The organism is Methylobacterium sp. CCH7-A2 (assembly GCF_001557075.1).
Taxonomy (GTDB): domain Bacteria; phylum Pseudomonadota; class Alphaproteobacteria; order Rhizobiales; family Beijerinckiaceae; genus Allobosea; species Allobosea massiliensis.
In genome coordinates, this window is record NZ_LSKN01000126.1 from 1 (window position 1) to 55,928 (window position 55,928).

Sequence of the window (55,928 nt, forward strand, 5' to 3'; positions counted from 1 at the left end):
CAAATCATCCCGACATAAACGCCTTGCCAAAGGGGGCGTCCACATATGAATCACCGTCTCAGAAAAGGGGAACAAGATGCTGAAAAGACTCTGCCTCGGCACCGTTGCCGGCCTGGCTCTGGCCGGGCTGGCCTTCACCGGCGCCGCCCGGGCGCAGGAGACCACGATCAAGTTCACCCTCGGTTGGAAGACGCAGGGCTCGGATGCCGCCTTCTTCGTCGCCCGCGACAAGGGCTACTACAAGGCGGAAGGTCTCAACGTGATCATCGACCAGGGCGAGGGCTCGGGCGCGACCGTCACCCGCATCATGGGCGGCGCCTATGACGCGGGCTTCGGCGACGTCAACGCCATCATCCAGAACGCCGCGACCAAGCCGGGCGAGAACCCGGTCATGGTCTACATGATCTGGAACCGTCCGCCCTTCGCGATCTCCAGCAAGAAGGCGACCGGGATCACCAAGCCGAAGGATCTCGAAGGCAGGACTCTGGGCGGCGCCCCCGGCACGCCGACGACCCGCCTGCTCGAGGTCTTCGCCCGCAAGAACGGGCTCGACATGGGCAAGATCAAGCTCACCAGCATGGCGCCCAACCTGCAGGAGCCGCTGCTGATCAAGGGCGACATCGACGGCGCGCTGGTGTTCAACATCACCAGCTATTTCAATCTGCTGCTGAACCGCCAGGACCCCGAGAAGGACTTCAACTGGCTCACCTTCGGCGATTTCGGGCTCGATCTCTATTCCAACGGGCTGATGGTCTCGCAGAAGCTGATCAAGGAGAACCCCAAGGCCGTCGCCGGCCTCGTGCGCGCCACCAACAAGGCGATGATCGAAATCGCGAAGGACCAGGCCGTCGCCATGAAGGCGGTGATGGCCTATGATGCTCTGGTCAACGAGGCGATCGAGAAGAAGCGCCTGCAATACTCCTTCAGCGAGCTCATCGTCTCTCCGGAGATGAAGGAGATCGGCGTCGGCGACACCAAGGATGCCCGCATGGCCAGCGCCATCGGCATCATCGTCGAAGGCTACCAGCTGCCCCGCACGCCCAAGCCCGAGGAGATCTTCTCCCGCGCCTTCCTGCCGCCCAAGGCCGAGCGCGAGCTGGTCTATACGGCGAATTGAGACAGCGAGGCGATCACGCCCGGTCGGCGAGGCTCATGACCAGTGTCATGGGGTTCTCCGGCCCGGGCGTGAAGCCGTAGCGCTCGTAGAAGCGTTTCGCATCCTCCGAGATGGCGTGGACGAGAAGGCCCCTGATGCCGAGGATCGTGGCCGCCTGGCGGGTCCGCAGGACGGCATCCCTGAGAATCGCGACGCCGAGGCCTTGCCCCTGGAAGCAGCGGTCGACGGCCAGCCGCCCGAGGATGGCCATCGGGATCGGGTCCGGCATGTTGCGTTTCAGCCGGCCGGGGGCCTCAGTCGCGATGAGAGCGCCTGAGGCGAGCGCGTAGTAGGCGGCGACCCGGCCGGTTTCGTCGGCGACGACATAGGTTCGCGAAGTGCCGCTGGCCTGGTTGAAACGTGATCGGCGCCTAAGCCAGTCGTCGCGGACGGGAACGCCTGAATCGAAGTCGTCGAGCCTGTGACGGTCGTCGAGCGGGGCAGGGGCGCCCAGCATCAGTCTTTCCAGGGGCGAGGTGCCGACATGAGGCGCTCATAGGCCTCGCCACCGGGAGGCCGGTCGAGGACCTCGACAAATCGATCATAGGTCTCGGGATCGACCCGGATGAAGGTCTGGTCCAGAAGCGTGTCTTCGGCCGCGCGCCGCGCGGCGTCGATCATGAACTCCGAGCGCGTCTTGCTCTGTGTGCTGGCGGCGTGATCGATCAGGTCGCGAACGTCTTCACGGATCCGCAGATTGACGGCGCGCGTCGCGATCTTCGGTGATGCGGGCACGGAGCCTCCTGAGTGGAGCACCTTAGCAGCAAAGATACACGCTGTGTATCCAATGCCGAAAGCGCAGGGCGGGACAGTCGCGTTCCCTGACTCGCCTTCCGTGGAGTCACGTTCTATAAAAGAACAAACACAGAACATGAGCCCGCATGCAGCCCCGCCCGGATCCCGCTTCGCTGACCGATCTGCGCCGCCATCTCGCCGAGATGGCGCTGCGCGGCGCGCCTGCGGCGGTGGGGCAGGTGAGTTTCGGCGCGCCCGCCCTCGATGAGGCGCTGAATGGTGGCATCGCCCGCGCGGCCCTGCATGAGGTCTATGCGCCCGCCACGGCCGATCTCGCGGCGGCGACGGGATTCGCCGTCGGTCTCGCCATTCGGGCCGCGCAGGAGCGCCCGATCCTTTGGGTGCGGCAGGATGTCGTCGATGCCGAGACCGGCCGGCTGCATCCGCCGGGGCTGACCGAACTCGGGCTCGATCCCGCCCGAATCCTGCTGGTGCGGGCGCGTGATGCCGAGGGCGTGCTGCGGGCCGGCGCGGAAGCCGCCCGCTGCCCGGCGCTGGGGGCGGTGCTGATCGAGCCCTGGGGCGCGCCGCGGCGCCTCGATCTGACCGCGAGCCGGCGCCTGGCCCTGGCGGCGGAAGGCTCGGGCGCGACCACGCTCGTGCTGCGCGCCGCCGTAGTGCCGCAGCCGAGCGCGGCCTCGACCCGCTGGCAGGTCGCGGCCCTGCCGTCGCGGGCACTGGAGGCGAATGCGCCGGGAGCCCCCGCCTTCAGCCTGAGATTGCTGAGGCATCGCGGGGGGCTGGGTGAGTGTGAGTGGCGTGTGGAGTGGAGCCGTGACCGACAATCTTTCCAGGAGAGCCCTGTCCAGAGCGACGCCCGAAACCGTCAGGCCGCTGCCGGCCGCGATGAGCCCCTCCGTTCCCCCAGAGCCAGCCCCGATGCCACGCCGCTATCTCGCTTTGTGGTTCCCTTTCCTGCCGACCGACCGGCTGCGGCGGGAGGGCCGGATCCCGACATCCGGCGTACCGGCTGACGCCCCGCTGGTGGTCTATGCCCATCGCGGCAGCGCGCTGCGCCTCGTCGCCTGCGACCAGGCTGCTCTCGCCCTCGGGCTCACGCGGGACCTGACCCTGGCCGACGCGCGGGCCCGCATTCCCGGGCTGATCGCGATCGAGGCCGAGCCGGAGGCCGACGAGGCCCTGCTGATGCGGCTCGCCGCCTTCTGCGATCGCTTCACCCCGCTGGTCGCGCTCGATCGCCCCCAGGGCCTGCTGCTCGACATCACCGGCTGCGCCCATCTCTTCGGCGGGGAGGGCGCGCTGCTGGCGACGATCGGCCGCTGGATGCAGCGCGGCGGTCTCGCGCTCCGCTCGGCCGTCGCGGGCACGCCCGAGGCGGCCCATGCGCTGGCGCGCTTCGGCCGGGGCGGGATCGTGCCGGCCGGGCAGGACGAGGCCTGGCTGCGGCCGCTGCCGGTCGCGGCGCTGGAGCTTCCTGCCGAGACCGCGCTCGCCTTGACCCGGGCGGGCCTGAGGACGCTGGCCGATCTTGCCGAGCGCCCCTCCAAGGCGCTGTCGGCCCGTTTCGGCGAGGATCTGGTGACGCGGCTGCGGCGCATGCTCGGCCATGAGGATGCCCGGCTCACGCCGCTGCGCCCGCCGCCGGCCTGCCTGGTCGAGCGTCATTTCGCCGAGCCGATGCTCGATCTCGACGGGCTGCAGGAGGTCGTCGCCCGGCTGATCGCGGAGGCCGCGCGGGTGCTGGAGCAGCGCGGCGAGGGCGGGCGCGTCTTCGAACTCGGCTTCCATCGCAGCGACGGGGCGGTGCGGCGGCTTTCGATCGAGACCGGGCGCCCGACGCGGGACGGCAGGGCCATCCTGCGGCTCTGGCGCGAGCGCGTCGAGAGCCTGTCCGACCCGCTCGATCCCGGCTTCGGCTTCGATGCGGTGCGCCTCGCCGTGCCGGTCTGCGAGCCGCTGGCGGAGGCGCAGCCGAGCCTCGACCGTCGCGCCGTCGAGGACGAGGCCGTGGCCGATCTCGTCGACCGGCTGGTCGTGCGCTTCGGCCGCGACCGGGTGCTGCGCTTCGTGGCGCAGGACAGCCACCATCCCGTGCGTGCGGCGAAGGCGCGCTCGGCCGCGCTGCCGCCGGCCGGCATCGCCTGGCCGGCGCCCCTTCCGCATGAGCCGCCGACGCGCCCGCTCCAACTCTTCGAGCCGCCCCAGCCGGTGGAAGCGATCGCCGAGGTGCCCGACGGCCCGCCGATCCGCTTTCGCTGGCGTCGGCTCATCCATGACGTCGCCCGTGCCGAGGGTCCCGAACGCATCGCGCCGGAATGGTGGCGCGACGGCTCCAGCGAGCCGATGCGCGACTATTACCGCGTCGAGGACTCGGCAGGTCGCCGCTTCTGGCTCTTCCGCATCGGATTCCACGAGCCGGAGCAGGCGCCGCCGCGCTGGTTCCTGCATGGGCTGTTTGCATGAATCAGGTCCTCAGCCCCTTCGCCGAACTCGTTGCCGCGACGAATTTTTCCTTCCTGCGCGGTGCCTCGCCCGGCCCCAATCTCGTGCTCACCGCGCTGCTGCTGGGCCATGCGGGATTGGGCCTGGCCGATCGCAACACGGTGGCCGGCGTGGTGCGGGCTTGGAGCGCGCTGCGGCAGCTGCGCGAGGACGGGCTGCCCCCGGCCGAGAAGCTGAAGGAGGGCGACAGTCCCGGCGAGCATGTCTGGATCGAGAACCCGGCCTTCGCCGATCTGCCCTTCACCGCGGAGCAGTTGCGGGCGATGGCGCGGGATTTCCGGCTCGTCCTCGGCAGCCGGCTCGTCTTCGCCGACGGCACGCCCGACATCGTCGTCTACCCCGCCAACCGCAGCGGCTGGGGCAGGCTCTGCCGCCTGCTCAGCGAGGGCAACCGGCGCGCGGGCAAGGGCGAGTGTATCCTCACCCTCGACGATCTGCTCGCCGACACGCGCGATCTCCTGCTGATCCTGATGCCGCCGCGCGATCTCACGGGCTTGCCTGCGCTGCTCGCCCGGCTGGACGAGGCCGCGCCCGGCTCGCTCTGGCTCGGCGCCAGCATGCACCGGCGCGGCGACGACCGCCGCCGGCTGGCGCGGCTGAAGACGATCGCCGCCGCGACCCGGACTCCGCTGCTGGCGACCAACGACGTGCTCTACGATGCGCCCGAGCAGCGCGATCTGCAGGACGTGCTGACCTGCATCCGCGAGGGCGTCTCGATCGAGCGGGCGGGGCGCCTGCTCGAGGCCAATGCCGAGCGCCATCTCAAGACGCCCCAGGAGATGATCCGGCTCTTCCGCGATGCGCCCGAGGCCATCGCCGAGACGCGCCATCTCCTCGCCCGCATCGAGTTCGATCTCGGCCAGCTCGAGTACGAATATCCCGACGAGCCCGTCCCGCCCGGCTGGAGCGACCAGGCCTGGCTGGCGGAGCTGGTGCGCCGCTGCTGCGTCATCCGCTATCCCAATGGGGTGCCGGCGAAGGTCGAGGCCCTGCTGCGCAAGGAGCTCGATCTGATCGCGGGGCTGAACTACGCCCGCTATTTCCTCACCATCCACCAGATCGTCGAATTCGCCGTCAGCCGTGGCATCCTCTGCCAGGGCCGCGGCTCGGCCGCCAATTCCGCCGTCTGCTATGTGCTCGGCATCACCGCCGTCGACCCCGCCGAGAGCGACGTGCTGTTCGAGCGCTTCATCTCGACGCAGCGCCGCGAGCCGCCCGACATCGACGTCGATTTCGAGCATGAGCGGCGCGAGGAGGTGATCCAGTGGATCTATGAGCGCTATGGAAGGCACCGCGCCGGCATCGTCGCGACCGTCATCCGATACCGTCCGCGCAGCGCCATCCGCGACGTCGGCAAGGCGCTGGGGCTGACCGAGGACGTCACCGCCCGCATCGCCGGCACGCAATGGGGCAGCTGGGGCACGGAGATCGGCGACGACCGCGTCCGCCAGGCCGGGCTCGACCCCGCCAACCCCACGATCCGCCGCGCCGTCGACTTCGCCATCCGCCTGCTCGGCTTCCCACGCCATCTCTCTCAGCATGTCGGGGGCTTCGTGCTGGCGCGCGGGCGCCTCGACGAGATGGTGCCGGTCGGCAACGCCGCGATGGCGGACCGCACTTTCATCGAATGGGACAAGGACGACATCGACGAGCTGCGCCTGATGAAGGTCGATGTGCTCGCGCTCGGCATGTTGACCTGCATCCGCAAGGCCTTCGACCTGTTGCGGCAGCATCAGGGCCTCGAGATGGGGCTGGCCGACGTGCCCAGGGATGACGCGTCGACCTACGACATGCTCTGCCGGGGCCAGTCGCTCGGTGTCTTCCAGGTCGAGAGCCGGGCGCAGATGAACATGCTGCCGCGGCTGAAGCCGCGCTGCCTTTATGACCTCGTCATCCAGGTCGCGATCGTCCGGCCGGGCCCGATCCAGGGCGACATGGTCCATCCCTATCTGCGGCGGCGGGCGGGGCTCGAGCCGGTGCATTACCCGGCGCCGGCCCCGGAGCAGGGCCCGGCCGACGAGCTCTTCCAGGTGCTGAACAAGACCAAGGGCGTCCCGCTCTTCCAGGAGCAGGCGATGAAGCTCGCCATGGTCGCCGCGAAGTTCACCGACAGCGAGGCCAACGGCCTGCGCAAGGCGATGGCGACCTTCCGCAGCGACGGCAGCATCGGCAACTATCAGGATCTGATGGTCGAGCGCATGGTGGCGCGCGGCTATGAGCGCGATTTCGCCCAGCGCTGCTTCGACCAGATCAAGGGCTTCGGCAGCTACGGCTTCCCGGAAAGCCACGCCGCCTCCTTCGCCAAGCTGGTCTACATCTCCTCCTGGCTGAAATGCCACCACCCGGCGGCCTTCGCTTGCGCGCTTTTGAACGCGCAGCCCATGGGCTTCTACGCTCCCGCCCAGATCGTGCGCGAGGCCCAGGAGGTCGGCGGCGTCGAGCCCCGCGCGATCGATGTGAATTCCAGCTTCTGGGACAATGGGTTGGAGCGTGTTGATCACGTTGAAAAGGGAAGCGCCGTCATCCCGGGCGACCGGAGGGAGACCCGGGATCCATTCCGGAACCTCTCCAACATGCGCTCAGGAATGGATCCCGGATCTCCGCTTCGCTGCGTCCGGGATGACCGGGGAGGGACTTCGGAAACTCACAGCCCTCATCCTGAGGAGCCGCGCAGCGGCGTCTCGAAGGATGATCCAGCGCGCTCTGAAACCATCCTTCGAGACGCGCCTGCGGCGCTCCTCAGGATGAGGGCCGAGGGGGTGGACAGGACGTGCTTCGCCCTCCGTCTCGGCTTCCGCCAGATCGACGGTTTCCGCGAGGAGTGGGGCCGGCGCATCGCGGCGCGGCGCGGCAGGGGCTATGCCGATGTCGAGGAACTGATGCGTCGGGCGGATCTGCCGGGCCGCGCGATGCGGCTGCTCGCCGATGCCGACGCCTTCCGTTCGCTCGGACTCGACCGCCGCGAGGCGCTCTGGGCCGTGCGCCGCCTGCCGGACGACGAGGCGCTGCCGCTCTTCGCCGCCGCACAGGCCCGCGAACTCGGCGAGGAGCCGGCCGTCCCGCTGCCGGTCATGCCGCTGCCGCAGCAGATCGTGGCCGACTATCAGACCGCCCGGCTCTCGCTGAAGGGGCACCCGATGGGCATGCTGAGGCCGCTGTTCCGGCGCGACCGTGTGCTGAGCTGTGCCGAACTCGACGGCCGCCCCGATGGCAGCTGGGCGGCGACGGCCGGCGTCGTGCTGGTGCGCCAGCGCCCCGGCAACGGCAAGGCGATCTTCATCACGCTGGAGGACGAGACCGGCATCGCCAACATCCTGCTCTGGGCCCGGCTGTTCGAGCGCTTCCGGCGCGAGGTGATGAGCGGGCGCCTGCTGCAGATCGAGGGCCGGGTGCAGAAGAGCCCCGAGGGGGTGGTCCATCTGATGGCCCAGCGCGTCGTCGACCGCACGGCCGATCTCGCGAGCCTGTCGGAGAGCCACAGCGCCACGATCACGCTGACGCGCGCCGACGAGTTCAAGCACCCCCAGCCCCCACGCGGGCGCCATCCGCGCGACGTCCGCATCCTGCCGAAATCCCGCGACTTCCACTGACTGCCGCAACGGTAGCCAATTTGCCTATTCCGTGAGCAGAATAGAGGCCCGCGTATGCGGGCCGTCGCCTTCTGTCCAATCAGGACGCACAAGGCGGGGGTGGCCGTGGCGGTCGATCGGCCGCGGCCTGCTGGCATGCCGGTTGCTAACCTCGTGCCGCCGTTCGCAGGAGCGCGCGGCCAACCACAGGGGAGACAAACGTGTCCGTATCCAGTTTCACCCGCTCGGCCCTTCTCGGCCTCGGCCTCTCGACGGCGCTCGTCACGGGCGCGCTCGCCCAGGAGAAGGTCCTGCGCATCGGCATGACGGCGGCGGACATTCCGCGGACCCATGGCCAGCCCGACCAGGGCTTCGAGGGCAACCGCTTCACCGGCATCCCGATGTATGACGCGCTGACCCATTGGGACCTCTCCTCGGCCGACAAGGCGAGCGTCGTCATCCCCGGTCTCGCCACCGAATGGGCGGTCGATGCCAACGACAAGACGAAATGGACCTTCAAGCTGCGTCCGGGCGTCAAGTTCCAGGACGGGTCGGACTTCAACGCCGCCGCTGTCGTCTGGAACGTCGACAAGGTCCTCAACAAGGAAGCCGCCCATTTCGCTCCGGACCAGATCGGCGTCACCGTCTCGCGTATGCCGACGCTGCGGAGCGCCCGCGCCATCGACCCGCTCACCGTCGAACTGACCACGAGCGAGCCCGACGCCTTCCTGCCGATCAACCTGACCAACCTGTTCATGGCCTCGCCGGCGCATTGGGCGGCCAAGCTCGCCGCCGTTCCGGCCTCGGTCACCGATCCGGCCGAGCGCGCCAAGCAGGCCTGGGCGGCCTTCGCCTCCGACCCCTCCGGCACCGGCCCGTTCAAGGGCGTTCGCCTCGTGCCGCGCGAGCGCTTCGAGATGGTCGCCAACAAGGCCTATTGGGACCCCAAGCGCGTGCCGAAGATCGACCGCGTCGTGCTGCTGCCGCTGCCGGAGGCCAATGCCCGCACGGCGGCGCTGCTCTCGGGCCAGGTGGACTGGATCGAGTCGCCGTCGCCGGACGCCGTGCCGCAGATCAAGCAGCGCGGCTTCACCGTCTACACCAACGCCCAGCCGCATGTCTGGCCCTGGCAGCTCTCCTTCGTCGAGGGCTCGCCCTGGGTCGACAAGCGCGTGCGCCACGCCGCCAATCTCTGCGTCAACCGCGAGGAGCTGAAGACGCTGCTCGGCGGGCTGATGGAGATCCCGAAGGGCACCGTGCCGCCCGGCCATCCCTGGTGGGGCAATCCCAAATTCGACATCAAGTATGATCTCGACGCCGCCAAGAAGCTGATGACGGAAGCCGGCTATTCGGCCGCCAAGCCGGCGAAGGTGAAGGTGCTGACCTCGGCCTCGGGCTCCGGCCAGATGCAGCCGCTGCCGATGAACGAGTTCATGCAGCAGGCGCTGAAGGAGTGCTTCTTCGACGTCGCGCTCGAGGTCGGCGAGTGGAACGCCGTCTTCACCAACTGGCGCGAGGGTGCCAAGCACGCCAATGCCCGCGGCGCCAACGCCACCAACGTCACCTTCGCGGCGATGGACCCGTTCTTCGCCATGGTGCGCTTCACCTCGACCAAGACCTTCCCGCCGGTCTCCAACAACTGGGGCTATTTCGGCAATGACGAGTTCGACAAGCTCATCGCCGATGCTCGCACCAGCTTCGACGGAACGGCGCGCGACGCGGCGCTGGCCAGGCTCCATGCCCGCATCGTCGAGGAAGCCCCCTTCGTCTGGGTGGCCCATGACGTCGGCCCGCGCGCGATGACCACCAAGGTGAAGGGCGTGGTCCAGTCGAAGAGCTGGTTCATCGACCTCGCTCCGATGTCGATGGACTGAGGCACCGCAATCTCGCGCTCACCCGCCTCCATCGTCATGGTCGGGCTTGTCCCGACCATCCACGTCTTCGTTCGCCCGCGGCGATGCTCAAGACGTGGATGCCCGTCACCAGAAAGGGCATGACGTTGGGGGAGGGTGTGGCTGCGACTGGCACAGCCCTTGCGACGCCAGTTTGGAACCCATCCAGACCGGAGCCACCCATGATCCGCACCGCCCTTGCCCTGACCCTCGCAGCCGGCGTTTCTCTGTTCGCCGCATCGGCACAAGCCCAGGGCACGCTGCGGATCGGCATGACCGCCTCCGACATCCCGCTGACCACTGGCCAGACCGATCAAGGCGGAGAGGGCATGCGCTTCATGGGCTATACGGTCTATGACGCGCTCATCAACTGGGACCTCAGCAAGGCCGACAAGGCCTCCGACCTGACGCCCGGCCTCGCCACGAGCTGGAGCGTCGACGCCGCCGACAAGACGAAATGGACTTTCGTGCTGCGCGAAGGCGTCAAGTTCCACGACGGCTCCGAGTTCACCGCCGACGCCGTGGTCTGGAACCTCGACAAGCTCCTGAAGAACGATTCCCCGCAATTCGATCAGCGTCAGGCGGCGCAGGGGCGCTCGCGCATTCCCGCCGTCGCCTCCTACAAGGTCATCGACAAGTACAAGGTCGAGATCACCACCAAGGCGCCCGACGCGACGCTGCCCTACCAGATCGCCTGGGTGATGATGTCCTCGCCGGCGCAGTGGGAGAAGCTCGGCAAGAGCTGGGAGGCCTTCGCCAAGACACCGTCCGGCACCGGTCCCTGGCAGCTCACCGCCTTCCAGCCGCGCGAGCGCGCCGAGCTCTCGCCCTTCCCGGGCTACTGGGACAAGGCCCGCGTGCCCAAGCTCGACAAGCTGGTGCTGCTGCCGCTGCCGGAGGCCAATGCCCGCGCCGCGGCGCTGCGCGCCGGGCAGGTGGACTGGATCGAGGCGCCGTCGCCGGACCTGATCCCCTCGCTCAAGTCCGCCGGCTTCCAGATCGTCACCAACGCCTATCCGCATAACTGGACCTGGCATCTCTCGCGCACCGAGGGCTCGCCCTGGAACGACATCCGCGTCCGCAAGGCCGCCAATCTCGCCGTCGACCGGCAGGGGCTGAAGGAGCTGCTCGGCGGCCTGATGATCCCGGCCGAGGGCTTTTACCCGCCCGGCCACCAGTGGTTCGGCAACCCCAAGTTCAAGCTCAAGCTCGACCAGGCGGAGGCCAAGAAGCTCCTCGCCGAGGCCGGTTTCTCGCCCGCTAAGCCGTTGCAGACCAAGATCCTGATCGCGCCCTCGGGCTCGGGCCAGATGCAGCCGCTGCCGATGAACGAGTTCGTCCAGCAGAACCTCGCCGAGGTCGGCATCAAGGTCGATTTCGAGGTCGTCGAGTGGAACACGCTGATCAACATCTGGCGCGCCGGCGCGAACCATGAATCCTCGCGCAAGGCGACGGGGATGAATTATACCTACTTCATCCAGGACCCTTTCACGGGCCTCATCCGTCACCTGCAGTGCAATCTGCAGCCGCCGGCCGGCACCAACTGGGGCATGTATTGCGACCCGGAGATGGACAAGCTGTTCGACCAGGTCCGCAACACCTTCGACGCGACGGCGCAGACCGCCGTTCTCCAGAAGATCCACGAGAAATATGTCGACGAGGCCCTGTTCCTGATGGTGACGCACGACGTCAACCCGCGCGCCATGAGCCCCAAGGTGAAGGGCTTCGTCCAGGCGCAGAACTGGTTCCAGGACTTCTCGCCGATCACCATGGCGAAGTGAGGTTGTTCTTGGCACGGAGCGAGCACCAGAAAAGCGCGAGTCATCCCGGACAAGCGGCGAAGCCGCGCCGATCCGGGATCCATTCCGCAGCCTTGCCGATCGAGGCTCAGGCATGGATCCCGGGTCTTCGCTGCGCTTCGCCCGGGATGACGGCGCGTTTGAGTGAACTCACAGTGCCAAGGCGATTGCCATGCTGAAATACCTCGCCAAGCGCATCCTCTACGTCCTGCCCGTCGCCTTCGGCGTCAGCCTGTTCTGCTTCCTGCTCGTGCATATCGCGCCGGGCGACCCGCTGACCTCGGTGCTGCCGCCCGACGCCTCGCAGGCGATGCAGGACGAGCTGCGCAAGATCTACGGCTTCGACCGGCCCTTGCCGGTGCAGTTCGGCCTCTGGCTGCTGAAGGCGCTGCAGGGCGATCTCGGCACCTCGATCGCCACGGGCCGCCCCGTCGCCGAGGAGGTCTGGCGCGCCGTCGGCAACACGCTGCTGATCGCGCTGCTGGCGACGGTGATCGGCTTCGTGCTCGGCTGCTTCTTCGGCTTCGTCGCCGGCTATTTTCGCGGCTCCTTCCTCGACAAGTTCGCCTCCATGCTGGCCGTGCTCGGCGTCTCCGTGCCGCATTACTGGCTGGGCATGGTGATGGTGATCGTGTTCTCGGTGCAGCTCGGCTGGCTGCCGCCGGGTGGGGCGGGGCCGGGCGGCTCGGCGGCGTGGAAATGGGACTGGGAGCATGTCAGCTACATGATCCTGCCCGCCATCACGATGTCGGTGATCCCGATGGGCATCATCGCCCGCACCGTGCGTGCGCTGGTCGCCGATATCCTCAATCAGGAATTCGTGCCGGCGCTGCGGGCCAAGGGCCTGCTCGACTTCGGCGTCTTCCGCCATGTCGTGAAGAACGCGGCGCCCACCGCGCTCGCGGTGATGGGTCTGCAGCTCGGCTACCTGCTCGGCGGCTCGATCCTTATCGAGACGGTCTTCTCCTGGCCCGGTACCGGCTTCCTGCTCGGCAACGCCATCTTCCAGCGCGACCTGCCGTTGCTGCAGGGCACGATCCTCGTGCTCGCCATGTTCTTCGTGGGCCTGAACGTCCTCGTCGATATCCTGCAGGGTCTGCTCGACCCGCGCGTCCGGAGGCGCTGAGATGTCCGCCATCGCGCAAGGCAAGGCGGCCGCCATCGTGCCGCCCCTGCAGAAATCCCCCGGCTACTGGTCGGGCGTCTGGCGCCGCTTCCGCAAGGACAAGGTTGCGGTCTGCGCCGGTCTCGTCGTGCTCGCCATCGTCCTGATGGCGATCTTCGCCGACTACCTCGCCCCCGCCGACCCGACCCGCTCCTCGATGCTGCGGCGGCTGCGGCCGATCGGCACGCCGGGCTATCCGCTCGGCGCCGACGAACTCGGGCGCGACATGCTCTCGCGGCTGATCTTCGGCGCGCGGCTCTCGCTCTTCATGGGCGTTGTGCCGGTCTTCATCGCCTTCATCATCGGCTCGGTCATCGGCATCGCCGCCGGCTTCTTCGGCGGCAAGTTCAACACCGTCGTGATGCGCACCGTCGATGTGTTCTACGCCTTCCCCTCGGTGCTGCTGGCGATCGCGCTCTCGGGCGCGCTCGGCGCCGGCATCACCAACTCGCTCTTGTCACTGACGATCGTCTTCATCCCGCCGATCGCGCGCATCGCCGAGAGCGTGACGACGCAGGTCCGCTCGATGGACTATGTCGAGGCGGCCCGCGCCAGCGGCGCCAACGCGGTCACCATCATCCGCGTCCATGTGCTCGGCAATGTGCTGGGACCGATCTTCGTCTATGCGACGAGCCTGATCTCGGTCTCGATGATCCTGGCCTCGGGCCTCTCCTTCCTCGGGCTCGGCACCAAGCCGCCGACGCCGGAATGGGGGCTGATGCTGAACACGCTGCGCACGGCGATCTATGTGCAGCCCTGGGTGGCGGCGCTGCCGGGCGCGGCGATCTTCATCACCTCGATCTCGTTCAACCTGCTCTCCGACGGTCTGCGCTCGGCGATGGATGTGAAGGGCTGACATGGAGCACGAGACCCATGCCGATCGCGGTGGACCGGGCACGCCGCTGCTGCAAGCGAAGACGCTGACCAAGCATTTCCCGCTCGGCGGCGGGGCTGTCGTGCGCGCCGTCGACGGCGTCGATTTCGCCGTCATGAAGGGCGAGACGCTCGGCGTCGTCGGCGAATCCGGCTGCGGCAAGTCGACGACCGCGCGCGTCGTCATGCAGCTGATCCCGCAGGACATGGGCGAGATGCTGTTCGACGGCGAGATCGTCGGCGGCCAGGCCCTGACCCTGAAGGAATACCGCCGTCAGGCGCAGATGGTCTTCCAGGACAGTTACGCCTCGCTCAACCCGCGCCTGACGATCGAGGATTCGATCGCCTTCGGCCCGACGGTGCACGGCGTCTCCAAGGCCAACGCCATCCTCAAGGCGCGCGACCTGCTGGAGCGCGTCGGGCTCGATCCCGCCCGCTTCGCCGCGCGCTACCCGCACGAGCTCTCCGGCGGCCAGCGCCAGCGCGTCAACATCGCGCGTGCGCTCGCGCTCGGCCCGCGGCTGGTGATCCTCGACGAGGCGGTCTCGGCACTCGACAAATCGGTCGAGGCGCAGGTGCTCAACCTGCTGGCCGACCTGCGCGAGGAGTTCGGCCTGACCTACATCTTCATCAGCCACGACCTCAACGTCGTCCGCTTCATCAGCGACCGCGTCATGGTGATGTATCTCGGCGAGGTCGTGGAGATCGGCCCGGTCGAGGAGCTCTATGGCGATCCGCGCCACCCCTATACCCGCGCGCTGCTCTCGGCGATGCCCTCCATGGATCCCGACAACCGGACCATGGAGGCCCCGCTCGCCGGCGATCCGCCCAACCCGATCAACCCGCCCGAGGGCTGCCGCTTCCACCCACGCTGCCCGCATGCGCAGACCGTCTGCGCCAAGGTGAAGCCGGTCCTGGCGACGGTCGGCGAGGGCGCCCGCCAGGTCGCCTGCCACATGCAGGTACCCGGCTCCGGCCACAGCCACGCGCCGGCCCTGGAGGTCGCGGCATGAACACGACCATGGGCACCCCTCTCGTCGAGATCGAGAACCTGACGGTACGCTTCCGCGGCGCCCAGACGGTCCACGCCGTCAACGGCGTCTCGCTGACCCTGGAGCCGGGCCAGGTGCTCGGCATCCTCGGCGAATCCGGCTCCGGCAAGAGCGTCACGCTGAAGACGCTGCTGCGTCTGCTGCCCGAGAGTCGCACCGATATCGGCGGCGGTGTCCGGGTCGACGGGCGCGACGTACTGGCGCTGAACCCGCAGGATCTGGCCGATTACCGCGGCGCCGTGACCTCGATGATCTTCCAGGATCCCGCGCTCGCGCTCGATCCCGTCTATACGGTCGGCCAGCAGATCGCCGAGGCGATCATCCGGCACGAGAGCATCTCGGCGAAGGCGGCGATGGCGCGCGCGCTCGAACTGCTCGAGCTGGTCCGCATCCCCTCGCCGGAGCGCCGGCTCAAGGCCTATCCGCACGAGATGTCCGGCGGCATGCGCCAGCGTGCCATGATCGCGCTCGCGCTCGCGGCCCGTCCGAAACTCCTGCTCGCAGACGAGCCGACCACCGCGCTCGACGCCACCGTGCAGATCCAGATCCTGCTGCTGCTGCGCCAGCTCCAGCGCGACCTCGGCATGGGCATGCTCTTCGTCACCCACGACATCGGCGTCGCGGTCGAGGTCTCGGACCGGCTGGCGGTGATGTATGCGGGGCAGATCGTCGAGACCGGTACGGTGCGCGAGCTGCTGCGCGATCCGCAGCATCCCTATACCCGCGGGCTCCTCGCCGCGAATTTGCACGGCGCGAAGAAGGGCGAGCGGCTCGAGGCCATTCCCGGCGCGCCGCCGGCGCTGACCGAGCCGCCCTCGGCCTGCTCCTTCGCGCCGCGCTGCAAGCATGCGCAGGATCGCTGCCGCGCGGCGCTGCCGCCCGTCGTCCAGCTCGGCGAGGGACGGGTGGTGCGCTGCATCCTGGCAGAACAGGCGCTGACCGCGGCGGCCTGAGCACGCCGCCCATTCCGCAGCGGCCATTTCCCCGCAGGCCTCGACCCGCTATCAGCAGCCGACGACGCGCCGCGACCCTGCCGCGCCAAACTGACGGAGCCTGCCCATGGATCTCGGCCTTCACGACAAGCGCGCTCTGGTGCTGGGCGCGAGCCGGGGGCTCGGCGCCGCCATCGCCCGCACGCTCGCGAGCGAGGGCGCCTCGGTCATAGCCGCCGCCCGCAATGTCGCGGCCATCGACGCCTGGGCCAGCGAATGCCCCGAGGAGGTCCGCAGCCGGATTTTCGCCGCCAGCCTCGACCTCTCGGACATCGCCTCGGTCGAATCCCTGATGAACGTGCTGCGCGATGCCGGCGGCATCGACATCCTGATCGGCAATTCCGGTGGTCCGCCCCCGGCCGAGGCGCGCGAGGCCGGCCGCGGTGACTGGCTCAAGCATTTCGAGGCGATGGCCGCCAATCTCTTCCACCTCGCACAGGGCCTTCTGCCGGGCATGGTCGAGCGCGGTTTCGGCCGCATCATCACGATCGCCTCCTCGGGCGTCGAGCAGCCGATCCCGCGTCTCGCCGTCTCCAACGGCATCCGCTCGGCCGTCGTCGGCTGGTCCAAGACGCTGGCTGCGGAGGTCGCCTCCCAGGGCGTGACCGTGAATGTCGTGCTGCCGGGCCGCATCCACACCGAGCGCGTCGACCAGCTCGATCAGGCGGCCGCCGATCGCGCCGGCACGACGCCCGAGCAGGCCGCCAAGGCCTCGCGCGCCACGATTCCCGCCGGCCGCTACGGCACGCCGCAGGAATTTGCCGATGTCGTGACCTTCCTTGCCAGCGAGCGGGCCAGCTACGTCACGGGCGCCAAGATCCGCATCGACGGCGGCGCCACGCGCGGCATCTGAAGCGGTCGAAGTGTCAGGAGGCGCCGGCCTGCCTTCTGGCGACCGGCGTCATCGTCGCAGGGAGGCTCAGGCCGCCTGCGAATAGGTGGTGCCGGACGCGTTCGCCGCGCCGAGCTGGTAGGTGCTGCCATAGGCCTGCGAGGCGCTGTTCGGCGGCGGGCCGGGCGGCGGACCCGACGGGCGGCTGCGCTGTTCGAGCGCGGCCTGGAAGGCGCTCTGCTCGTCCTTCGACATCGAGCCATCCGCACTCGTGTCGATCGCGTCGAACAGCTTGCTGAGCAGGTCGCTGGACGAACTCGTGCCCGACGAGAAGGCCGAGAGGAACTCGTCCTTGGCGACGCTGCCGTCGGAATTGGCGTCGAGCTGGGCGAAGATGTCGGTCTCCTCCTCGCTCTCGCCACTGCTGCTCTGGCTCTGCCCGCCGGCCTGGAGCCCGAACAGGAAGGACTGCAGCTGCTGCTGCGCCTGCTCGACCTTGGCCTTGAAGGCGTCCTGCTCCTCCTTGGTGACCGACCCGTTGCTGTCGCTGTCGATCGCCTTGAAGAGCTCCTCGCTCTTGCTGCTGTCGGCGCCCTTGGGCGCGCCGGCCTTGAATTCCTCGATGCTCAAGCCGCCGCTGCTGTCGGTATCGACCGACTCGAAACTCGGAGGCTTGGGCGGAGGCGGGCGAAACCCGCCGCTGACGCCACTGATGCTGGACATGGCTGGACTCCATCGCGTCACCGCCGGATGGCGGCGCCTGCGATTGTCCGACCGGAGCTCATTGCGGAAGCCTAAGGGGCAGGGGCGCTGCGCCCGGCAATTGGTAAGCCGGTGTTTCGGATGAGCCGGTCAGCAACAGGGCGAAACACAAATCCCGGTCGCCTCAGGCGATGACGGCCGTCGCCTCGATCTCGACCAGCGCCTCGGGCTCGACCAGCGAAACGACCTGAACGACCGCCATTGCCGGGAAGTGCCGGCCCAGCACGCCGCGATAGACCGGCCCGAGCTCCTTGAGGCTGCTGCGATAGGCCTCCATGTCGGTGACGTACCAGGTCATCCGCACGATGTCCTCGATCCGCCCGCCGCCGGCCTCGACCACGGCCTTGATGTTGAGAAAGGTGCGCTCGAGCTGCGGCAGGAAGCCCTTGGCGAAGACACCGTTCTCGTCCCAGCCGACGAGGCCGCCGGTGACCAGCACGCGGCCTTCCGCGACCATGCCGTTGGCATAGCCGCGCGGCAGCGGCCAGCCTTCCGGCAGGATGGCGCGGGACAGGGTTTCACTCGACATGGGCGTCGCCTCGGTTCGGGGCCGTTCCGGCTCGTCTGAAAGGATGGATCAGCCCTCGCCTTGCGCCATCTGGCGTAGCGCGAAGCGCTGCAGCTTGCCGCTGGCGGTCTTGGGCAGGGCCGTGACGAAGTCGATGGCGCGGGGATATTTGTAGGGCGCGATACTGGCCTTCACGTGATCCTGCAAGGTCTTGAGCATCGCCGCATCGCCGGCGACGCCCTCGCGCAGCACGACATAGGCCTTCACGATGTGGCCGCGCTCGGGGCAGGGCGCGCCGACAACGCCGCATTCCATCACGTCGGGATGAGCGAGCAGACAGGCCTCCACCTCCGGACCGGCGATGTTGTAGCCCGACGAGACGATCATGTCGTCCGAGCGCGCCTGGTACCAGAAATAGCCGTCCCGATCGCGGATATAGGTGTCGCCGGTGACGTTCCAGCCGTTTTGGACGTAAGCGCGTTGGCGCGCATCGGCGAGATAGCGGCAGCCGATCGGCCCGCGCACGGCGAGCCGGCCCGGCGTCCCGTCGGGCACCTCGCCCCCCTCGGCATCGATGATCTTCGCCTCGTAGCCCGGCACCGGCAGGCCGGTCGCACCGGGGCGGATGGCCTCCTGTGGCGCGGCGATGAAGATGTGCAGCATCTCGGTCGCGCCGATGCCGTCCATCAGCTTCAGGCCGGTCTTCGCCAGCCAGGCGTCGAAGACCGGCTTGGGCAGCGTCTCGCCGGCCGAGACGCAGATCCGCAGCGAGGAGATGTCGCGGCCGGCGAGCTTGTCGAGCACGGCCCGATAGGCCGTCGGCGCGGTGAAGATCACGCTCGCCTTGTGCCGCTCGATCGCGTCGAGCAGATCCGCCGGGGCCGTCCTGTCGGGCAGCACGGCCGCCGCGCCGATGCGGAAGGGGAACAGCACGATGCCGCCGAGCCCGAAGGTGAAGGCGAGCGGCGCCGAGCCGATGAAGCGGTCCCCGGGCGAGGCTTTCAGCACCTTGGCGGCATAGGTGTCGCAGATCACCAGCAGATCGCGCTGGAAATGCATCGTGCCCTTGGGCTCGCCGGTGGTGCCCGAGGTGAAGCCGATCAGGCAGACATCGTCGCTGGCGGTATCGACCGCCTCGAAGCGCTCATAGCCCGGCTGCGCCATCAGCGTCTCGAGTTCGCTGCCCTCCGCGCCGAAGGCGACGATGCGCGCAAGCTCCGGCACCTGCCGCTGCGCGCCCTCCAGATCGGCCAGCAGACGGTGGTCGCAGAGCGCCAGCGCGATCCTGGCCTTGCGCAGCGGATAGACCAGTTCGCCCGCCCGCAGCATCGGCATGGTCGCGACCACGACGCCACCGGCCTTGATGACGGCGAGATAGGCCGCGACCATCATCGGCGTGTTGGCCGCGCGCAGCAGCACCCGGTGGCCGGGGACCAGGCCGAGATCCCGCGTCAACACATTCGCGATGCGGTCGATCCGCTCGGCGAGGTCCCGATAGCTCCAGGTCAGATGATCGCCGATGATCGCCGGCCGGTCGCCGCGTCCCTGCGCGACATGCTCGTCGACCAGAACGCTCACCGCGTTCAGCCGCTCCGGATAGCGCAGCCCGGCCCCGGCGAGGTCGATCGCCGGCCATTGCTCCGGCGGGGGCAGGTTGTCGCGGGCAAAACTGTCGATATGGCCGGAGCGCAGGAAGTTCATGGCCGTCACCCTCGTCGTCTAGCTCTTGGCCTTGAGGAGGTCGCGCGCGATCACGACCTTCTGGACTTCCGAGGCGCCTTCGTAGATCCGCAGCGCCCGGATTTCCCGGTACAGTTCCTCCACCTTGACGCCCTTGGTGACGCCGAGGCCGCCATGGATCTGGACGGCCCGGTCGATCACACTCTGGGCGTTCTCCGTCGCGACGAGTTTGGCGAGCGCGGCCTCGCGGGTGACGCGCGCCGCGCCGCGATCCTTGGTCCAGGCGGCGCGGTAGACCAGCAGGGCAGCGGCATCGACCTCGGCCGCGCTGTCGGCGATGGCGGCCTGGGAGAGCTGGAGATCGCCCAGCGTGCCGCCGAAGAGCTTGCGCGTGCTGGCATGGGAGATCGTCTCGTGCAGCGCGCGCCGCGCGAAGCCCAGCGCCGCGGCGCCCACCGTCGAGCGGAAGATGTCGAGCGTCGCCATCGCGACCTTGAACCCGTCGCCGGGGCCGCCGATCCGGTTCTCGACCGGCACGCGGCAGGCCTCGAAACGCAGCGTCGCCAGCGGATGCGGCGCGATCACCTCGATCCGCTCGGTCACGCTCAGGCCGGGATTGTCCGCCTCGACCAGGAAGGCGGAGAGCCCGCGCGCACCCGGCGCCTCGCCGGTGCGGGCGAAGACGACGTAATGGTCGGCGATGCCGCCATTCGAGATCCAGCTCTTCTCGCCGTCGATCCGGACATGGCCGTTGCCGTCGGGCGTGGCGGTGGTCGCCATCGCCGCGACGTCGGAGCCCGCTTCCTTCTCGGACAGCGCGAAGGCCGCGATCCGGGCGCCCTCGCAGACGCCGGGCAGGATGCGCTGCTTCAGCGCGTCGGAGCCCGCGACCGTGATCGCGCCGGTGCCCAACCCCTGCATCGCGAAGGAAAAATCCGCCAGCCCGTCGCGCGCCGCCAGGATCTCACGGGCGAGGCAGAGCGTGCGCACGTCCAGCGCCGGGTTCAGCCCGCCATAGGCCTCCGGCACGACGGCGCGGAGGAAGCCGCCTTCGCCGAGAGCCGTGACGCGCGCCCGGCAGGCCGCGTCGACATCGTCATGGGGCAGGCCGGGCAGGGTGGCGTCGGCCCAGGCCGAAAGCTCGGCGGCGAAGCGGCGGTGCCGGTCCTCGAAGAAGGGCCAGTCGAGCGTGTCGCCGAGAAGGCCCGGGAGATGAGGTCCGTCGAGCTTCGTCGCAGCCATCTCAGTTGCCCTCGAAGACCGGCTTCTGCTTGTTGGCGAAGGCGTGGTAGGCGCGGGCGAAATCCTCGGTCTGCATGCACAGCGCCTGCGCCACGGCTTCCGCCTCGATCGCGCTTTCGACCGACATCGCCCATTCCAACTCGAGCATGCGCTTGGTCATGGCGTTGGCGAAGGTCGGCCCGTCCGCCAGTTCGGCGGCCAGCGCCTGCGCCTCGGCGAGAACCTGTTCCTTCGCGACGAGCCGGTTGAGGAAGCCCCAGCGCTCGGCCTCTTCGCCGCGCAGTGTCCGGCCCGTGTAGAGCAGCTCCGCCGCACGGCCCTGGCCGATGATCCGCGGCAGCATCGCGCAGGCGCCCATGTCGCAGCCGGCCAGCCCGACGCGGTTGAACAGGAAGGCGATCTTGCTCTCGGCCGTGCCGAGCCGGAGGTCGGACGCCATGGCGATGATCGCGCCCGCCCCGGCGCAGACGCCGTCGATGGCGGCGATCACCGGCTGCGGGCAGGCGCGGATCGCCTTGACGAGCTCGCCGGTCATCCGGGTGAACTTCAGCAGGTCCTTGGTCTCCATCGCAACCAGCGGGCCGATGATCTCGAAGACGTCGCCGCCGGAGGAGAAATTGCCGCCGGCGCCCGTTACCACGATCGCCTTGACGTCCTCCTCCTTCTGCGCGGCGAGGAAGAAATCGGTGAGTTCGCGGTAGCTTGCGAAGGTCAGCGGATTCTTTTTCTCAGGCCGGTTCAGCGTCACGGTCGCGACCTTGCCGGCGACGGAGAGCGCAAAATGCTGCGGCTGGAACGCCGCGAGCGGCAGGGTCGTGGCGTTGGCCAGAGTGGTCACGAGGCGTCTCCCTTGCCGGCATCGTCCGGCTGGCTGGCGTCCTGCGCCCTTGCCGCGATCGCGCGGTGCAGCGAGGCCTTGGTCTGTCCGAGCAGGCGGAAGAGCTGCGCCCGCTCCTGCTGGTTGAGACCCGCGAAGAGCTCGGCGATCCAGCCCTCGTGCCGCTCGGCCATCGCTTTGAAGGCCTTGCGGCCCTGCGCGGTCAGCGTCAGGACCTGCACGCGCCGGTCCTGCGTCGCGGCGCGCTTGTCGACGAGCCCGTCCGCCAGAAGCCCAGCGACGACGGCGGTGACGTTGCCGTTCGAGACCATCAGCCGCTGCGAGACCTCGCCGACCGTCATGCCGGTGCTCGACTTGTCGAGCTGCGCCATCAGATCGAAGCGCGGCAGCGTCGTCCTGAATTCCTCGCGCAGCCGGTTGCGGATCTCCGTCTCGATCAGCGTCGAGCAGGTCAGCAGCCGCAGCCAGAGCCGCAACTCGTCCTTGTGGTCGCCGGGGCGCTCGCTCGCCTTGGTCTCGCGGTCGAGCATCAGGCCGGGGAGGATGCTCTCCATCGCCTAGAACTCCCCGCCATTGATCATCAGGGACTGGCCGGTCACAGCGCCGCTGGCCGGCCCGCAGAGATAGAGCACCGCCTGCGCGACCTCCTCCGGCGCGATCAGCCGCCCCAGCGGATTGTCCTTGACCATCCCGGCCAGCGCCTGCTCGCGGGTGACGCCCGTCTTGGCGACGATGGCGTCGAGCCCGCTCGCGACCATGTCGGTATCGGCATAGCCGGGGCTGACCGCGTTCACCGTCACGCCGCTGCGCGCCGTCTCCAGTGCCAGCGACTTCACCAGCCCGATCACGGCATGCTTGGCCGCGACATAGGCCGATACGTGAGGATAGCCGCGATGGCCGGCGGTCGAACCGATCGCGATCAGCCGGCCATGGCCGCGCTCAACCATGCCGGGCAGGGCACCGTGGAACAGGTTCACCGTGCCGATCAGGTTGATCTCGGTCATCCGGCGGAAGCGGTCCGCCGGGCTACGCAGAAAGGCCCCCGCCTCGACGGCGCCCGCATTGGCGACCGCGATGTCGATCGGCCGTCCCTCGGAGAGCTGCGCCAGTGCCTGCGCCATCGCGTTCGCATCGGTGACGTCGCAGGCGGCCTGGGCATCGGCGTCGCCCGCTGCGCAGGCCGCAGCCAGGGCCGCCACGTCGCGGCCGAGGATGGAGACCCGCGCGCCCTCGCGGCGCAGGCGTGCGGCGATGGCGCGGCCGATGCCGCGCCCGCCGCCCGTCACCACTGCGTGCCGCCCTGAAAGGAGCATCCGTACCGCCTCCCGATGCGCCAATGTATTTTAGGTCTAAAGCATTTTGCAAGCGCCGCGAGACAGGCACCGAAGCCCACCGACCCGCGCCCGATCTGGCGCGGAAGCGCCCGCTATCCTGAGGTTCGTCACTGCGTCACTTGATCTCGCTCAAAGCGGGGCGCGTGGTCTTGAGCAAAAATTATTTCAGACCTAAAATAATTTTCCGGTCGGTTGGGACGAGGGGCTTCGGATGCGTATCGCGGTGGTCGGCGGCGGGCCTGCGGGCCTCTATTTTGCGCTCCTGATGAAGCGGGACTGGCCGGATCTCGACATCACGGTCTTCGAACGCAACCAGCCGGACGACACCTTCGGCTTCGGCGTGGTCTTCTCGGACCAGACGCTCGACATCTTCAAGGCCGCCGACGAGGCGAGCTACGCCGCGATCCGCGACAATTTCGCATATTGGGACGACATCGAGGTCCACTTCAAGGACAGCGTCCACCGCGTCTCCGGCAACGGCTTCTGCGGCTGCTCGCGCCGCTCCCTGCTGCTGCTGATCCAGGCGAGGGCGCGCCAGCTCGGCGTCGAGTTGCGCTTCGGCGAGGAGGCTGCCGACATCGAGACGCTGAAGACGAGTTACGATCTCGTGGTCGGCTCGGACGGCATCAACAGCCGCATCCGCGAGGGCTGGCGCGACCGCTTCCAGCCGAAGGTCGATCTGCGGCCCAACCACTTCACCTGGATGGGCTCGACCCGCCCCTTCGACGCCTTCACCTTCTTCTTCAAGGAGACGCCGCACGGCGTCTTCATCGCCCATTGCTACCAGTACGAGGCCGGCCGCTCGACCTGGGTGCTGGAAACGGACCCCGAGACCTTCCGGAAGGCCGGCCTCGGCGCGATGGACGAGGCGGCGTCGGCCGCCTTCCTCGAAGGCGTCTTCGCCGAGGAGCTGCAGGGCCACCGGCTGATCACCAACCGCTCGCTCTGGCGCAACTTCCCGATGATCCGCTGCCGCAACTGGGTGGTCGAGAACGTCGTCCTGCTGGGCGACGCCAAGGCGACGGCGCATTTTTCGATCGGCTCCGGCACCAAGCTCGCGATGGAGGATGCGATCGGCCTGCACAAGGCCTTCCATCAGGCCGGACTGCAGGTTGCGGACGCGCTCGCTTTGTTCGAGCGCAGCCGCCGCGAGGAGGTCGAGAAGACCCAGCACGCCGCGGATGTCTCGCTGGTCTGGTTCGAGCAGCTCGGCCGCTTCTGGGATTTCGAACCCTTGCGCTTCGCCTTCGGCCTGATGACGCGCTCCAAGGCGATCACCTATGACAATCTCGCTCTGCGCGCGCCCGACATGGTCAAGGCCGTCGACGAGATGGTCGCCGGCGAACTCGGCCCGCTCGCCCGCCGCCGCAAGGACGGCAGCGCCGTGCCGCCGGCCTTCCAGCCGCTGAAGCTGCGCGATCTCACGCTGGAGAACCGCCTCGTCCTGGCGCCGATGTGCCAGTACTCGGCTGATGACGGCGTGCCCGGCGACTGGCACCTGATGCATTACGGCTCGCGCGCCATCGGCGGCCCCGGTCTGATCTTCACCGAGATGACCTGCGTCGCTGCCGATGCCCGGATCACGCCCGGCTGCGCCGGTCTCTACAATGACGAGCAGGAGGCCGCCTGGAGCCGCATCGTCGCCTTCGTCCATGCCAATTCGGCAGCAAAACTCTGCCTCCAGCTCGGCCATGCCGGGCGAAAAGGGGCGACGAAACTGATGTGGGAGGGCATGGACCGCCCGCTGGCGGAGGGTGCCTGGCCGATCATCTCGGCCTCGCCCTTGCCCTACTATCCCGAGAGCCAGGTGCCGCGCGAGATGACGCGGGCCGACATGGACCGGGTCAAGGCGGAGTTCGTCGCGGCCGCCGAGCGGGGCGCGCGCGCCGGCTTCGACATGCTCGAACTCCACTGCGCCCATGGCTACCTGCTGGCGAGCTTCCTCTCACCGCTGACCAACCGCCGCGGCGATGAATACGGCGGCAGCATCGAGAACCGGCTGCGCTATCCGCTCGAGGTCTTCCGCGCGCTGCGCGAGACCTGGCCGCGCGAGAAGCCGATGTCGGTTCGCATCTCGGCGACCGACTGGGCGCAAGGCGGGCTATCGGCCGAGGATTCGGTCGCGATCGCCGAGGCCTTCGCCGCCGAGGGCTGCGATCTCGTCGATGTCTCGACCGGCCAGACCGTGCGCGAATCGCGGCCCGTCTATGGCCGCATGTTCCAGACCCCGTTCTCGGACCAGATCCGCAACGAGGCCCGCGTCGCGACCATGTGCGTCGGCAACATCACCACCGCCGACCAGGCCAACACGATCGTCGCCTCCGGCCGGGCCGATCTCGTCGCGCTCGGGCGGCCGCATCTGTCGGACCCGTCCTTCGTGCTGCGCTCGGCCGCCTGGTATGGCGTCGATCTGATGCAGCCGGTGCAGTACGGGCCGGGCAAGGACCAGCTCCTGCGCAACACGCCGCGCGAGCGGCAGGACCTGGAGGCGCTCAAGCTCAAGGCCAAGCCGAGCCGCCACGCCGTCTCGGCCTGACGGGTTCTGCGGGGAGGACCAGGCGCCGCAGGAAGCGGAACATCGCGCGTGCCCTTGGGTTGGGGTGTCCGAGGCTCGCGCCGGATGCGGGCCGTGGAAGGAAACCCGATGGTTCGCTCTCTCTCGCGGCTCGCGCTGGTCGCGGCCCTCTCCGCCCTCCCGCTCGTGGCGTCGGCCCAGACGCCGCCCACCACGCCGCCCTCCGACCCGGCGCAAGCGCAGGCCAGCGGAGGCCTCGGGCCGAAGACGACCAACCCGACCGAGATCGACAAGGGTCAGAACATGATCCTGCCCAACGCCGGCCGCTCGGGGGAATCCGCCGCGCCGACCATGGTCTATGACTGCAAGAACCGGCCCCAGGACTGCACCACGCCCACCAATCAGGGCGACAAGGTCGACGTCCCGGACATGTCGTCCGCCCCACCGACGTCGAAGCCCTGAACCGGCGATGGAGTCGGCCGCACAACATTGCGCGGGAGCAATGAGGCGATTGCCGGCGGCCGGGTGCCGTGGCGTGCCGACGTCGCTATCTCTGGCGCAACCGCCGGGCCTTCCGCCCGGATGACCAGAGAGGGCGCCATGAAGCTCACCGGAATCCACCACGTCACCGCGATCTCGGCCGATGCGCCGGGCAATCGCCGCTTCTATGTCGAAACGCTGGGCATGCGCCTGGTCAAGAAGACGGTGAACCAGGACGACACCTCCGCCTATCACCTGTTCTATGCCGATGGCGCCGGCTCGCCGGGTACGGATCTCACCTTCTTCGACTGGCCGGCCCCGCCCGCCCGCCGCGGCACCCATTCGATCGTCCGCACCTCGCTGCGCGTCGCCGACGAGGCCTCGCTCGACTGGTGGCGCCAGCGCCTGACCGCAGCCGGCGTCGCGGTTTCGCCCATCCGCACCATCAACGGCCGCTCGGCTGTCGATTTCGAGGACCCGGAGGGCCAGCGCCTGACGCTGCTCGCCGATGGCGGCGACATCCCCTTCGTCGTCTGGGACAAGAGCCCGGTCCCGCCGGAACATCAGATCCGCGGGCTCGGCCCGGTGACCATCTCCGTGCCGAAGCTGGAGCGAACGGAAGTGGTGCTGACCCAGTTGCTGGGGCTGGAGCGCATCGGCAGCTATCGCGACGCCGCCCATGCGACCGACGAGATCCACGTCTTCAAGATCGGGGAGGGCGGCCCGGCAGCCGAACTCCATGTCGCGGTCGAGCCGGACCTGCCGCAGGCGCGGGAAGGCGCCGGTGGCGTCCATCACCTCGCGCTGCGCACGCCGACCTTCGCCGATTACGACGCCTGGGCCGAGCGCCTGCGCGCCGCCGGCTATCCCAACAGCGGCCCGGTCGATCGCTTCTATTTCCGCTCGCTCTATCTGCGCGAGCCCAACGGCATTCTGATCGAGATCGCGACCGACGAGCCCGGCTTCGCGACCGACGAACCGGCCGAGACCATGGGGGAGGCGCTCTCCCTGCCGCCCTTCCTCGAGCCCCGCCGTGCCCAGATCGAGGCCGGCCTGAAGCCGCTCTGACCGGCGGCGAGAGTTCGCTTGCGACATGACCGCGGGGCGGACCGGGCAGCCGGTCCGCCCCGCGGTTTTTGTCGCAATCGCCGGACGGTTTTCACCCCGCCTTAACCAAGAACGCCTCTACTCGAACCAGGCCGCTTTGCCGGCTCGCGCCCTCCCGTTGCGACGGCGCCTGTGTGTTGCGTCGGGTCGAGAGCGTTCGGGATGTCGGGTCAGGGCTACAGGCTGCGCAAGGCGCCGCGAACCCGCTACCGGGTCAGCCACAATGTCTTTTTGCAGATCGCCGCCATCGTCGTCGCCTGCGGCGTCGGCTTTGTGGCGCTCGATCCCGGTCACGAGGCGCAGCGCCCCACCGCGGCCGCGCCCCTGCGCGACGTCATGGTGACCGGCTCGCTCGCGTCCTCGTCGACGGCCTATCGCGACCTGCTGAAGCCGGGCTTTGCGCTCGGGACGACACCCTCGTCCTTCGGCGCGCAGGCGCCGCTGCAGGCTGGGCTCCAACCTAGCGAACTGGCCCAAGCTGCCCGCTCTTCATCCGCCGCCCAGCTTCCCGTCGTCGCTGTCCTCCCGGCGGCGCCGGCGGCTCCCGCGGTCGCCCCGCCGGCTCCGGCTTCGCCGGCCGTCGCCGCCGCGCCCGCCGTCGAGCCGCAGGCCGTCACCCGGATCCTCAAGGATACGCCGCTGCCGGCGCCGCGTCCGGCCGACCTCCGGGCCCCGCAGGCGGCCGAGCCGCCTGCCATCGCGCTGCGCCAGCCGACCCGCCGCGCCGCCCGCGTCGCAGCGGCGACGCCGGCTCCGGTCGTCGAGGACAACCGTTCCTTCTTCGAGAAGCTCTTCGGCGCATCGCCCCAGCCCAAGGGGCCGGCCATGGCCTATGCCGCGCCATCCGACGACGAGATCGATCGCTCGCGCGGCCGCCGTCTCAGCCCCTCCTTTGGTCCGGCGCCGGGCGCGATGCAGGGGGGCACCGCGATCTACGACATCAGCGGCAAGACCGTTCACATGCCCAATGGCGAGAAGCTGGAGGCCCATTCCGGCTTCGGCGACAAGATGGACGATCCTCGCTACGTCCATGTCCGGATGCATGGCGCGACACCGCCCCACACCTACAATCTCGTCGAGCGCGAGGCGCTCTTCCATGGCCACCGCGCCCTGCGGATGCACCCGGTCGGGGGCAGCAGCGCGATCTATGGCCGGGCCGGCTTGCTGACGCACCCCTATCTGCTGGGACCCAGCGGCCAGTCCAATGGCTGCATCTCATTCAAGGATTATGACCGCTTCCTGCAGGCCTTTCTGCGCGGCGAGGTGAGGCGCATCGTGGTCGTTGCCAGCATGCGCGACGCGCCGGCCTCGCTGATCGCCTCGCGTTGACGCGGAGGTGAGGAGCGCGTGATCGGCGCGTGCGGAACGATGGGCGGAGCCGAAGGGTTCAGCCTCATCATCCCCCAGGGAGCTTGCCGATGACACCTCTCGCCCGCCTCGCCATGCCGTCACGCCGCCGCCTGTTGGCGGGCGCAGCCTTTCTTGCCGCTTCCGCAGCCCTGCCGGTCGCGGCCCATCATGGCTGGGCCTGGGCCGAAGGCGAGCAGATGGAGCTGAAAGGCACCATCCGGACGATCTCGATGGCCCCGCCGCATCCGATGCTGATGGTCGCAGCCGAGGACGGCAAGGAATGGCAGGTCGATCTCGGCAACCCGAACCAGACCGCGCGTTCGGGCTTCACCGGCGACACGGCCAAGCCCGGCGACGCGATCACCGCGCTCGGCAACCGCCATCTCGACAAGAGCAAGGCCCATATGAAGGCCGTGCGCATCGTCATCGCCGGCAAGAATTACGACATGTATCCGGAGCGCATCCGCAGCAACTGAGGCCGCATGGAGCTTCTCGCCGGCGTCGGGACATGGCCCGGAGCCGTGCTGCTCAAGCAGAGCGGCACGGCCTATCTGTTCGTCAATGCGAGCCACATTCTCGGCCTCGCCCTGCTGATCGGCGCGATCTGGCCGCTCGACCTCCGGCTGCTCGGGCTCTTTCACAGCGTGCCGGTCGCCGCCTTAGCGCCCGTGCTGTCGCGCATGGCGGGAATCGGGCTTGGCCTCGCGCTCGTCACCGGCGCCTGGCTCTTCACCGTGCGCCCGGTCGAATATGCCCGCAACGCCGCCTTCCTCTGGAAGCTCGGCCTGCTCGCTTTGGCGGTCGCCAACATCGCCCTGCAGCACCGCAGCGCCGCCTACACCCGAGCGCTGGCGGGCGAGATCACCGCGGTGGTGAAACTGCGCGCGCTGGCCTCGCTGATGCTCTGGCTCGCCGTGCTGCTGGCGGGCCGCTGGATCGGCTTTCTCTGAAGCGCCGCGTCCGGTCGCCTCAGCCCTTGGCGGCAGCCTTGGCCTTGGCTGCGCCGGCTTTCGGCTTGGCGGCCGCGGTCTTCGCGCCCGCCTTGGCCGCAGCCGGCTTGGCTGCCGATTTGGCGGCAGGCTTCTTCGCCGACGCCTTGGCGGCCTTGGCCTTGCCGGGCCCCTTGACGCCGCTGCTCTCGGCCTTGGCGTTGACGAGCTCCACCGCCTGCTCGAGCGTGATCGCCTCCTGCGTCAGCGCTTTCGGAAGGGTCGCGTTGACCTTGCCCCAGTTGACGTAAGGCCCGTATTTGCCGGCCCGCACCACGAGCTTGCCGCCCGCCGGATGCTCGCCGAGTTCCCGGCCCGGCACCGCGGCGCCGCGCCCGAAGCGGCTGCCGCCGCCACCGCTCTCCTTGGCGACGATCAGGTCGATGGCGCGGTTGGCGCCGATCTGCAGGATGTCGTCGTCCTTGTCGATATTGGCGTAGGTCTTGCCGTGCTGGACGTAAGGCCCGTAGCGGCCGATGCCGGCGAGGATCGGCTCGCCGCTCTCGGGATGCCGCGCCACCTCCTTGGGCAGCGAGAGCAGGGCCAGCGCCTTCTCGAGGTCGACGCTGCCGGGGCTCATGCCCTTGGGCAGGCTGGAGCGCTTGGGCTTTTCGCCCTCGCCGAGCTGGATATAGGGGCCGAAGCGCCCGTCGCGGATGGTGACGTCCTGGTCGGTCGCCGGGTCCTTGCCGAGGATGCGTACGCCCGGCGCGCCAGTGCCGCCCTCTGCGGTCGCCTCGCCATCGCTGGCCTGGACGGTGAGCGGGCGGGTGTAGCGGCATTCGGGATAGTTGGAGCAGCCGACGAAGGCGCCGAACTTGCCGAGCTTCAGCGAGAGCGTGCCGGTGCCGCAGACCTGGCAGGCGCGCGGATCGCCGCCATCCTCGCGCGGCGGGAAGACATGGGGCCCGAGCACGCCGTTCAGCGCCTCCAGCACCTCGGTGACGCGCAGCTCCTTGGTGTCGCCGATCGCCGCGGTGAACTCCTCCCAGAATTCGCGCAGCAGCACCTTCCAGTCGATCTCGGCGTTCGAGACCCGGTCGAGCTTCTCCTCGAGCAGCGCGGTGAAGTCGAAGGCAACATAGCGGTTGAAGAAGCTCTCCAGGAACGCCGTCACCAGCATGCCCTTGTCCTCGGGCACGAGGCGCTTCTTCTCGATGCGGACATATTCGCGGTCGCGCAGGGTCGAGAGCGTCGCGGCATAGGTGGAGGGCCGGCCGATGCCGAGCTCTTCCATGCGCTTGACCAAGCTCGCTTCCGAATAGCGCGGCGGCGGCTCGGTGAAATGCTGCTCGGCGGCGATGGCGCGCTTCTCCAGCCCGTCGCCGGCCTTCATCGCCGGGAGCTTCTTGGAATCCTCGTCCTCCTCGTCGTCGCGGCTCTCCTGATACAGCGTCAGGAATCCGTCGAAGAGCACGACCTGGCCGGTGGCGCGCAGCTCGAGATGGCGACCGGCGACGGTCGCGGCGATGTCGACCGTGGTGCGCTCCAGCGAGGCCGATTCCATCTGGCTCGCGATGGTGCGCTTCCAGATCAGCTCGTAGAGACGCGCCTGCTCGGGCTCGAGATGGCGCGCGACCATCGCCGGCAGCCGGCCGAGATCGGTCGGGCGGATCGCCTCGTGGGCTTCCTGCGCGTTCTTGGCCTTGACCGTATATTTGCGCGGAACGCCTGGCACATAGGCGTCGCCGAATTCCTTGCCGATGACGCGGCGCGCCGCGGCAATGGCCGAGCCGTCCATGTCGACGCCGTCGGTTCGCATATAGGTGATGAGACCGACCGTCTCGCCGCCGATGTCGACGCCCTCATAGAGCCGCTGAGCCAGCTGCATTGTCCGCGCCGGGGCGAGTCCGAGCTTGCGCGAGGCCTCCTGCTGCAGGGTCGAGGTCTGGAAGGGCGGGTAGGGGTGGCGCTTGACCGGCTTGGCCTCGACATTCGCCACGCTGAAGGCTGCGCTCTCCAGTGCCTCCTTGAAGGCCCGGGCTTCGTCGCCGGTGCCGATGTCGAGCCGCGTGATCTTCTTGCCGTCGGCGCCGACGAGGCGGGCATCGAAGACGCCGCCGGCCTTCGTCGCCAGCGTCGCCACCAGCGACCAGTATTCGCGCGCCCGGAAGGCCTCGATCTCGCGCTCGCGGTCGCAGACGATCCGCAGCGCCACCGACTGCACGCGTCCCGCCGAGCGCGCGCCGGGAAGCTTGCGCCAGAGCACGGGGGAAAGGGTGAAGCCGACGAGATAGTCCAGCGCCCGACGGGCCAGATAAGCGTCGACCAGCGCCTGGTCGACCTGGCGCGGATTGGCGAGAGCCGTCTGCACCGCGTCCTTGGTGACGGCGTTGAAGGTGACGCGCTCGACGGGAATGCCCTTCAGCGCCCGCTTCGCATTGAGCGCCTCCAGCACATGCCAGGAGATCGCCTCGCCCTCGCGGTCGGGGTCGGTCGCGAGGATCAGCTTGTCGGCGCCCTTCAGCGCCTTGACGATCTCGGAGACCTGCTTGGCGCCACGCCCCTCGATCTCCCACTTCATCGCGAAGTCGTGCTCGGGATCGACCGAGCCGTCCTTCGCCGGCAGATCGCGGATATGCCCGAAGGAGGCGATCACCTCATAGTCGGAGCCGAGATATTTGTTGATCGTCTTGGCCTTGGCCGGCGACTCGACGACGAGGAGCTTCATGGTGCGGTGTCTCGGTCATAGCCTCTCTGAGCGCGGCACCGACCCTGTTGGGAACGGTCCCGCGACCGGTGAAAGACCCGGCGGTTCGGAATTGCGCGCGAAGTTGGTTCAGGGAACGGGCCGTGTCAAACGCCGATTGCGCTTTTGAGCCGTTCGGCGGCGTTTTGGCCACATCCCCCGGCAGGCCTGCAGATGGCGGGCCCGATCCGGCTCCGCAAGGGCAGGGGCGGCAGTGCCGCCCCTCGCCGTCTCAGCGCAGCGCGCCGTAGAGCGCCGCGAGAAACCCGTCATAGGCCGCGCCGTCGATCCAGCGCAGCACCGCGACGAGATCGTTCTCCACATCGACCAGGATGACGTTGGTGCCCGCGCCCAGCGCCCAGTAGGCGGACGCCGGTATCGCCGGCCGGGCCGTCGGGCCGCGGTTCAGCCACCACAGGAAACCGTAATTGGCCAGCGTCGGGGAGGGCGCCACCATCTGCTTGATCCAGTCGGCCGGGATCAGGCAGCGCCCGCCCCAATCGCCGCCCCGGGCCATCAGCAGTCCGAAGCGGGCATGGTCGCGCGCCCCGATGAACAGGCCGCCGCCCCAATGGCCGCCGCCGGGCACGGACTGGATTTGCCGCCCGTCAATCTCCACGAAGGAGTTCTCGTAGCCCTGCCATTCCCAGTCGGAGGAGGCACCGATCGGGTCCATGATGCGCTCGCGCAGGACCTCGGGCAAAGGCCGGCGGAAGCGCTGCAGCAGCGCATAACCCAGCACGTTCACCCGCACGTCGTTATACTCATAGAAGCTGCCGGGGGTGCGAAGCTCCCGCTTCTGGCCCTTGCGGCTGTTGTCGGCGCCGGGGCCGATCTGTCGGTTGTGGTCGACCTGGTCGGACTTGCCGAAGATCTCGCCCTGCCATTCGCTCGATTGCTGCAGCAGATGCCGCCAGGTGACCCGACCATTATGGGCGCCCTCGAAGAAGGGACCGGGCACGCTCCGACCCACCGGCTCGTCGAGATCGGCGATCAGCCCGTCGGCGACGGCGAGCCCCGCCAGCACCGAAAGATAGCTCTTGGCGATCGAGAAGGTCATGTCGGGGCGGTTCGTGTCGCCCCATTCGGCCACGATCCGCCCGCCCTTCAGGATCAGCCCGGCCGGACCGCCGCGCTCGCGCACGGGACCGACGATGTCGGTCCAGGGCCCGCTCTCGTTCCACTCGCGATTGCCGACATAGGTGCCGTCCGGCCAATAGAGGCTTCTCGGCCAGGGGCTCTCATGGGCCTGCGCGAAGGCGACAGCCTCCGCCAGCCGCGCCGGATCGAAGCCCGCTTCGCCGGGTGCGACCGTGCTCCAGCGCGATCCATGGGCGGCGGGCACAGAAGCGGCGGACATTGGCGGGCTCCCTCGCGGCGGCGGGCCCGTGGACGCGCCCCATCGCCTTTGGCGTAGCCCGATGCGGCCGCCTCCGCCATCCCGCCATCCGCATGCGGGAGAGCGCCATCGCGCGCTTGCACGCCGGCCGACTCGCGCCTAAACACCCCTCTTCAAATGACATCGTCAGCCCCGCTCTACCCGCACCGGCATCTCCTCGGGATCGAGGGGCTGAACCATTTGGACATCGAGGCGCTGCTGGACCGGGCCGACGCCTATGTCGCGCTCTCCCGTCAGGTCGAGAAGAAGACGGCGACGCTGCGCGGCCGCACCCAGATCAACCTGTTCTTCGAGCCCTCGACCCGGACGCAGGCTTCCTTCGAGCTGGCGGGAAAACGCCTCGGCGCCGACGTCATGAACATGTCGGTTGCCTCCTCCTCGGTGAAGAAGGGCGAGACGCTGATCGACACCGCCGCGACGCTGAACGCGATGCGGCCCGACATCATCGTCGTGCGACACCATGCGGCCGGCGCGGTCCATCTTCTGGCCCGGAAGGTCGGCTGCTCGGTGGTGAATGCCGGCGACGGCGCCCATGAGCATCCGACGCAAGCCCTGCTCGACGCCCTGACCATCCGCCGCAACAAGGGGCGGATCATGGGGCTGACGGTCGCGATCTGCGGCGACATCCTGCATTCGCGCGTCGCTCGCTCCAACATCATCCTGCTCAATGCGCTCGGCGCCAAGGTCCGCCTAATCGCGCCCTCAACGCTGCTGCCCGCCGGCATCGAACGCATGGGCGTCGAGGTCTTCACGGACATGAACAAGGGCCTGGAAGGCGCTGACATCGTGATGATGCTGCGCCTCCAGCTCGAGCGCATGCACGGCGCCTTCGTGCCCTCCTCGAAGGAATATTTCCGCTATTTCGGTCTCGATCGCGAGAAGTTGCAGCGGGCGCAGCCCGACGCGCTGGTCATGCATCCCGGCCCGATGAACCGCGGCGTCGAGATCTCCTCCGAGGTCGCCGACGGTGCCCAGTCGCTGATCCGCGAGCAGGTCGAGATGGGCGTCGCGGTGCGCATGGCCGTGCTCGACGCGCTGGCGCAGCATCTGCCTAATCTGTGACGCGATGCTGAGGCTCGCGACCGGCTTATTGGCAGCCAAGGCAAGGGCCGCGCTCTGGCTGCTCGCCTTGGCCTATGTCTCGCTGGCGGCGATGCTCCTGCATGACGATGCCCGCTCGGGCTGGACCTGGGCCTTCATCGTCGGGGGCGGTCTGCTGCTGCTCCTCTTCATCGGCATCGTCCGGTTCTGGCTCGTCTTTTTCAGAGGTCTGGGAGACCGCAATGGCTGACTCGCAGATCACCGTCATCGCCAATGCCGAACTGGTCGATCCGGCTGCGCGTCGGCAGGGCCGGGGCTCGCTGCTGCTGCGCGACGGGGCGATCGCCGACATCGCCCGGGGCGCCGAGCCGGCCGCCCCTGAAGGCGCCCGCCGCATCGACGCCGCCGGCCTCGTCGTCGCGCCCGGCCTGGTCGACCTGCGCGCTTTCCTCGGCGAGCCCGGTGCCGAATTCCGCGAGACGCTGGGGACGGGGTCGCAGGCGGCCGCCGCCGGCGGCGTCACGACCGTCGTCTGCCGCCCGGACACCGACCCGCCGATCGACGATCCGGCGATCATCGATTTCATCAAGCGCCGCGCCCGCGACAAGGCGATCGTCAACGTCCTGCCCTGCGCCGCGCTGACCAAGGGCCTGCACGGCAAGGAGATCACCGAGTTCGGCCTGCTGCTCGAGGCCGGCGCGGTCGCTTTCGGGGACGGTGCGAAGGCCCTGCGCAACCCGCAGATCATGCGCCGCGCCCTGATCTACGCCCGCGACTTCGACGCGCTGATCATGAACCATGTCGAGGATCCGGATCTGCGCGGCGCCGGCGTCATGGCCGAGGGCGAGTTCGCCAGTCGCAAGGGCCTGCCGGGCATCCCGCGCGAGGCCGAGACGGTGATGCTCGAGCGCGACCTGCGCCTCGCCCGGGCCACCGGAGGGCGTTACCACGCCGCGATGATTTCCTGTGCGGACTCGGTCGAGCTCATCCGCCGGGCCAAGGCTGACGGGCTTCGCGTCACCTGCGGCGCGTCGATCAACAGTCTGACGCTGAACGAGAACGACGTCGGCGACTACCGCACCTTCTGCAAGGTCTCGCCGCCGTTGCGCGACGAGCCCGAGCGACTGGCGCTGGTCGAGGCGCTGGCCGAGGGAGTCATCGACGTCGTCGTCTCCGATCACGATCCGCAGGACGTCGAGACGAAGCGCCAGCCCTTCGCCGAGGCCGCCGACGGCGCGCTCGGCATCGAGACCCTGCTCTCGGCCTCGTTGCGCCTCGTGCAGGCCGGTCAGATCGCTCTGCCGGACCTGCTGGCGGCACTGTCCACCAAGCCTGCCGGTCTGCTCGGCCTGCGCTGCGGCAGGCTCGCAGCCGGCGCGCCGGCCGACCTGATGCTGCTCGATCTCGAAGCGCCCTATGTCGTCGACAAGCGCAAGCTCAAGTCGCGCGCCAAGAACTCGCCCTTCGACGAGGCGCGGCTGGAGGGCATCGTGCGCGCCACCTATGTCGGCGGCCGCGTGGTCTACGAGAACGCCGCCGGCTGAGCGGGTCGCGCCCGGCCGACGGAGGTCATGCGCTCAGACGCCGGGGGCGCCGCTACGCCGCTGGCGGCTGGGAGCGACAGGCTGCCGCTCGGGCCGGATCGGCACCATCCGCGCGAAGACGGGGTTGGGCGTATGGTCGTAGGAGGCGCCCGTGCTGGCGTCGACGGCGACGCCGATCAGGCCCCCGGCCACCACATTGCCGGCCATGCCGGCCGCACCGCCGCCGCTGACCTCGGTCTTCACCTCGATCTGCTGGGGATGGTGGCCCGGCATCTCGAAGGTCGCGATGAATTCCTGCTTGCGGCTGATCGGGAAGGTGCAGGGCGTCGCCGCGCAGACAAGGCCGGTCGACGTCGTCACCTTCGCGCCCGGCGGCTCGGAATTGAAGGTCACGTCCTCGTTCGATCCGCGTGTCACGGTCCCGCAGGCGCTGACGCTGAGCGCGACAGCAACAGTCAGAAAAAGTCTCATGTTTTGAAAGCCTTTGCCCCAGTTTCTTCGCGCGTTCGTTGGCATGCCGTGCGAGGCCCTGTCGAGATTGTGGCGCGCGCTCGTCGGGTTTTCCCCAGGCTTTCCGGAAGCGAATGAGCCGTCCTCGTCGAGGCGGCAAACGGGCGTTTCCCTCGGCGTGGCTCCTGCTCTACATCTAGGCGCCGGGACGAAGCAGGGATGGCACATGCCGGAGATCTTGAACTGGGGTCTGACGGGGGCGGTGGCGGGCGCAGCGCTCGTCGTCGGCTATCTGCTCGGCTCGATTCCCTTCGGCATGATTCTGACCCGGCTGACAGGCGGGCCGGATCTGCGCAGCATCGGTTCTGGCAATATCGGCGCGACCAATGTGCTGCGCACAGGCAACAAAAAGCTGGCCGCGCTGACCCTGCTCGGCGACATGCTGAAGGGTACGGCCGCGGTGCTGCTCGCCGCCGCGCTGTTCGGCTCGCGCGAGGCCGGGCTGGTGGCCGGTTTCGGTGCCTTCCTCGGCCATCTCTTTCCGGTCTGGCTGCGCTTCAAGGGCGGCAAGGGCGTCGCCACCTTCCTCGGCATCCTGATAGCGCTGAAAGGCTCGATCGCGCTGATCTTCGCCGCGATCTGGCTGAGCATCGCCTATCTCACCCGCTATTCGTCGCTATCGGCGCTGGTGGCGAGCCTGCTCACCCCGCTTCTGCTGCTGTTCTGGGTGCGGGATGCCCGTGCGGCGCTGCTGATGGCGGTGCTGACCCTGCTGCTCTGGTTCATGCACCGAAGCAACATCGCCCGCCTCCTCGCCGGCCGCGAGGGCAAGATCGGGCAGAAGGGCTGAGGCGCCCATGGCTGGCATCGTCCTCAGCGATCGCCAGCGTCTCGACTGGCTGCGGCTGATCCGCAGCGAAAGCGTCGGGCCACGCACCTTCCGCTCGCTGATGAACCGCTTCGGCGGTGCCGCGGCAGCGATCGAGGCTTTGCCCGACCTCGCACGCCAGGCCGGCCGCACCGTCCGGATCTGCCCGCTGGCCGAAGCCGAGCGAGAGATGGAGGGGGTGCGCCGCCGCGGCGCCCGCCTCGTTGCGTTGGGCGAGGCCGCCTATCCGAACGCACTCCAGGCGATCGATACCGCTCCGCCGCTGATCGCCGTGCTCGGCCGGAGCGAGGTGCTGCTGCGCCCGTGCGTCGCGATCGTCGGCTCGCGCAATGCCTCGGCCGCCGGGCTCAAATTCACGGCGCGGCTCGCGCGCGATCTCGGGGAGGCGGGTTTCGTCGTGGTCTCGGGTCTGGCACGCGGCATAGACACCGCCGCCCATGAAGCCAGCCTCGCCACGGGCACGATCGCTGTCCTCGCCGGCGGGCTGGACGAGGTCTACCCGCCTCAGAATATCCCGCTGCTGCAGCGGCTCGTCGAGGACGGAGCCGCGGTCAGCGAGATGCCGCTCGGGCTGGCCCCGCGCGGCCGCGACTTTCCCCGCCGCAACCGTCTGGTCTCGGGGCTGTCGCTCGGCACGGTCGTGGTCGAGGCGGCGCGGAAATCGGGCTCGCTGATCACCGCCCGTTTCGCCAACGAGCAGGGCCGCATCGTCTTCGCCGTACCCGGCTCGCCGCTCGATCCCCGTGCCGAAGGCGGCAATCACCTGATCCGCGAGGGCGCGACGCTCTGTGCCGAGGCGGCCCATGTGATCGAGGCGCTGGCGCCGCTGGTCGGTCGCGAGGACGCGCTGCTTCGGCCCGTGGCTACGATGCGGGACGGCGCCGGCGAGACGCCGTCTCAGCCACTCTGGGACGAACTCGATCTACCCGGCATCGAGCCGGCACCACTGGCGCTCTGGCCGGAGCCGGCGCCCGTGACGCAGGACGCCGGAGCCGTACCGGGCGATTCCGAAGGCCTCCGCCGCCGCGTCCTGGCTCTGCTGGGTCCAGCACCGGTCTCGTTGGACGATCTGGTGCGGGCCAGCGGCTGCTCCGTCCGCGAGGTCAGCCGGACCGTGCTGGACCTCGAGCTCGATGGCGTCGTGCTGCGCCATCCGGGCGGTGCGCTGTCGCGAACACCGGACTGACCGCCGGCACGGCGGCTGCAACCAGAAGGCGAAACGGGCCCGGCGGTCCGGCCGCGGCTCAGCCACCGCGCTCGCCGCCGCAGCGGGCGAGATGGCGGGCCTGGATCGCGGCCTCGAGACGCGCCATTTCGAGGAAATAGGCGAGGCTTTCGAGATGGGCCGTCTGCGCCATCAGCCGCATTTCAGCGACCAGAACCTCGATATACCCGGCCACTTCCGACTGGGCGGCCCGCGGAGGCGGGCTTCTCAGCACCTGAACTGGCAGATTTGTCGTCCCTGCGCCGCGCTCCTCCTCGTCCCGGTTTCCTGCCGATGCCGACGCCGGAGTGCTCCCGGATTGTCCCTTGCCCCTCATCCCCAACGCATCTCCGCTCGAGCCGGGCTGAGCCCGGCGAAGGCGCCGCGCCCCCACCGGCACGACAGGGTGCAATCATAGCGAGTAGTTCGGGGCAATCTCAAGCATATGGTGGCGTCAGCCGAGGAAAAGAACCGCGAGCGGCAGCGTTCCCAGCGCGAGCAGCGTCTGGAGGGTGGTGATCTCGGCCATCAGCGGGGCATCGCCACCGAGATCGCGGGCGAGGAAATAGGCTGCCGTCGCCGTCGGCACGGAGGCCGCGACCACCGTCATCGTCAGGGCCGGGCCGTTCAGTCCGAGATGGCGCGCTATCGTCCATGCCAGCAGCGGCATCACCACCAGCTTGGTGGTGACCGCCACCAGATGCGCCGTACGCGGCCGTGCGAGACTGCGTAGGTCGAGGCCCGCGCCGACGGCGAGCAGGCCGACGCCCAGCGCCGCCCGCCCCATCACGTCGAGATAGCTGACGATCGCGGCGGGCAGCATCCATTGGCACTGGTTCAGCACGAGACCGACGGCCGAGGACCAGATGAACGGGTTGAAGGCGATCGAGCGAACCGTCGCGAGAGGCCCCATCGGCCTGCCATGGGCGAAGCGCGAGAGCACCAGCACGCACATGACGTTGAGGAGCGGGATCATCGCCGCGACCGCGATCGCCATAAGTGTCGTGCCGTCGCGACCCTGGAGGCCCGCGGCGAGCGCGAGCGCGACGAAGGTGTTCCAGCGGACCGAGCCCTGAAAGATCGAGGTGAAGGCGGGTCCGTCGATCCCCGCCCGCGCCAGCATGGGGCGCGAAAGCAATAGCAGGGCGGCCACGATCAGGATGGCGAGGACCAGGCTCAGCCCCATCGCCAGCACCGGCAGGCGGCTGAGATCGGCGACGGCCAGCGTATGGATCACCACGGCCGGAAACAGCACCTGATAGGTCAGCCGCTCGACGCCGAGCCAGTGGCTCGGCCCCACGATGCCGCGGACCTTCAGGAACCAGCCCGTTGCGATAACGAGGAAGACGGCAATCAGGCTGGTCAGCATGGCTTCGGCAAGGAGAGGAGAGGCGGGGCCGCCCGGCGGAACCCGGCGGTAGCGATTGCCGGACGGGAACCGGCCCGGCCTTGGGCCGTTGATGTCGCGGACGGCCATGGCATCCGCAGCGGAAACTCCGCCTTCCATTTCATGGCCGCCGGCGTCGAGCAAGGACGCTGCCTTCGGGTGGCGTTGCGTCTGCCGCAATCCGGCCGCGATCGGTTCACGCCGCATTCAACCGCTGGGGACGAGACTGCCTCGCAATCGGGGCCGTCCCCGCAGACAGGAGATCCACCATGATGTCGCTGAGGAAGACCGCCATCGTCGCGCTCGCCTCGCTGAGCGTCGTTTCCGCCGGCTTCACCGCGCCGGCCATGGCCGCCGGTGCCCCCGCGGGAGCGCCTGTGAGTGTTGATCCGGCTCGCCTCGACAAGGCACAGGCCGAGTACAGCCAGTATCGCTACCGCGGATATCGGGGCGGCTGGCATCGCGGCAACCGTGGCGCAGCGATCGCCGCCGGCGTGGGTCTCGGCATCCTCGGCGCGGCGGTCGTCGCTTCGCAGCGCCGGGCCTATGCCGATCCTTACTACGACGGATACTACGCCCCGGCGCCGGTCTATGCGCCCGCTCCCGTCTACGCCCCGGCGCCGGTCTACCGCCCCTACTACCGGCCCTACGACTTCCGCGACCATCGCTGACCGTCGTCGACAATCGGTCGGAGAGCCCGCGCGTGCCAACGCGCGGGCTTTTCATGCGCGGCGAAGCGGCCCGTCAGGGCTGGTCGGGATCGGCGTCCTCTGCGGCTGCGCTCTCGATCCGCGCCAGACGGTCGAGCGCGCCCTGGAGAATGTAGGCTGCCGCCATCTTGTCGACGACGGCGGCCCGCTTGGCGCGCGAGGCGTCGGCATCGAGCAGGGTGCGCGTCACGGCCAGCGTCGACATGCGCTCGTCCCAGAACAGGATCGGCAGCGGCGTCAGCGGTACGAGGTGGCGCACGAAGGCCCGCGTCGACTGCACGCGCGGCCCCTCCGTGCCGTCCATGTTCAGCGGCAGGCCGACGACAAGCCCGACGACGCCATGTTTCGCCGCGATCTGCAGCAAGGCCGCCGCGTCCTGCGTGAATTTGACCCGCTTGATCGTCTCGAGCGGCGTCGCGATCTGGCGCTCCACGTCGGAGAGCGCGAGCCCGATCGTCTTGGTGCCGAGGTCGAGCCCGAGTAGCCGTGCATGATCGGGCAGGGCTGTGAAGGCTTCGAGCGTGACGACATTGCTGGACATAGCCGGCCCCTAGCATGCGCCGCCGCAGGTGGCGAGCGGCGCAGGCAGGCGGGGCGGGCATGGCCGGGCCTGCTCAGCCCTGCGGCTTCACGCCGGCCGCAGCCAGCGAGGTCGCCCACTTGTCGATCTCGGCCGCAAACAGCTTGGCATGGGCCTCGCGGGTCATTCCGCTCTCGGGGAAGGTGCTCGTCCCGAAAGCCTTCAGTTTCTCGATGACCGAAGGCTCCTTCAGCGCCGTGCGGAGCGCCGCGTTGAGCTTGTCGAGCACGGGAGCGGGCGTTCCCTTCGGCGCATACAGCCCGTGCCAGATCGTCATGTCGAGCTTGGCGCCGGCTTCCGCCATGGTGGGCACGTCTGGCAGAACGTCGAGCCGCTGCGCCGAGGTGACCGCATAGGCGCGGATGCTCTTGCCGGTGATCTGCGGGATCGCCGAGGTCGACTGGTCGCACAGGACATCGATCTGCCCGCCGACGAGGTCGTTCATCGCGGGGCCGGTGCCGCGATAGGCCACCTGGTTGAACTTGGCGCCGAGCTGCTGGGACATCAGCACGGCGCAAAGATGGGAATTCGAGCCGACGCCGGCATGCGCCACCGTCAGCTTCTCAGCGTTCGCCTTGATGTAGGGGAAGAAGGACTTCGCATCCGTCGGCGGCAGGGCGAGCTTGCCGGCGATCACCATCGGGCCTGTGTTGACGAGACCGATCGGCGCGAAGGCCGTCTTCGTGTCGTAGCCGAGATTGTTGTAGAGCGCCGGCGCCGCGGCCAGAGCGAGATGGTGGATCAGGATGGTATGGCCGTCCGGCTCGGCCGCGGCCGCCCGTTTGGCGCCCGCCGTGCCGCCGGCCCCGGCGACGTTCTCGACCACCACGGGCTGGCCCAGCGACTTGCTCATCTGCTCGCCGAGCAACCGCGCGATCACGTCGCTCGGGCCGCCGGCCGCGAAGGAGACGATCACGGTGATCGGCTTGGTCGGGAAACTCTGCGCCAGCGCCGGGCCGGCCAGGCCTACCGACAGCAACGCGGCCAAGGCCGCTCTCTTGGTCATGCTCATGCGTATCCTCCATGGGTCGTGGTGAACGGCCGCTCTTCGTCGGCTTTGTGGGAAAGTTCAGGGACCTCGAACGCGTCAGCGCAGATCGGACTGGTAGTGAGCCTCCTCGGTCAGACACAGGCTAAGACGTCGTTCGACGGGGGCGCCCTCGAGCGACAGCGCGAGGCGGTCGATCAGCAGGGCAGGCGTGCCGGCGGCCGTTCCGAGGCGGCGGGCCTCCTCGGGCGACAGCGCCACGGCCTTCAGCTTCTCACGGGCATGGGCGACCGTCACGCCGTAGCGGGTCGCGAACAGGCTGTAGAGATTGTTCGGGATCGGCCCGTTGGCGAGGCCGGGAAAGCGCCGCTCCGGCAGGCTGATCGTCTCCAGGATCACCGGCTTGTCGCCGAGCGAGCGGAAGCGCCGAATCCGCAGCACCGTCTCGCCGACTTCGAGCGCGAGCGCCTGACGCTCGGCCGGATCGGCCTCGGCACTTTCCGTCGCCAGCACCGTGCTGTCAGGAAAGCGGGCCGCGCCATCATCCGGCACCAGCTTGAAGAACTGAAAAAGGATGCGCTGCTCGTCATGCTCGGCGACGAAGGTGCCGCGCCCCTGCCGGCGCACCAGCAGGTTCTCCGCCGCGAGTTCGTCGAGCGCCTTGCGGACCGTTCCCTGGCTGACGCCGAGCTCGGCCGCGAGTTGCCCCTCGCTCGGCAGGGCCGTTCCGGGAGCCCAGACTCCGTCGACGAGTCGGCGCACGAAATGGTCCTTCACCTGCCGGTAAAGCGGCCGGAAGCCCAGGATTTCGGCACCGCCGGCCGGTTCGGAGGGAAGCGCGATTTCGCGCTTGTACTCGGTCATATGTCTTATATAAGACTTGTCGCACGGCCGGTCGAGTCCTGAATTGGAGCGGGCCGGAGAGAGCGCAGCGAGGAAACCCCGATGAGCAAGCCCCACCTCCTGGTCCACGAGAAGAAGGACACTGTCGGCGTCGTCGTCGTCGAAGGTCTGAAGGCCGGCACCGACATGCTGTGCGTGGTCACACACGACAATTCCGATTTCCGCCTGACCGCGAAGATGGACATCCCGATCGGCCACAAGGTCGCCCTCAAGGACATCAAGAAGGGCGAGACGATCTGGAAATACGGCCAGGACATCGGCGAGGCCCGTGCCGATGTGAAGCAGGGCGAGCATCTGCACGTCCACAACGCCAAGACCAAGCGCTGGTGAGCGCTTCGCTGTTCTGATCGCGCCGCCAGGGGCTCCCGCAGGGTCGAGCCCGCCAAGCAAAAGAGGAAACACCCCATGTCGATCGTCGCCAATTTCGATCTCGTCAAAGGCAAGCTCGCCCGGGTCAAGGGCCGCAAGATCGAGGCTCCCGAGTTCAAGACCCCCGTCGTCCGCCGCCCCACCGGCCGCAGCCTCGACTCCTTCTTCGGCTGGCGCCGCGAGAACGGCCGCGTCGGCGTGCGCAACCACGTCCTGCTGCTGCCGCTCGACGATCTCTCCAACGCCGCCTGCGAGGCCGTCGCCAACAACGTCAAGGGCACGCTGGCGATCCCGCACGCCTATGGCCGCCTGCAGTTCGGCGAGGATCTCGAACTGCATTTCCGCACGCTGATCGGCACGGGCTCCAACCCGAACGTCGCGGCGGTCGTCGTCATCGGCATCGAGGACGGCTGGACCAAGCGCGTCGTCGACGGCATCGCCAAGACCGGCAAGCCCGTCGTCGGCTTCGGCATCGAGGGCCATGGCGACATCTCGACCATCGCTCGCGCCTCTTATGTCGCCAAGGAATTCGTCCAGTGGGCGACCGAGCTTCAGCGCGTGAAATGCGGCATCGAGGAACTCTGGGTCTCGACCAAGTGCGGTGAGTCCGACACGACCACCGGCCTCTCCTCCTGCCCGACCGTCGGCAACATGTACGACAAGTGGATCCCGCGCGGTGTCTACGGCGTCTTCGGCGAGACCTCCGAGATCACCGGCGCCGAACATCTCTGCAAGGCCCGTGCGGCGACGCCGGAGGTCGGCGAGCGCTGGTACAAGATGTGGAAGGCCTATCAGGACGACGTCATCGAGGCCCACAAGACCGACGATCTCTCGGATTCGCAGCCGACCAAGGGCAACATCGCCGGCGGCCTGACCACGATCGAGGAGAAGGCGCTCGGCAATCTCGAGAAGATCGGCCGCGAGTGCAAGTTTATCGACATCCTGCAGCCGGCCGAGGCGCCGACCAAGGGGCCGGGCCTCTATTACATGGACACCTCTTCGGCCGCGGCCGAATGCGTGACCCTGATGGCGGCGGGCGGCTATGTCGTGCACACCTTCCCGACCGGGCAGGGCAACGTCATCGGCAATCCGATCGTCCCGGTCATCAAGATCACCGGCAACCCGAAGACGATGCGCACCATGCCGGAGCATATCGACGTCGACGTGTCCGGCATCCTGCGCCGCGACATGACGATCCCGCAGGCGGGCGATGCCCTGATCGAGAACATCGTGCGCACGGCCAATGGCCGCCTGACTGCGGCGGAAGCATTGGGGCACCGCGAATTCTCGATGACCAAGCTCTACCGCTCGGCCTGAGCCGCTGCTAACAGCCGGGGCGCCGCCGGATGCGGCGCCCCGTTCCGCTCCGGCCTGTCATTCGGGAGCCCCCAGCCTTGTCCATCGCGACGACGACCCGGCTCGCCACCTGGCGGCCGCTCCTCGACGGCATCGTGCTCTCCGCGGTGGTGGCGCTCGCGGCCTATCTCGCCGAGCCGCTGGTGAAGTCCGCCGCCGGCGGCCGCTTCGGCATCCCCGCCGTGGTGATCGCGCTGATCATCGGCATGGTGCTGCACCCCCTCGCCAATGCGCCGCGCTTCCAGGCCGGCATGACGTTCTGCGTCAAGAAGATGCTGCGCTGGGCGATCGCGCTGCTCGGCCTGCGCGTCGCACTGGGGGACATCGTCGCGCTCGGCCTTACGACGGCGCTGCTCGTCATCGTCGCCATGGCGGCTACCATCCTGTCCGGCTTCCTGCTGGCGCGCTGGCTCGGCCGCGAGACGGGCATGGGCGCTCTCGGCGGCGTCGCCACCGCCGTCTGCGGCGCCTCCGCCGCGCTCGCCACCGCGACCGTCGTGCCCGACTACAGGAGCAAGGCCGCCGACGTCGCCTTCACCGTCATCGCGATGAATGCGCTCTCGACGGTGGCGATGCTGGCCTATCCGCTGATCTGTGTCTGGCTCGGTTTCTCGCCTTCCCAGACCGGCATCATGCTGGGCGCCACCATCCATGACGTGGCGCAGGTCGTCGGCGCGGGGCAGGCGGTCTCGGTCGAGGCCGCCAATGCGGCGATCATCGTCAAGCTGTTCCGCGTCTTCCTGCTCCTACCGGCCGTGCTGATCGTCGGTTGGTGGCTGGTCCATGACGATGCCAAGCGCGCGGGAGACGTCGCCGCAAGGGCCAAGGTCCCGGTTCCCGTCTTCGCCATCATGTTCCTGGTGCTGTGCCTGGTGAACAGCCTGCTCGCCACGCAGCCGGCGCTGGCCGACCTCTATCAGCCGATCCGCACCATGCTGCTCTCCATCTCGACCTGGGGCCTGCTCATCGCCATCGCGGCGCTGGGCTTGGGCACCTCGCTCGGCGCCATGGCGCGGCTCGGCTGGCGCCATCTCGCCCTCGTCACCGGCACCAGCCTCGTCATCCTCGTCATCGTCACCGGCAGCCTGCTCGCACTGGGCTGACCGTCATAGCTGCAAAGGCGCCTGCCATGACCGACATCGTCATCACGGAATTCATGGACGAGGCGGCGGTCGCCATGCTCAGCGCCCGCTACAGCGTCCATCACGACCCCGATCTCTTCGGCAAGCCCGACGAACTGGCGAAGCTCGTCGCCGATGTCCCCGCCCTGATCGTCCGCAACCAGACGCAGGTGAGGGGCGATGTCCTGGCGGCGGCAAAGAAGCTGAAGGTCGTCGGCCGGCTCGGCGTCGGTCTCGACAACATCGACATGGAAACCTGCGACGCGCGCGGCATCAAGGTCTTCCCGGCGACGGGGGCCAACAGCCTCTCCGTCGTCGAATACGTCATCGGCAGCGCCATGATGCTGCTGCGCGGCGCCTACTTCGCCAATGCCGCGATGGTGGCGGGCGAGTTCCCGAAGACGAAGCTGATCGGCCGCGAGATCGCCGGCAAGCGGCTCGGCCTCGTCGGCTTCGGCGCCATCGCCCGCGACACCGCGGCCCATGGCCGCCTGCTCGGCATGACGGTCGCGGCCTACGACCCTTACGTCCCGGCCGACCATCCCGCCTGGGCTTCGGCCGAGCGGCTCGAGCTCGACGCCGTGCTCTCGACCTCCGACGTGATCAGCATCCATCTGCCGCTGACGCCCGAGACCAAGGGACTGATCGGCAAGGACGCGTTCGCCCGGATGAAGCCGGATGCGATCCTGATCAACGCGGCGCGCGGCGGCATCATGGACGAGGCGGCTCTCGTGGGAGCGCTCAAGGCCGGCAAGCTCGGCGGCGCGGCGATCGACGTCTTCGCCGAGGAGCCCCTGCGCGGCGCCGGCAAGCTCTTCGCCGATGTCCCCAACCTGATCCTGACGCCGCATATCGCCGGCAACACGGTCGAATCCAATGGCCGTGTCTCCGGGCTGGTGGCCGAGCGGGTCATGGCGGCGCTGGAGGGCCGGGCATGACACGGCTGTCTCTGGAGAACGCCGAAACGCGCCTCACCGAGATCTTCGCCACGGCGGGCGCGTCGCCGGCCAATGCGGCCTCCGTCGCCTGGGCGCTGGTGATGGCCGAGGCCGACGGGCTGAAAGGCCACGGCCTGTCGCGCGTCCCGACCTATCTCGCCATGCTGAAATCCGGCAAGGTCGACGGGCAGGTCGTGCCCAAGGCGAGCCGGCCGAAGCCCGGCGTGCTGGCGATCGATGCCGGCCACGGCTTCGCCTATCCGGCGATCGACCTCGCCATCGCCGAAATCCCCGATCTCGCCCGCGAGCAGGGCATCGTGGCCGCGCCGATCCGCCGCTCGAACCATTGCGGCGCCGCCGGCCTGCATGTCGAGCGGCTGGCCGAGCAGGGCCTCGTCGCCATGCTCTTCGCCAACACGCCGGGCGCGATCGCGCCCTGGGGCGGCTCCAAGCCGGTCTTCGGCACCAACCCGATCGCCTTCGCCGCCCCGCTCGCCGGGCGGGAGCCGGTCGTCATCGACATGGCGCTGTCCAAGGTCGCCCGCGGCCCGATCGTCGCCGCCAAGCAGAAGGGCCTGGCCATCCCCGAGGGCTGGGCGCTGGACGTCCACGGCAAGCCGACGACCGATGCGGAAGCCGCGCTCGCTGGCACCATGGTGCCGCTCGGCGACGCCAAGGGCGCGACGCTGGCGATGATGGTCGAAATCCTGGCTGCGGCGCTCGTCGGTGCGCATTTCGGCTTCCAGGCCTCCTCCTTCCTCGACGCGGCAGGCGGCCCGCCCGATACGGGCCAGCTCATCCTCGCCATCGACCCGCACGCCATGGGCGGCCACTGGTTCGACGAGCGCATGCGCGCGCTGGTTCACGCCATCGAGGCACAGGAGGGCACGCGCCTGCCGGGAGTGCGCCGCCTGACGCTGCGTGCCAAGGCGCGGGCGGAAGGGATCGAGATGCCGGAGGAACTGCTCTCCTCCTGACGATCAGGTATCCAAGGCGGCCTGGACGTCGCGCCCCCCATAGAGAATGCGCAGGATTTCGACCCTGTTTCCGACGACGCGGAAGGCAATGGTGACCCGCCTTTCCATGCCGATGATCCTCAAGCCTGGCAGCAGATCGTCATGCTGGGTTCCGCGCATCGGGAATTCGACCAGGGCGCGATAGGTCGTCTCGATGCGCTGGATGTAGCGGTCGGCGGTCTGCGGGCTCGATCGCTCCGCAATCCAGTCATAGATCGAGCGCAGATCGTCTTCGGCTCGTGGACTGAGCTTCAGCTCAAACGGTGTCACGGGCTCTGGTCAGTCGCTCCTGATGGTAAGCGCGCATCCGGTTCGACATCTCGTCGGCCGAAAGCCAAGGCCGCGAATCGGCCAGCGCCTCCTCGACCTTTCGCTTCAACTCGGCCTCGAACGCCCGTTCCTCACGGGCGAGGGCTTCGAGCCCGGCGCGCACCACGTCGCTCGGCGAGTCGTATTCACCCGAGCGGACCCGCTCCTCGACCTTTTCGGCGAGATCGCCGAGCGTGACCGTCAGCGTCGTGTTCGGATCATCCATCGTGGATCTCCTCTGTCGCCTCTCGCGATTTTAGCATCCGAGCTGCTGTCGCGACAGTCAGACAAAGTCGAACGCATCGATATCGACCAGCCCCTTGTCGGTGATCTTCAGATGCGGGATCACCGGGAGCGTCAGGAAGGCGACCTGCAGGAAGGGCTCGGCCAACACGACGCCGAGCGCCTTGGCCGCCGCGCGCAGATCCTCGAGCCCGTGCCGCACAGTCTCGAAGGGCTGGTCGCTCATCAGCCCCGCCACCGGCAGCGCCAGTTCCGCCGTCACAACCCCGCCATCGGCGACCGCGAAACCACCGCCGATTTCGATCAGCCGGTTGGCGGCGGCGGCCATCGAGGCGGCGTTGACGCCGACGACGCAGAGATTGTGGCTGTCATGCCCGACGGAGGAGGCGATCGCCCCGTGCTTCATCCCGAAGCCATGGACGAAGCCCGTCGCGATGCCGACGCTCTTGCCGTGGCGCTCGATCACCGTGACCTTGACCGCGTCCTGATCGAGATCGGGCAGGGCCTCGCCATCGCGGGCGGGCAGCCGCAGCGACAGCCGCTCGGTGATGATGCGACCGGGCACCACGCCGATCACGGGCGTCTCGCCTTCGCGCGCCGCGACGCGGAAATCAGCCTCGGTGAGCGCCCGGCTCTTCACGCTGCCGAGCCCGACCGGCGCCACCGGTGCGCGCTCAGTGAAGAGGGCGTCCCCGACCAGCCGCCCGCCGGCGAAGACGCGCTTGACCGAGCAGGCGGCGAGATCCTCGACCAGAACGATGTCGGCGCGCTTGCCCGGGCCGATGAAGCCGCGATCGAACAGGCCGTAGAGCCGCGCCGCCGAGAGCGAGGCGATGCGATAGGTCGCCAGCACATCCGCGCCGCGGGCGATGGCGGTGCGGATCATGAAATCGAGATGGCCTTCCTCGGCGATGTCGAGCGGGTTGCGGTCGTCGGTGCAGAAGGCGAGGAAGGGCGAGGCGTCGCGCGAAATCAGCGGGATCAGCTGCAGCAGATCCTTCGAGACCGAGCCCTCGCGGATCAGGATCGCCATGCCCTTGGCGAGCTTCTCGCGTGCCTCGTCGGCGGTCGTCGTCTCGTGGTCGGTGCGGATGCCCGCGGCGAGATAGGCGTTGAGGTCCAGGCCGCGCACCAGCGGCGCGTGGCCGTCGATATGCCGGTGCGAGAAGGCTTCGAGCTTCGCCAGGCACCCGGGATCGCGATGGATCACGCCCGGGAAATTCATGAATTCCGCCAGCCCGATCACCTTGGGATGGTCCATCATCGGCGTCAGGTCGCCCGCCTCCAGCCGCGCACCGGCGGTCTCCAGATGCGTCGCCGGCACGCAGCTCGACAAATTGACGCGCAGATCCATCCGCATCGCCTCGGCACAGCGCAGGAAATAGGCGATGCCCTCGGTGCCGAGCACATTGGCGATCTCGTGGGGGTCGCAGATCGCGGTGGTGACGCCATGGGGCAGCACGCAGCGCTCGAATTCGAGCGGCGTCACCAGCGAGGATTCGACATGCAGATGCGTGTCGATGAAGCCCGGCACCGCGATCAGCCCGGTGGCGTCATGCTCGACCTTGCCCTCATAGCGACCATGGGTGCCGACGATCGTATCGCCACAGAGCGCGATGTCGGATTCCACCAGCGCGCCCGTCACCAGATCGAGCAGCCTCGCGCCTCGGATCACGAGGTCGGCAGGCTCGTCGCCGCATCCCTGGGCGATCCGGCGGGCGAGGGTGGCGGCATCGGTCATGGGTTGCTGTCCAGCATCATTCAGGGCGGGGAGGGTGCACGGCTGACGATCGCTTGTCGATTGCGCCACCATTCTGGCACCGTGATGTCATCCCAATCACGACGGCGATGATCTATATCCCACGGCCCATCTCGCCTGATCGCCACGCAGGAGCCTTCGCATGAAACTGACCTGGTACGGCCATTCCGCCTTCCGCGCCGAGATCGATGGTGCCGTCATCCTGATCGACCCGTTCTTCACCGGAAACCCGATCTTCGAGGGCGATGTCGCGGCGATCTCGCAGGGCGTGACCCACATCGTCGTGACCCACGGCCATGGCGATCATGTCGGCGACACGCTCGCGATCGCCGAGAGCACGGGCGCGACCGTCATCACCAATTACGACCTCGCCATGCATTTGGCGTCGAAAGGCCTCAAGAGCTTCCAGCCGGTCAACACCGGCGGTACGATCGATCTCGGTGCCTTCGGCGTCACCTGGGTCCGCGCCGATCACTCGGCCGGCATGGGTGAGGCCGGCGTCTCCGTACCGCTCGGCAACGCCAATGGCGCGATCCTCAAGGCCAAGGGTGAAAAGACGCTCTGGCACATGGGCGACACCGACATCTTCTCCGACATGGCGCTGATCGCCGAGATCCACGGTGTCGAGGCCTGCATCTGCCCGGTCGGCGACCGCTTCACCATGGGCGGCAAGGTCGCGGCGCTGGCGATGACGCGCTTCGTCAAGCCGCAGGTCGCGATTCCCTGCCATTACGGCACCTTCCCGCTGATCGACGCCAATGCCGACGCCTTCGTCGCGGGGCTGGCGGGCAGCGGCATCCAGGCGCTGGTGCCGACGAAGGGCGAGGCGTTCACGATCTGACGCCAGCGTCATTCTCGGGCGAAGCGGAGCGCAGACCCGAGAATCTCTGGAACATGAGATGGTCGGGGCAAGCCCGACCATGACGGCGCGGGACTTGCCCCTTACTTACGCGCCGCCATCTGCTATAGCGCGGCGAACCCTGATCCGGCGCCTTGCGCCCACCATGCTGGAGTCCGCCATGTCGGTCGATCTCGCCACCGTCAAACGCGTCGCGCATCTGGCGCGCATCGCCGTTCCGGAGGCCGATCTGCCCAAGCTGCAAGGCGAGCTCAACGCCATCCTCGGCTTCGTCGAGCAGCTCAACGAGGTCGATGTCGAGGGCGTTGAGCCGCTGACCTCGGTGACGCCGATGGCGATGAAGCAGCGCGAGGACGTGGTGACCGACGGCGAGATCGCGGCCAAGATCGTCGCCAACGCCCCGGCCGCCGATGACGACTACTTCATGGTGCCCAAGGTCATCGAGTGACGCCCGTCATTGCGAGCGTCAGCGGAGCAATCCAGAGGACGTCGAGCGCTGCCGCTCCTGGATGGCTTCGTCTCTGCGCTCCTCGCCATGACGGTTCCACTGCCTTCACTGAATCCGGATACTGCCCGTGACCGATCTCACCCGCCTGACCCTGACCGAAGCCCGCGACGGGCTGAAGGCCAAGAGCTTCTCCGCCACCGAGCTGACGCAGGCCCATATCGCCGCGGTCGAGAAGGCGCGGGCGCTCAATGCCTATGTGCTGGAGACGCCCGAGCATGCGCTGAAGCAGGCCGCCGCCTCCGACGCGAAGCTGGCGAAGGGCGAGGCCGGGCCGCTCGAAGGCCTGCCACTCGGCATCAAGGACCTCTTCGCGACGGAAGGCGTGCGCACCACCGCCTGCTCGAAGATCCTCGGCAATTTCGTGCCGCCCTATGAATCGACCGTTTCGGGCCAGCTCTGGCGCGACGGCGCCGTCATGCTCGGCAAGCTCAACAACGACGAGTTCGCGATGGGCTCGTCGAACGAGACCTCGGCCTTCGGCAATGTGGTGAACCCCTGGCGCCGGAAGGGTTCGAACGTGTCGGCCGGACAGGGTGGCGCGGTCGAGGGCACGCATCTCGTGCCGGGAGGCTCCTCGGGCGGCTCGGCCGCGGCCGTGGCCGCCAATCTCTGTCTCGCCGCGACCGCGACCGACACCGGCGGCTCGATCCGCCAGCCCGCGGCCTTCACCGGCACGGTCGGCATCAAGCCGACCTATGGCCGCTGCTCGCGCTGGGGCATCGTCGCCTTCGCCTCCTCGCTCGACCAGGCGGGGCCGATCGGCAAGAGCGTGCGCGACTGCGCCGTGATGCTGCGCTCCATGGCCGGCCACGATCCGAAGGACACCACCAGCGTCGATGCCGCCGTGCCGGATTACGAGAAGGCGGTCGGCCGCTCGGTGAAGGGCATGAAGATCGGCATCCCGAAGGAATATCGGCTGGACGGGCTCAACGCCGAGATCGACGCGCTCTGGCAGAAGGGCATCGACTGGCTGAAGGCGGCCGGCGCCGAGATCGTCGAGATCTCGCTGCCCCATACCAAATACGCGCTGCCGGCCTATTACATCGTCGCCCCGGCCGAGGCCTCCTCCAACCTCGCACGCTATGACGGCGTCCGCTACGGCCTGCGCGAGCAGGGCAAGGACATCGTCGAGATGTACGAGAAGACCCGCGCCGCCGGCTTCGGCACCGAGGTCAAGCGCCGCATCATGATCGGTACCTATGTCCTCTCGGCCGGCTATTACGACGCCTATTACGTCCGCGCCCAGAAGGTCCGCACCCTGATCAAGCGCGACTTCGACGAGGCCTATGCGGCCGGCATCGACGCGGTGCTGACGCCCGCGACGCCCTCCGCCGCGTTCGGCATCGGCGAGAAGGGCTCGGCCGACCCGGTCGAGATGTATCTCAACGACGTCTTCACGGTGACGGTGAACATGGCCGGCCTGCCCGGCATCGCCGTGCCGGCGGGGCTGGACGGGCAGGGCCTGCCGCTCGGCCTGCAGCTGATCGGCCGCCCCTTCGACGAGGAGACGCTGTTTGCCCTTGGCGAGGTCATCGAGCAAGCGGCGGGCCGCTTCCCCGTCGCCGAGCGCTGGTGGGGCTGAGCCGAGACGGAACGGTCATTTGACAGCCTTCCCCGATCGGCGTCAGATCGCCTGACGTTGGGGGACGTTGCAAGGCCGGGGCGGTGGCGGGAATGCCGCTGGCTCGCGCGCCATGGCGGATGGGCTCCGGCGCTTTAGCCTGGAGACCCGCCTTGGCTGCAACGCTTCATCCCGCCGCGCCGCATCACCTGCCACCCTTCATCACCGCGCCGCATGAGACCGACGCGATGATGATCCTCGCCGGCGTCACCATCGTCGGCGCGGTGCTCGGCTTCGGCCTGCTCTTCCTGCGCCTGCACACGCTGCCGGAGCGGATGGCGCACAAGGCGCACAAGCTCCAGTTCGAGATCGTCGCGGTGCTCGGGCTGCTGGCGCTCTTCACCCATATCCATCTGTTCTGGGTCGCGGGCCTGCTGCTGGCCCTGATCGAGATCCCCGACGTCTGGAACCCGCTGCGCCGGATGGCCGGCGCGCTCGACAAGATCGCCGGCATCCCGCCCGAGCGGGACGAGGACGAGCCGCCGCAAGCCGCGACGGGCGGAGGCGAGCCGCCGCCACCAATCGCTGCGGCGCCGACAGCGAGCCCGGCTGCCGCCGCCCCGCGGACGGCCCAGCCGGAGGCGCCGGCCCATGGTTGAGATCCTGATCTGCTCGCTGCTGACGATCCTGCCGGACTATCTCTACCGGCGCTATGGGCAGGGAAAGCGCTTCGGCCACGAGATCACGCTGTACTCGGTCTGGTTCGAGCTGCGCTGGGGCATCGTCGGCTGCCTGATGCTCACCGTCGCGCTGATCACGGTGATCTTCTACAACCACCCCTCGACGACCAATGCGACGCTGTTCTTCCGCACGGTGCCGATCGTGCCCGAGGCCAGCGGCCGCGTCGCCGAAATCTATGTCCGCCAGGGCGGCAAGGTCGGGCAGGGCGAGCCAATCTTCCGGCTCGACGACGCCAAGCAGCAGGCGGCCGTCGAGGCGGCGCGCCGCAAGGTCGGCGAGGTCGAGGCGGCGCTCGCCGTCGCCAAGGTCGACATCCTCGCCAACGAGGCCAGGATCCAGGAGGCGCGCAGCTCGCTCCAGCTCGCGCTCGACGAATTGCGGACGAAGCAGGAGCTCAAGCGCCGCAACGACGATGTCGTCGCCGCCCGCGAGATCGAGCGGCTCGAGAACGTCGTGCAGGGGCGGGAGGCGACGGTCGCCGCCGCCACCGCCTCGCGCGAGGCGGCGCAGGCCCGCATCGCCGCGCTGCTGCCGGCGGAGAAGGCCAGCGCCGAGGCCGCGCTCGCCCAGGCCGAGGTCGAGCTGGCCAAGACCGTAGTGCGCGCCGGCGTCGCCGGGCACATCGAGCAATTTGCCCTGCAGATTGGCGATCTGGTCAATCCCTTCATGCGGCCGGCCGGCGTCCTGATCCCGGCGACCGCCGGCCGCAAGGCGCTGCAGGCCGGCTTCAGCCAGCTCGAGGCGCAGGTGCTCAAGGTCGGCATGGCCGCGGAGGTCGCCTGCATCTCGAAGCCCTGGACGATCATCCCGATGGTCGTGACCGACGTGCAGGAGTTCATCGCGGCCGGGCAGTTCCGCGCGGGCGACCAGCTCGTCGATGCCCAGCAGGTCCAGCGGCCGGGCACCGTGCTCGTCTTCCTCGAGCCGCTTTACGAGGGCGGTCTGGACGGCGTCTTCCCCGGCTCGAGCTGCGTCGCCAACGCCTATTCCAGCAATCACGAGCTGATCGCCTCGGGCAAGGTCGGTACGTTCAAGGCGCTCGCGCTGCACGTCGTCGACGCCACCGGCGTCGTCCACGCCGTGATGCTGCGCATCCAGGCGCTGCTGCTGCCGGTCAAGCTGCTGGTGCTGAGCGGGCACTGAGTGGGGCGGGGCCCGGCACCAAAATGAAAAGGGCCGCGCGAGCGACCCTTTTGCGTCTTCGGTCCGGCCTGGCCGCCGGGATCAGCCCTGCGCGGGGGCGTGATGCGAGGGCTCGACCTGGGCTTTCTTCTTGCGCAGATCCGCCAGCCAGCGGACGACGACATAGAAGACCGGGGTGAAGATCAGGCCGAAGATCGTCACGCCCAGCATGCCGGAGAACACCGCGACACCCATCGCCTGGCGCATCTCCGCGCCGGCGCCGGTCGAGATCGTCAGCGGGAGCACGCCGAGGATGAAGGCGAGTGAGGTCATCAGGATCGGCCGCAGCCGGGTCCGCGCCGCGGCGATCGCCGCATCGCGCCGGTTCATGCCTTCTTCCTCCGCCTGCTTGGCGAATTCGACGATCAGGATCGCATTCTTCGCCGCGAGGCCGACCAGCACGACGAGGCCGATATCGACGAGGATGTTGCGGTCGAGCCCGGCATAGTTGACCCCGAACATCGCGGCCAGAATGCACATCGGCACGATCAGGATGACCGCCAGCGGCAGCATCCAGCTCTCGTACAGCGCCGCCAGCAGCAAGAACACGAAGACGACCGCCAGACCGAAGGCGATGATGGCGGTGTTGCCCGCGAGCTTCTCCTGCAGCGCGATCTCGGTCCATTCGAAGCCGAAGCCCGAGGGCAGGCGCTCGGCCGCGATCTTCTCGATCGCCGCGATGCCCTGTCCGGTCGAGAAGCCACGCGCCATCGAGAGCTGCACCTCGGCCGCCGGATAGAGGTTGTAGCGCGGCACGCGATAGGCGCCCGTCGTGTCCGAGAAGGAGGC

54 protein-coding genes (1 of these 54 running past the window's edge) are annotated in these 55,928 nt (G+C 68.7%); 33 read left to right on the forward strand and 21 right to left on the reverse strand.

Features of this window, described 5'->3' with window-relative positions:
- Window positions 1–76 precede the first annotated feature (76 nt).
- Window positions 77–1,117 carry an ABC transporter substrate-binding protein gene (locus AX750_RS10960; protein WP_067254053.1) on the forward strand — a complete coding sequence of 347 codons (1,041 nt, stop codon included), beginning with the start codon at window positions 77–79 and terminating at the stop codon, window positions 1,115–1,117.
- Window positions 1,118–1,130: 13 nt separating this feature from the next.
- Here AX750_RS10960 and AX750_RS10965 read toward each other — a convergent pair whose 3' ends face one another.
- Window positions 1,131–1,613, reverse strand: a complete 483-nt coding sequence (locus AX750_RS10965; RefSeq protein ID WP_067254056.1) for a GNAT family N-acetyltransferase — start codon at window positions 1,611–1,613, stop codon at window positions 1,131–1,133.
- Complete coding sequence (locus AX750_RS10970) at window positions 1,613–1,891, reverse strand: DUF1778 domain-containing protein (protein ID WP_067254060.1); 279 nt, start codon at window positions 1,889–1,891, stop codon at window positions 1,613–1,615. Before AX750_RS10970 ends, AX750_RS10965 begins: the two co-directional genes overlap by 1 nt.
- Window positions 1,892–2,037: 146 nt before the next feature.
- On the opposite strand from AX750_RS10970, the gene AX750_RS10975 reads away from it, so the two are divergent.
- From AX750_RS10975 to AX750_RS11020, 10 genes are all read left to right on the forward strand, one after another.
- Window positions 2,038–2,925: a hypothetical protein gene (locus AX750_RS10975; protein WP_067254063.1), complete on the forward strand. Its 888-nt coding sequence runs from the start codon at window positions 2,038–2,040 to the stop codon at window positions 2,923–2,925.
- The gene (locus tag AX750_RS10980) at window positions 2,831–4,375 is read left to right on the forward strand and encodes a DNA polymerase Y family protein (RefSeq protein WP_245282367.1); all 1,545 of its coding nucleotides are present in this window, start codon (window positions 2,831–2,833) and stop codon (window positions 4,373–4,375) included. Before AX750_RS10975 ends, AX750_RS10980 begins: the two co-directional genes overlap by 95 nt.
- On the forward strand, window positions 4,372–8,004 hold the full coding sequence (locus AX750_RS10985) for an error-prone DNA polymerase (RefSeq protein WP_067254072.1): 3,633 nt from the start codon (window positions 4,372–4,374) through the stop codon (window positions 8,002–8,004). The genes AX750_RS10980 and AX750_RS10985 overlap by 4 nt, the downstream gene beginning before the upstream one ends.
- Before the next feature lie 200 nt (window positions 8,005–8,204).
- A complete protein-coding gene (locus AX750_RS10990; protein ID WP_067254077.1) occupies window positions 8,205–9,857 on the forward strand; it encodes an ABC transporter substrate-binding protein in 1,653 nt (550 codons plus the stop codon).
- Window positions 9,858–10,057: 200 nt separating this feature from the next.
- A complete protein-coding gene (locus tag AX750_RS10995; RefSeq protein WP_067254080.1) occupies window positions 10,058–11,656 on the forward strand; it encodes an ABC transporter substrate-binding protein in 1,599 nt (532 codons plus the stop codon).
- Window positions 11,657–11,846: 190 nt separating this feature from the next.
- Window positions 11,847–12,800, forward strand: a complete 954-nt coding sequence (locus AX750_RS11000; protein ID WP_067254083.1) for an ABC transporter permease — start codon at window positions 11,847–11,849, stop codon at window positions 12,798–12,800.
- Between the two features lies 1 nt (window position 12,801).
- A complete protein-coding gene (locus tag AX750_RS11005; RefSeq protein WP_067254086.1) occupies window positions 12,802–13,695 on the forward strand; it encodes an ABC transporter permease in 894 nt (297 codons plus the stop codon).
- Between the two features lies 1 nt (window position 13,696).
- A complete protein-coding gene (locus tag AX750_RS11010; RefSeq protein ID WP_067254088.1) occupies window positions 13,697–14,725 on the forward strand; it encodes an ABC transporter ATP-binding protein in 1,029 nt (342 codons plus the stop codon).
- The gene (locus AX750_RS11015) at window positions 14,722–15,717 is read left to right on the forward strand and encodes an ABC transporter ATP-binding protein (RefSeq protein ID WP_245282368.1); all 996 of its coding nucleotides are present in this window, start codon (window positions 14,722–14,724) and stop codon (window positions 15,715–15,717) included. Before AX750_RS11010 ends, AX750_RS11015 begins: the two co-directional genes overlap by 4 nt.
- A 106-nt stretch (window positions 15,718–15,823) precedes the next feature.
- Window positions 15,824–16,609 (forward strand): SDR family oxidoreductase, encoded by a 786-nt coding sequence (locus AX750_RS11020; protein WP_067254091.1) that lies wholly within the window; start codon window positions 15,824–15,826, stop codon window positions 16,607–16,609.
- A 66-nt stretch (window positions 16,610–16,675) separates the two neighbouring features.
- Here AX750_RS11020 and AX750_RS11025 read toward each other — a convergent pair whose 3' ends face one another.
- The 7 genes from AX750_RS11025 to AX750_RS11055 form a co-directional block, all read right to left on the reverse strand.
- Entirely contained in the window at window positions 16,676–17,311 is a 636-nt protein-coding gene (locus AX750_RS11025; RefSeq protein ID WP_067254094.1) for an EF-hand domain-containing protein, read from the reverse strand.
- A 163-nt stretch (window positions 17,312–17,474) separates the two neighbouring features.
- Window positions 17,475–17,879, reverse strand: coding sequence for a RidA family protein (locus AX750_RS11030; protein ID WP_067254097.1), 405 nt, complete (start codon window positions 17,877–17,879; stop codon window positions 17,475–17,477).
- 48 nt (window positions 17,880–17,927) lie between these two features.
- The gene (locus tag AX750_RS11035; protein WP_067254100.1) at window positions 17,928–19,559 is read right to left on the reverse strand and encodes a benzoate-CoA ligase family protein; all 1,632 of its coding nucleotides are present in this window, start codon (window positions 19,557–19,559) and stop codon (window positions 17,928–17,930) included.
- A gap of 18 nt (window positions 19,560–19,577) precedes the next feature.
- On the reverse strand, window positions 19,578–20,780 hold the full coding sequence (locus AX750_RS11040) for an acyl-CoA dehydrogenase family protein (protein WP_067254104.1): 1,203 nt from the start codon (window positions 20,778–20,780) through the stop codon (window positions 19,578–19,580).
- Window position 20,781: 1 nt separating this feature from the next.
- Window positions 20,782–21,618: an enoyl-CoA hydratase family protein gene (locus AX750_RS11045; protein WP_067254107.1), complete on the reverse strand. Its 837-nt coding sequence runs from the start codon at window positions 21,616–21,618 to the stop codon at window positions 20,782–20,784.
- On the reverse strand, window positions 21,615–22,172 hold the full coding sequence (locus AX750_RS11050) for a MarR family transcriptional regulator (protein WP_245282369.1): 558 nt from the start codon (window positions 22,170–22,172) through the stop codon (window positions 21,615–21,617). Before AX750_RS11050 ends, AX750_RS11045 begins: the two co-directional genes overlap by 4 nt.
- Window positions 22,173–22,175: 3 nt before the next feature.
- Window positions 22,176–22,931 carry an SDR family oxidoreductase gene (locus AX750_RS11055; protein ID WP_067254110.1) on the reverse strand — a complete coding sequence of 252 codons (756 nt, stop codon included), beginning with the start codon at window positions 22,929–22,931 and terminating at the stop codon, window positions 22,176–22,178.
- Window positions 22,932–23,163: 232 nt separating this feature from the next.
- Here AX750_RS11055 and AX750_RS11060 point away from each other — a divergent pair, with 232 nt between their 5' ends.
- The 6 genes from AX750_RS11060 to AX750_RS11085 all read left to right on the forward strand — a co-directional run bounded on the left by AX750_RS11060 (window position 23,164) and on the right by AX750_RS11085 (window position 29,354).
- Window positions 23,164–25,488: a bifunctional salicylyl-CoA 5-hydroxylase/oxidoreductase gene (locus AX750_RS11060; protein ID WP_067254113.1), complete on the forward strand. Its 2,325-nt coding sequence runs from the start codon at window positions 23,164–23,166 to the stop codon at window positions 25,486–25,488.
- Between the two features lie 108 nt (window positions 25,489–25,596).
- Window positions 25,597–25,929 (forward strand): hypothetical protein, encoded by a 333-nt coding sequence (locus tag AX750_RS11065; protein ID WP_067254117.1) that lies wholly within the window; start codon window positions 25,597–25,599, stop codon window positions 25,927–25,929.
- A gap of 138 nt (window positions 25,930–26,067) precedes the next feature.
- Window positions 26,068–27,015: a ring-cleaving dioxygenase gene (locus tag AX750_RS11070; RefSeq protein ID WP_067254120.1), complete on the forward strand. Its 948-nt coding sequence runs from the start codon at window positions 26,068–26,070 to the stop codon at window positions 27,013–27,015.
- A gap of 201 nt (window positions 27,016–27,216) precedes the next feature.
- Window positions 27,217–28,383: a DUF2778 domain-containing protein gene (locus AX750_RS11075; protein ID WP_067254123.1), complete on the forward strand. Its 1,167-nt coding sequence runs from the start codon at window positions 27,217–27,219 to the stop codon at window positions 28,381–28,383.
- 89 nt (window positions 28,384–28,472) lie between these two features.
- Window positions 28,473–28,880, forward strand: a complete 408-nt coding sequence (locus AX750_RS11080) for a DUF6152 family protein (protein ID WP_197432808.1) — start codon at window positions 28,473–28,475, stop codon at window positions 28,878–28,880.
- Between the two features lie 6 nt (window positions 28,881–28,886).
- Window positions 28,887–29,354 carry a DUF6644 family protein gene (locus AX750_RS11085; protein ID WP_067254127.1) on the forward strand — a complete coding sequence of 156 codons (468 nt, stop codon included), beginning with the start codon at window positions 28,887–28,889 and terminating at the stop codon, window positions 29,352–29,354.
- Window positions 29,355–29,373: 19 nt separating this feature from the next.
- Here the strand turns inward: AX750_RS11085 and topA are convergent, their stop codons facing one another.
- Together topA and AX750_RS11095 are read right to left on the reverse strand one after the other, a co-directional pair.
- Window positions 29,374–32,064 carry a type I DNA topoisomerase gene (topA, locus tag AX750_RS11090; RefSeq protein WP_067254131.1) on the reverse strand — a complete coding sequence of 897 codons (2,691 nt, stop codon included), beginning with the start codon at window positions 32,062–32,064 and terminating at the stop codon, window positions 29,374–29,376.
- A gap of 250 nt (window positions 32,065–32,314) precedes the next feature.
- A complete protein-coding gene (locus AX750_RS11095) occupies window positions 32,315–33,442 on the reverse strand; it encodes a serine hydrolase (RefSeq protein ID WP_067254134.1) in 1,128 nt (375 codons plus the stop codon).
- 156 nt (window positions 33,443–33,598) lie between these two features.
- Here AX750_RS11095 and AX750_RS11100 point away from each other — a divergent pair, with 156 nt between their 5' ends.
- From AX750_RS11100 to pyrC, 3 genes are read left to right on the forward strand one after another with little or no spacing between them, the layout of a single operon-like run.
- Window positions 33,599–34,543, forward strand: a complete 945-nt coding sequence (locus AX750_RS11100; protein ID WP_067254138.1) for an aspartate carbamoyltransferase catalytic subunit — start codon at window positions 33,599–33,601, stop codon at window positions 34,541–34,543.
- A 4-nt stretch (window positions 34,544–34,547) separates the two neighbouring features.
- Complete coding sequence (locus AX750_RS11105; protein WP_067254140.1) at window positions 34,548–34,772, forward strand: hypothetical protein; 225 nt, start codon at window positions 34,548–34,550, stop codon at window positions 34,770–34,772.
- The gene (gene pyrC / locus AX750_RS11110) at window positions 34,765–36,066 is read left to right on the forward strand and encodes a dihydroorotase (protein WP_067254143.1); all 1,302 of its coding nucleotides are present in this window, start codon (window positions 34,765–34,767) and stop codon (window positions 36,064–36,066) included. Before AX750_RS11105 ends, pyrC begins: the two co-directional genes overlap by 8 nt.
- Window positions 36,067–36,099: 33 nt before the next feature.
- Here the strand turns inward: pyrC and AX750_RS11115 are convergent, their stop codons facing one another.
- Window positions 36,100–36,537: a translation initiation factor 2 gene (locus tag AX750_RS11115; protein WP_067254147.1), complete on the reverse strand. Its 438-nt coding sequence runs from the start codon at window positions 36,535–36,537 to the stop codon at window positions 36,100–36,102.
- 205 nt (window positions 36,538–36,742) lie between these two features.
- Between AX750_RS11115 and plsY the strand changes: the two genes are divergently transcribed.
- Both plsY and dprA read left to right on the forward strand, forming a co-directional pair.
- Window positions 36,743–37,366 (forward strand): glycerol-3-phosphate 1-O-acyltransferase PlsY, encoded by a 624-nt coding sequence (gene plsY / locus AX750_RS11120; protein WP_156450013.1) that lies wholly within the window; start codon window positions 36,743–36,745, stop codon window positions 37,364–37,366.
- 16 nt (window positions 37,367–37,382) lie between these two features.
- Entirely contained in the window at window positions 37,383–38,591 is a 1,209-nt protein-coding gene (gene dprA, locus AX750_RS11125; protein ID WP_067254230.1) for a DNA-processing protein DprA, read from the forward strand.
- Between the two features lie 58 nt (window positions 38,592–38,649).
- On the opposite strand, the gene AX750_RS26725 is transcribed toward dprA, so the two are convergent.
- Together AX750_RS26725 and AX750_RS11130 are read right to left on the reverse strand one after the other, a co-directional pair.
- On the reverse strand, window positions 38,650–38,805 hold the full coding sequence (locus AX750_RS26725; protein ID WP_156450014.1) for a hypothetical protein: 156 nt from the start codon (window positions 38,803–38,805) through the stop codon (window positions 38,650–38,652).
- Between the two features lie 258 nt (window positions 38,806–39,063).
- Entirely contained in the window at window positions 39,064–40,086 is a 1,023-nt protein-coding gene (locus AX750_RS11130) for an AEC family transporter (RefSeq protein WP_197432809.1), read from the reverse strand.
- Between the two features lie 179 nt (window positions 40,087–40,265).
- On the opposite strand from AX750_RS11130, the gene AX750_RS11135 reads away from it, so the two are divergent.
- Window positions 40,266–40,667, forward strand: coding sequence for a hypothetical protein (locus AX750_RS11135; protein ID WP_067254150.1), 402 nt, complete (start codon window positions 40,266–40,268; stop codon window positions 40,665–40,667).
- A gap of 73 nt (window positions 40,668–40,740) precedes the next feature.
- Here the strand turns inward: AX750_RS11135 and ruvX are convergent, their stop codons facing one another.
- The 3 genes from ruvX to AX750_RS11150 all read right to left on the reverse strand — a co-directional run bounded on the left by ruvX (window position 40,741) and on the right by AX750_RS11150 (window position 43,138).
- Window positions 40,741–41,247 carry a Holliday junction resolvase RuvX gene (gene ruvX, locus AX750_RS11140; protein ID WP_067254153.1) on the reverse strand — a complete coding sequence of 169 codons (507 nt, stop codon included), beginning with the start codon at window positions 41,245–41,247 and terminating at the stop codon, window positions 40,741–40,743.
- A gap of 73 nt (window positions 41,248–41,320) precedes the next feature.
- On the reverse strand, window positions 41,321–42,292 hold the full coding sequence (locus AX750_RS11145; RefSeq protein WP_067254236.1) for a tripartite tricarboxylate transporter substrate-binding protein: 972 nt from the start codon (window positions 42,290–42,292) through the stop codon (window positions 41,321–41,323).
- 81 nt (window positions 42,293–42,373) lie between these two features.
- Complete coding sequence (locus AX750_RS11150) at window positions 42,374–43,138, reverse strand: GntR family transcriptional regulator (RefSeq protein ID WP_067254156.1); 765 nt, start codon at window positions 43,136–43,138, stop codon at window positions 42,374–42,376.
- A gap of 81 nt (window positions 43,139–43,219) precedes the next feature.
- On the opposite strand from AX750_RS11150, the gene AX750_RS11155 reads away from it, so the two are divergent.
- From AX750_RS11155 to AX750_RS11175, 5 genes are all read left to right on the forward strand, one after another.
- Window positions 43,220–43,507 carry a UxaA family hydrolase gene (locus AX750_RS11155; protein ID WP_067254160.1) on the forward strand — a complete coding sequence of 96 codons (288 nt, stop codon included), beginning with the start codon at window positions 43,220–43,222 and terminating at the stop codon, window positions 43,505–43,507.
- Window positions 43,508–43,582: 75 nt separating this feature from the next.
- The gene (locus AX750_RS11160; protein WP_082735421.1) at window positions 43,583–44,863 is read left to right on the forward strand and encodes a UxaA family hydrolase; all 1,281 of its coding nucleotides are present in this window, start codon (window positions 43,583–43,585) and stop codon (window positions 44,861–44,863) included.
- Window positions 44,864–44,940: 77 nt separating this feature from the next.
- Complete coding sequence (locus AX750_RS11165) at window positions 44,941–46,005, forward strand: putative sulfate exporter family transporter (RefSeq protein WP_245282370.1); 1,065 nt, start codon at window positions 44,941–44,943, stop codon at window positions 46,003–46,005.
- A gap of 26 nt (window positions 46,006–46,031) precedes the next feature.
- Entirely contained in the window at window positions 46,032–46,961 is a 930-nt protein-coding gene (locus tag AX750_RS11170) for a hydroxyacid dehydrogenase (protein ID WP_067254163.1), read from the forward strand.
- Window positions 46,958–47,938, forward strand: a complete 981-nt coding sequence (locus AX750_RS11175; protein ID WP_067254166.1) for an Ldh family oxidoreductase — start codon at window positions 46,958–46,960, stop codon at window positions 47,936–47,938. Before AX750_RS11170 ends, AX750_RS11175 begins: the two co-directional genes overlap by 4 nt.
- 3 nt (window positions 47,939–47,941) lie before the next feature.
- On the opposite strand, the gene AX750_RS11180 is transcribed toward AX750_RS11175, so the two are convergent.
- Genes AX750_RS11180 through ade form a run of 3 tightly spaced genes read right to left on the reverse strand, consistent with a single transcriptional unit; the run spans window position 47,942 to window position 50,270 of the window.
- Complete coding sequence (locus tag AX750_RS11180; RefSeq protein ID WP_067254169.1) at window positions 47,942–48,247, reverse strand: type II toxin-antitoxin system RelE/ParE family toxin; 306 nt, start codon at window positions 48,245–48,247, stop codon at window positions 47,942–47,944.
- Window positions 48,234–48,512: a hypothetical protein gene (locus AX750_RS11185; RefSeq protein WP_067254173.1), complete on the reverse strand. Its 279-nt coding sequence runs from the start codon at window positions 48,510–48,512 to the stop codon at window positions 48,234–48,236. The genes AX750_RS11180 and AX750_RS11185 overlap by 14 nt, the downstream gene beginning before the upstream one ends.
- 57 nt (window positions 48,513–48,569) lie before the next feature.
- Window positions 48,570–50,270, reverse strand: coding sequence for an adenine deaminase (gene ade, locus AX750_RS11190; protein ID WP_067254177.1), 1,701 nt, complete (start codon window positions 50,268–50,270; stop codon window positions 48,570–48,572).
- Window positions 50,271–50,430: 160 nt separating this feature from the next.
- On the opposite strand from ade, the gene AX750_RS11195 reads away from it, so the two are divergent.
- The 5 genes from AX750_RS11195 to AX750_RS11215 all read left to right on the forward strand — a co-directional run bounded on the left by AX750_RS11195 (window position 50,431) and on the right by AX750_RS11215 (window position 55,100).
- Window positions 50,431–51,129, forward strand: coding sequence for a metal-dependent hydrolase (locus AX750_RS11195; RefSeq protein WP_067254180.1), 699 nt, complete (start codon window positions 50,431–50,433; stop codon window positions 51,127–51,129).
- 178 nt (window positions 51,130–51,307) lie between these two features.
- Window positions 51,308–51,595 (forward strand): Asp-tRNA(Asn)/Glu-tRNA(Gln) amidotransferase subunit GatC, encoded by a 288-nt coding sequence (gene gatC / locus AX750_RS11200; protein ID WP_067254247.1) that lies wholly within the window; start codon window positions 51,308–51,310, stop codon window positions 51,593–51,595.
- A 127-nt stretch (window positions 51,596–51,722) separates the two neighbouring features.
- Window positions 51,723–53,237, forward strand: a complete 1,515-nt coding sequence (gene gatA / locus AX750_RS11205; RefSeq protein ID WP_067254183.1) for an Asp-tRNA(Asn)/Glu-tRNA(Gln) amidotransferase subunit GatA — start codon at window positions 51,723–51,725, stop codon at window positions 53,235–53,237.
- Between the two features lie 152 nt (window positions 53,238–53,389).
- Complete coding sequence (locus AX750_RS11210) at window positions 53,390–53,875, forward strand: hypothetical protein (protein ID WP_067254186.1); 486 nt, start codon at window positions 53,390–53,392, stop codon at window positions 53,873–53,875.
- Entirely contained in the window at window positions 53,868–55,100 is a 1,233-nt protein-coding gene (locus tag AX750_RS11215) for a biotin/lipoyl-binding protein (RefSeq protein WP_067254189.1), read from the forward strand. Before AX750_RS11210 ends, AX750_RS11215 begins: the two co-directional genes overlap by 8 nt.
- A gap of 81 nt (window positions 55,101–55,181) precedes the next feature.
- On the opposite strand, the gene AX750_RS11220 is transcribed toward AX750_RS11215, so the two are convergent.
- Window positions 55,182–55,928: the 3' portion of a multidrug efflux RND transporter permease subunit gene (locus tag AX750_RS11220; protein WP_067254192.1), read on the reverse strand. 2,445 nt of this gene lie beyond the right edge of the window; 747 of the gene's 3,192 nt are visible here — the last part of the coding sequence; its start codon lies beyond the right edge, outside the window; its stop codon occupies window positions 55,182–55,184.

Excerpts from the sequence above, each read along its gene's own strand:
- AX750_RS11100 (WP_067254138.1), top strand. The coding sequence starts at position 33,599 with ATGACATCGTCAGCCCCGCTCTACCCGCACCGGCATCTCCTCGGGATC.
- AX750_RS11085 (WP_067254127.1), top strand. The coding sequence starts at position 28,887 with ATGGAGCTTCTCGCCGGCGTCGGGACATGGCCCGGAGCCGTGCTGCTC.
- AX750_RS11030 (WP_067254097.1), bottom strand. The coding sequence starts at position 17,879 with ATGTCGAGTGAAACCCTGTCCCGCGCCATCCTGCCGGAAGGCTGGCCG.
- AX750_RS11195 (WP_067254180.1), top strand. The coding sequence starts at position 50,431 with ATGAAACTGACCTGGTACGGCCATTCCGCCTTCCGCGCCGAGATCGAT.
- AX750_RS11065 (WP_067254117.1), top strand. The coding sequence starts at position 25,597 with ATGGTTCGCTCTCTCTCGCGGCTCGCGCTGGTCGCGGCCCTCTCCGCC.
- topA (WP_067254131.1), bottom strand. The coding sequence starts at position 32,064 with ATGAAGCTCCTCGTCGTCGAGTCGCCGGCCAAGGCCAAGACGATCAAC.
- AX750_RS11215 (WP_067254189.1), top strand. The coding sequence starts at position 53,868 with ATGGTTGAGATCCTGATCTGCTCGCTGCTGACGATCCTGCCGGACTAT.
- AX750_RS10960 (WP_067254053.1), top strand. The coding sequence starts at position 77 with ATGCTGAAAAGACTCTGCCTCGGCACCGTTGCCGGCCTGGCTCTGGCC.
- AX750_RS11035 (WP_067254100.1), bottom strand. The coding sequence starts at position 19,559 with ATGAACTTCCTGCGCTCCGGCCATATCGACAGTTTTGCCCGCGACAAC.
- pyrC (WP_067254143.1), top strand. The coding sequence starts at position 34,765 with ATGGCTGACTCGCAGATCACCGTCATCGCCAATGCCGAACTGGTCGAT.
- plsY (WP_156450013.1), top strand. The coding sequence starts at position 36,743 with ATGCCGGAGATCTTGAACTGGGGTCTGACGGGGGCGGTGGCGGGCGCA.
- AX750_RS11155 (WP_067254160.1), top strand. The coding sequence starts at position 43,220 with ATGAGCAAGCCCCACCTCCTGGTCCACGAGAAGAAGGACACTGTCGGC.
- AX750_RS11005 (WP_067254086.1), top strand. The coding sequence starts at position 12,802 with ATGTCCGCCATCGCGCAAGGCAAGGCGGCCGCCATCGTGCCGCCCCTG.
- ade (WP_067254177.1), bottom strand. The coding sequence starts at position 50,270 with ATGACCGATGCCGCCACCCTCGCCCGCCGGATCGCCCAGGGATGCGGC.
- AX750_RS11040 (WP_067254104.1), bottom strand. The coding sequence starts at position 20,780 with ATGGCTGCGACGAAGCTCGACGGACCTCATCTCCCGGGCCTTCTCGGC.
- AX750_RS11015 (WP_245282368.1), top strand. The coding sequence starts at position 14,722 with ATGAACACGACCATGGGCACCCCTCTCGTCGAGATCGAGAACCTGACG.
- AX750_RS11000 (WP_067254083.1), top strand. The coding sequence starts at position 11,847 with ATGCTGAAATACCTCGCCAAGCGCATCCTCTACGTCCTGCCCGTCGCC.
- AX750_RS11025 (WP_067254094.1), bottom strand. The coding sequence starts at position 17,311 with ATGTCCAGCATCAGTGGCGTCAGCGGCGGGTTTCGCCCGCCTCCGCCC.
- AX750_RS11070 (WP_067254120.1), top strand. The coding sequence starts at position 26,068 with ATGAAGCTCACCGGAATCCACCACGTCACCGCGATCTCGGCCGATGCG.
- AX750_RS10985 (WP_067254072.1), top strand. The coding sequence starts at position 4,372 with ATGAATCAGGTCCTCAGCCCCTTCGCCGAACTCGTTGCCGCGACGAAT.
- AX750_RS11075 (WP_067254123.1), top strand. The coding sequence starts at position 27,217 with ATGTCGGGTCAGGGCTACAGGCTGCGCAAGGCGCCGCGAACCCGCTAC.
- AX750_RS11105 (WP_067254140.1), top strand. The coding sequence starts at position 34,548 with ATGCTGAGGCTCGCGACCGGCTTATTGGCAGCCAAGGCAAGGGCCGCG.
- AX750_RS11175 (WP_067254166.1), top strand. The coding sequence starts at position 46,958 with ATGACACGGCTGTCTCTGGAGAACGCCGAAACGCGCCTCACCGAGATC.
- AX750_RS10980 (WP_245282367.1), top strand. The coding sequence starts at position 2,831 with ATGCCACGCCGCTATCTCGCTTTGTGGTTCCCTTTCCTGCCGACCGAC.
- AX750_RS11055 (WP_067254110.1), bottom strand. The coding sequence starts at position 22,931 with ATGCTCCTTTCAGGGCGGCACGCAGTGGTGACGGGCGGCGGGCGCGGC.
- gatC (WP_067254247.1), top strand. The coding sequence starts at position 51,308 with ATGTCGGTCGATCTCGCCACCGTCAAACGCGTCGCGCATCTGGCGCGC.
- AX750_RS11185 (WP_067254173.1), bottom strand. The coding sequence starts at position 48,512 with ATGGATGATCCGAACACGACGCTGACGGTCACGCTCGGCGATCTCGCC.
- AX750_RS11160 (WP_082735421.1), top strand. The coding sequence starts at position 43,583 with ATGTCGATCGTCGCCAATTTCGATCTCGTCAAAGGCAAGCTCGCCCGG.
- AX750_RS11060 (WP_067254113.1), top strand. The coding sequence starts at position 23,164 with ATGCGTATCGCGGTGGTCGGCGGCGGGCCTGCGGGCCTCTATTTTGCG.
- AX750_RS11150 (WP_067254156.1), bottom strand. The coding sequence starts at position 43,138 with ATGACCGAGTACAAGCGCGAAATCGCGCTTCCCTCCGAACCGGCCGGC.
- AX750_RS11145 (WP_067254236.1), bottom strand. The coding sequence starts at position 42,292 with ATGACCAAGAGAGCGGCCTTGGCCGCGTTGCTGTCGGTAGGCCTGGCC.
- AX750_RS11020 (WP_067254091.1), top strand. The coding sequence starts at position 15,824 with ATGGATCTCGGCCTTCACGACAAGCGCGCTCTGGTGCTGGGCGCGAGC.
- AX750_RS10975 (WP_067254063.1), top strand. The coding sequence starts at position 2,038 with ATGCAGCCCCGCCCGGATCCCGCTTCGCTGACCGATCTGCGCCGCCAT.
- AX750_RS10995 (WP_067254080.1), top strand. The coding sequence starts at position 10,058 with ATGATCCGCACCGCCCTTGCCCTGACCCTCGCAGCCGGCGTTTCTCTG.
- AX750_RS11130 (WP_197432809.1), bottom strand. The coding sequence starts at position 40,086 with ATGGCCGTCCGCGACATCAACGGCCCAAGGCCGGGCCGGTTCCCGTCC.
- AX750_RS11095 (WP_067254134.1), bottom strand. The coding sequence starts at position 33,442 with ATGTCCGCCGCTTCTGTGCCCGCCGCCCATGGATCGCGCTGGAGCACG.
- AX750_RS11135 (WP_067254150.1), top strand. The coding sequence starts at position 40,266 with ATGATGTCGCTGAGGAAGACCGCCATCGTCGCGCTCGCCTCGCTGAGC.
- AX750_RS11010 (WP_067254088.1), top strand. The coding sequence starts at position 13,697 with ATGGAGCACGAGACCCATGCCGATCGCGGTGGACCGGGCACGCCGCTG.
- AX750_RS11115 (WP_067254147.1), bottom strand. The coding sequence starts at position 36,537 with ATGAGACTTTTTCTGACTGTTGCTGTCGCGCTCAGCGTCAGCGCCTGC.
- AX750_RS11080 (WP_197432808.1), top strand. The coding sequence starts at position 28,473 with ATGACACCTCTCGCCCGCCTCGCCATGCCGTCACGCCGCCGCCTGTTG.
- AX750_RS11050 (WP_245282369.1), bottom strand. The coding sequence starts at position 22,172 with ATGGAGAGCATCCTCCCCGGCCTGATGCTCGACCGCGAGACCAAGGCG.
- AX750_RS10965 (WP_067254056.1), bottom strand. The coding sequence starts at position 1,613 with ATGCTGGGCGCCCCTGCCCCGCTCGACGACCGTCACAGGCTCGACGAC.
- AX750_RS11170 (WP_067254163.1), top strand. The coding sequence starts at position 46,032 with ATGACCGACATCGTCATCACGGAATTCATGGACGAGGCGGCGGTCGCC.
- ruvX (WP_067254153.1), bottom strand. The coding sequence starts at position 41,247 with ATGTCCAGCAATGTCGTCACGCTCGAAGCCTTCACAGCCCTGCCCGAT.